The sequence below is a fragment of the Psychromonas ingrahamii 37 genome, assembly GCF_000015285.1.
GTDB lineage: Bacteria > Pseudomonadota > Gammaproteobacteria > Enterobacterales > Psychromonadaceae > Psychromonas > Psychromonas ingrahamii.
The window spans coordinates 576713-634383 of record NC_008709.1 but is presented as its reverse complement, the minus strand read 5'-3'; the positions used below and the strand labels follow the sequence as shown (position 1 = coordinate 634383).

At 40.9% G+C, this 57671-nt stretch carries 47 protein-coding genes, 5 tRNA genes and 1 pseudogene (2 of these 53 running past the window's edge); 15 read left to right on the top strand and 38 right to left on the bottom strand.

Annotated features, from left to right (window positions below; genetic code table 11):
• Positions 1 to 833 carry the 5' portion of a lytic transglycosylase gene (locus PING_RS02625; protein ID WP_011768913.1) on the bottom strand. It extends 742 nt beyond the left edge of the window, so only the first 833 of its 1575 coding nucleotides appear in the window; it begins with the start codon at positions 831 to 833; its stop codon lies beyond the left edge, outside the window.
• Between the two features lie 159 nt (positions 834 to 992).
• Complete coding sequence (gene gloB / locus PING_RS02620) at positions 993 to 1763, bottom strand: hydroxyacylglutathione hydrolase (RefSeq protein ID WP_011768912.1); 771 nt, start codon at positions 1761 to 1763, stop codon at positions 993 to 995.
• A 41-nt stretch (positions 1764 to 1804) separates the two neighbouring features.
• Here gloB and PING_RS02615 point away from each other — a divergent pair, with 41 nt between their 5' ends.
• A complete protein-coding gene (locus PING_RS02615; RefSeq protein WP_011768911.1) occupies positions 1805 to 2545 on the top strand; it encodes a class I SAM-dependent methyltransferase in 741 nt (246 codons plus the stop codon).
• On the opposite strand, the gene rnhA is transcribed toward PING_RS02615, so the two are convergent.
• Positions 2514 to 2975 carry a ribonuclease HI gene (rnhA, locus tag PING_RS02610; protein WP_041765839.1) on the bottom strand — a complete coding sequence of 154 codons (462 nt, stop codon included), beginning with the start codon at positions 2973 to 2975 and terminating at the stop codon, positions 2514 to 2516. The genes PING_RS02615 and rnhA overlap by 32 nt on opposite strands.
• 137 nt (positions 2976 to 3112) lie before the next feature.
• Between rnhA and dnaQ the strand changes: the two genes are divergently transcribed.
• From dnaQ to PING_RS02580, 6 genes are all read left to right on the top strand, one after another.
• The gene (gene dnaQ, locus PING_RS02605; protein ID WP_011768909.1) at positions 3113 to 3832 is read left to right on the top strand and encodes a DNA polymerase III subunit epsilon; all 720 of its coding nucleotides are present in this window, start codon (positions 3113 to 3115) and stop codon (positions 3830 to 3832) included.
• Positions 3833 to 4109: 277 nt separating this feature from the next.
• Positions 4110 to 4186, top strand: a tRNA-Asp gene (locus PING_RS02600).
• Positions 4187 to 4327: 141 nt separating this feature from the next.
• A tRNA-Asp gene (locus tag PING_RS02595) sits at positions 4328 to 4404 on the top strand.
• A gap of 108 nt (positions 4405 to 4512) precedes the next feature.
• A tRNA-Asp gene (locus PING_RS02590) sits at positions 4513 to 4589 on the top strand.
• Between the two features lie 259 nt (positions 4590 to 4848).
• Positions 4849 to 4925: transfer RNA gene (locus PING_RS02585), tRNA-Asp, on the top strand.
• An 82-nt stretch (positions 4926 to 5007) separates the two neighbouring features.
• Positions 5008 to 5084 (top strand) — tRNA-Asp (locus tag PING_RS02580).
• 602 nt (positions 5085 to 5686) lie between these two features.
• On the opposite strand, the gene PING_RS02575 is transcribed toward PING_RS02580, so the two are convergent.
• Positions 5687 to 6814, bottom strand: a complete 1128-nt coding sequence (locus PING_RS02575) for a PilT/PilU family type 4a pilus ATPase (protein WP_011768908.1) — start codon at positions 6812 to 6814, stop codon at positions 5687 to 5689.
• A gap of 369 nt (positions 6815 to 7183) precedes the next feature.
• Here PING_RS02575 and PING_RS21255 point away from each other — a divergent pair, with 369 nt between their 5' ends.
• Positions 7184 to 7402, top strand: coding sequence for a winged helix-turn-helix domain-containing protein (locus PING_RS21255; RefSeq protein ID WP_408635116.1), 219 nt, complete (start codon positions 7184 to 7186; stop codon positions 7400 to 7402).
• 89 nt (positions 7403 to 7491) lie between these two features.
• On the opposite strand, the gene glnS is transcribed toward PING_RS21255, so the two are convergent.
• Together glnS and nagE are read right to left on the bottom strand one after the other, a co-directional pair.
• Positions 7492 to 9153, bottom strand: a complete 1662-nt coding sequence (gene glnS, locus PING_RS02570) for a glutamine--tRNA ligase (RefSeq protein ID WP_011768907.1) — start codon at positions 9151 to 9153, stop codon at positions 7492 to 7494.
• 267 nt (positions 9154 to 9420) lie between these two features.
• The gene (nagE, locus tag PING_RS02565; protein ID WP_011768906.1) at positions 9421 to 10878 is read right to left on the bottom strand and encodes an N-acetylglucosamine-specific PTS transporter subunit IIBC; all 1458 of its coding nucleotides are present in this window, start codon (positions 10876 to 10878) and stop codon (positions 9421 to 9423) included.
• Positions 10879 to 11327: 449 nt separating this feature from the next.
• On the opposite strand from nagE, the gene nagB reads away from it, so the two are divergent.
• The 3 genes from nagB (at position 11328) to PING_RS02550 (ending at position 14947) form a co-directional block, all read left to right on the top strand.
• Positions 11328 to 12128: a glucosamine-6-phosphate deaminase gene (nagB, locus tag PING_RS02560; RefSeq protein ID WP_011768905.1), complete on the top strand. Its 801-nt coding sequence runs from the start codon at positions 11328 to 11330 to the stop codon at positions 12126 to 12128.
• A gap of 224 nt (positions 12129 to 12352) precedes the next feature.
• Positions 12353 to 13486, top strand: coding sequence for an N-acetylglucosamine-6-phosphate deacetylase (gene nagA / locus PING_RS02555; protein ID WP_011768904.1), 1134 nt, complete (start codon positions 12353 to 12355; stop codon positions 13484 to 13486).
• Between the two features lie 234 nt (positions 13487 to 13720).
• The gene (locus tag PING_RS02550) at positions 13721 to 14947 is read left to right on the top strand and encodes an ROK family protein (protein ID WP_011768903.1); all 1227 of its coding nucleotides are present in this window, start codon (positions 13721 to 13723) and stop codon (positions 14945 to 14947) included.
• Between the two features lie 54 nt (positions 14948 to 15001).
• On the opposite strand, the gene PING_RS02545 is transcribed toward PING_RS02550, so the two are convergent.
• The 3 genes from PING_RS02545 to PING_RS02535 all read right to left on the bottom strand — a co-directional run bounded on the left by PING_RS02545 (position 15002) and on the right by PING_RS02535 (position 17360).
• Positions 15002 to 15601, bottom strand: a complete 600-nt coding sequence (locus tag PING_RS02545) for a flavodoxin family protein (protein ID WP_011768902.1) — start codon at positions 15599 to 15601, stop codon at positions 15002 to 15004.
• Positions 15602 to 15723: 122 nt separating this feature from the next.
• Positions 15724 to 15957: a hypothetical protein gene (locus tag PING_RS02540; RefSeq protein WP_011768901.1), complete on the bottom strand. Its 234-nt coding sequence runs from the start codon at positions 15955 to 15957 to the stop codon at positions 15724 to 15726.
• Between the two features lie 1154 nt (positions 15958 to 17111).
• Positions 17112 to 17360: a DUF3297 family protein gene (locus PING_RS02535; protein WP_011768900.1), complete on the bottom strand. Its 249-nt coding sequence runs from the start codon at positions 17358 to 17360 to the stop codon at positions 17112 to 17114.
• A 1098-nt stretch (positions 17361 to 18458) separates the two neighbouring features.
• On the opposite strand from PING_RS02535, the gene PING_RS19330 reads away from it, so the two are divergent.
• Positions 18459 to 22226, top strand: a complete 3768-nt coding sequence (locus PING_RS19330; protein ID WP_011768899.1) for a CHASE domain-containing protein — start codon at positions 18459 to 18461, stop codon at positions 22224 to 22226.
• Between the two features lie 49 nt (positions 22227 to 22275).
• A complete protein-coding gene (locus PING_RS02525) occupies positions 22276 to 23496 on the top strand; it encodes an EAL domain-containing response regulator (RefSeq protein WP_011768898.1) in 1221 nt (406 codons plus the stop codon).
• A 603-nt stretch (positions 23497 to 24099) separates the two neighbouring features.
• Here the strand turns inward: PING_RS02525 and PING_RS02520 are convergent.
• The 22 genes from PING_RS02520 to atpD all read right to left on the bottom strand — a co-directional run bounded on the left by PING_RS02520 (position 24100) and on the right by atpD (position 46973).
• Positions 24100 to 25332, bottom strand: coding sequence for a type II secretion system F family protein (locus tag PING_RS02520; protein WP_011768897.1), 1233 nt, complete (start codon positions 25330 to 25332; stop codon positions 24100 to 24102).
• A gap of 477 nt (positions 25333 to 25809) precedes the next feature.
• Complete coding sequence (pilB, locus tag PING_RS02515; RefSeq protein ID WP_011768896.1) at positions 25810 to 27498, bottom strand: type IV-A pilus assembly ATPase PilB; 1689 nt, start codon at positions 27496 to 27498, stop codon at positions 25810 to 25812.
• Complete coding sequence (locus PING_RS02510; RefSeq protein WP_011768895.1) at positions 27498 to 27887, bottom strand: hypothetical protein; 390 nt, start codon at positions 27885 to 27887, stop codon at positions 27498 to 27500. The genes pilB and PING_RS02510 overlap by 1 nt, the downstream gene beginning before the upstream one ends.
• Positions 27888 to 28899: 1012 nt before the next feature.
• Positions 28900 to 29304 carry a pilin gene (locus PING_RS02505; RefSeq protein WP_011768894.1) on the bottom strand — a complete coding sequence of 135 codons (405 nt, stop codon included), beginning with the start codon at positions 29302 to 29304 and terminating at the stop codon, positions 28900 to 28902.
• Between the two features lie 875 nt (positions 29305 to 30179).
• The gene (locus PING_RS21570) at positions 30180 to 30626 is read right to left on the bottom strand and encodes a pilin (RefSeq protein WP_011768893.1); all 447 of its coding nucleotides are present in this window, start codon (positions 30624 to 30626) and stop codon (positions 30180 to 30182) included.
• Between the two features lie 657 nt (positions 30627 to 31283).
• The gene (locus tag PING_RS02495; RefSeq protein WP_011768892.1) at positions 31284 to 31709 is read right to left on the bottom strand and encodes a pilin; all 426 of its coding nucleotides are present in this window, start codon (positions 31707 to 31709) and stop codon (positions 31284 to 31286) included.
• 587 nt (positions 31710 to 32296) lie between these two features.
• The gene (locus PING_RS21565) at positions 32297 to 32716 is read right to left on the bottom strand and encodes a pilin (RefSeq protein WP_011768891.1); all 420 of its coding nucleotides are present in this window, start codon (positions 32714 to 32716) and stop codon (positions 32297 to 32299) included.
• A gap of 245 nt (positions 32717 to 32961) precedes the next feature.
• Positions 32962 to 34404, bottom strand: coding sequence for a sodium:proton antiporter NhaD (gene nhaD / locus PING_RS02485; protein ID WP_011768890.1), 1443 nt, complete (start codon positions 34402 to 34404; stop codon positions 32962 to 32964).
• Positions 34405 to 34691: 287 nt separating this feature from the next.
• A complete protein-coding gene (locus PING_RS02480; RefSeq protein WP_011768889.1) occupies positions 34692 to 37793 on the bottom strand; it encodes a multidrug efflux RND transporter permease subunit in 3102 nt (1033 codons plus the stop codon).
• Positions 37793 to 37933 carry a hypothetical protein gene (locus tag PING_RS20385; RefSeq protein ID WP_157035293.1) on the bottom strand — a complete coding sequence of 47 codons (141 nt, stop codon included), beginning with the start codon at positions 37931 to 37933 and terminating at the stop codon, positions 37793 to 37795. Before PING_RS20385 ends, PING_RS02480 begins: the two co-directional genes overlap by 1 nt.
• Complete coding sequence (locus PING_RS20380; protein WP_157035292.1) at positions 37933 to 38073, bottom strand: hypothetical protein; 141 nt, start codon at positions 38071 to 38073, stop codon at positions 37933 to 37935. Before PING_RS20380 ends, PING_RS20385 begins: the two co-directional genes overlap by 1 nt.
• Positions 38073 to 38213 (bottom strand): hypothetical protein, encoded by a 141-nt coding sequence (locus PING_RS20375; RefSeq protein WP_157035292.1) that lies wholly within the window; start codon positions 38211 to 38213, stop codon positions 38073 to 38075. The genes PING_RS20380 and PING_RS20375 overlap by 1 nt, the downstream gene beginning before the upstream one ends.
• Positions 38213 to 39292 carry an efflux RND transporter periplasmic adaptor subunit gene (locus PING_RS02475; protein WP_011768888.1) on the bottom strand — a complete coding sequence of 360 codons (1080 nt, stop codon included), beginning with the start codon at positions 39290 to 39292 and terminating at the stop codon, positions 38213 to 38215. The genes PING_RS20375 and PING_RS02475 overlap by 1 nt, the downstream gene beginning before the upstream one ends.
• Positions 39293 to 39452: 160 nt before the next feature.
• A complete protein-coding gene (locus tag PING_RS02470) occupies positions 39453 to 40340 on the bottom strand; it encodes a F0F1 ATP synthase subunit gamma (RefSeq protein ID WP_011768887.1) in 888 nt (295 codons plus the stop codon).
• A 35-nt stretch (positions 40341 to 40375) separates the two neighbouring features.
• On the bottom strand, positions 40376 to 41935 hold the full coding sequence (locus PING_RS02465; protein WP_011768886.1) for an alternate F1F0 ATPase, F1 subunit alpha: 1560 nt from the start codon (positions 41933 to 41935) through the stop codon (positions 40376 to 40378).
• A complete protein-coding gene (locus PING_RS02460) occupies positions 41928 to 42794 on the bottom strand; it encodes a F0F1 ATP synthase subunit B family protein (protein ID WP_011768885.1) in 867 nt (288 codons plus the stop codon). The genes PING_RS02465 and PING_RS02460 overlap by 8 nt, the downstream gene beginning before the upstream one ends.
• A 3-nt stretch (positions 42795 to 42797) precedes the next feature.
• Positions 42798 to 43079: a F0F1 ATP synthase subunit C gene (locus tag PING_RS02455; protein ID WP_011768884.1), complete on the bottom strand. Its 282-nt coding sequence runs from the start codon at positions 43077 to 43079 to the stop codon at positions 42798 to 42800.
• A 22-nt stretch (positions 43080 to 43101) separates the two neighbouring features.
• Complete coding sequence (locus PING_RS02450; RefSeq protein ID WP_011768883.1) at positions 43102 to 43803, bottom strand: F0F1 ATP synthase subunit A; 702 nt, start codon at positions 43801 to 43803, stop codon at positions 43102 to 43104.
• Positions 43793 to 44125 (bottom strand): ATP synthase subunit I, encoded by a 333-nt coding sequence (locus PING_RS02445; RefSeq protein ID WP_011768882.1) that lies wholly within the window; start codon positions 44123 to 44125, stop codon positions 43793 to 43795. Before PING_RS02445 ends, PING_RS02450 begins: the two co-directional genes overlap by 11 nt.
• A 1-nt stretch (position 44126) precedes the next feature.
• Positions 44127 to 44510, bottom strand: coding sequence for an AtpZ/AtpI family protein (locus PING_RS02440; RefSeq protein ID WP_011768881.1), 384 nt, complete (start codon positions 44508 to 44510; stop codon positions 44127 to 44129).
• A 22-nt stretch (positions 44511 to 44532) separates the two neighbouring features.
• Positions 44533 to 44934: a F0F1 ATP synthase subunit epsilon gene (locus PING_RS02435; protein WP_011768880.1), complete on the bottom strand. Its 402-nt coding sequence runs from the start codon at positions 44932 to 44934 to the stop codon at positions 44533 to 44535.
• Positions 44935 to 45515: 581 nt separating this feature from the next.
• On the bottom strand, positions 45516 to 46973 hold the full coding sequence (gene atpD / locus PING_RS02430; protein WP_011768879.1) for a F0F1 ATP synthase subunit beta: 1458 nt from the start codon (positions 46971 to 46973) through the stop codon (positions 45516 to 45518).
• Positions 46974 to 47616: 643 nt separating this feature from the next.
• On the opposite strand from atpD, the gene PING_RS02425 reads away from it, so the two are divergent.
• On the top strand, positions 47617 to 47883 hold the full coding sequence (locus PING_RS02425) for a hypothetical protein (RefSeq protein ID WP_157035290.1): 267 nt from the start codon (positions 47617 to 47619) through the stop codon (positions 47881 to 47883).
• Between the two features lie 99 nt (positions 47884 to 47982).
• Here PING_RS02425 and PING_RS02420 read toward each other — a convergent pair whose 3' ends face one another.
• Positions 47983 to 49383 carry an undecaprenyl-phosphate glucose phosphotransferase gene (locus PING_RS02420; RefSeq protein ID WP_011768877.1) on the bottom strand — a complete coding sequence of 467 codons (1401 nt, stop codon included), beginning with the start codon at positions 49381 to 49383 and terminating at the stop codon, positions 47983 to 47985.
• Between the two features lie 266 nt (positions 49384 to 49649).
• Between PING_RS02420 and PING_RS19710 the strand changes: the two are divergent.
• Positions 49650 to 50372 (top strand): annotated as a pseudogene (locus PING_RS19710) (IS3 family transposase); the annotation flags it as partial.
• Between the two features lie 354 nt (positions 50373 to 50726).
• On the opposite strand, the gene PING_RS02410 reads toward PING_RS19710, so the two are convergent.
• From PING_RS02410 to PING_RS02385, 6 genes are all read right to left on the bottom strand, one after another.
• A complete protein-coding gene (locus PING_RS02410) occupies positions 50727 to 52163 on the bottom strand; it encodes a fibronectin type III domain-containing protein (protein WP_011768876.1) in 1437 nt (478 codons plus the stop codon).
• A 304-nt stretch (positions 52164 to 52467) separates the two neighbouring features.
• Positions 52468 to 53172 (bottom strand): hypothetical protein, encoded by a 705-nt coding sequence (locus tag PING_RS02405; protein ID WP_198134737.1) that lies wholly within the window; start codon positions 53170 to 53172, stop codon positions 52468 to 52470.
• A 240-nt stretch (positions 53173 to 53412) separates the two neighbouring features.
• Positions 53413 to 54558: a glycosyltransferase family 4 protein gene (locus PING_RS02400; protein ID WP_011768874.1), complete on the bottom strand. Its 1146-nt coding sequence runs from the start codon at positions 54556 to 54558 to the stop codon at positions 53413 to 53415.
• Positions 54559 to 54575: 17 nt separating this feature from the next.
• Positions 54576 to 55697, bottom strand: a complete 1122-nt coding sequence (locus PING_RS02395) for a glycosyltransferase family 4 protein (protein WP_011768873.1) — start codon at positions 55695 to 55697, stop codon at positions 54576 to 54578.
• Positions 55698 to 55828: 131 nt separating this feature from the next.
• A complete protein-coding gene (locus tag PING_RS02390; RefSeq protein WP_011768872.1) occupies positions 55829 to 56848 on the bottom strand; it encodes a polysaccharide deacetylase family protein in 1020 nt (339 codons plus the stop codon).
• Between the two features lie 53 nt (positions 56849 to 56901).
• Positions 56902 to 57671, bottom strand: the 3' portion of a protein-coding gene (locus PING_RS02385) for a glycosyltransferase family 4 protein (protein ID WP_011768871.1). 385 nt of this gene lie beyond the right edge of the window; the window shows 770 of its 1155 coding nt (coding positions 386-1155); the start codon falls outside the window, past its right edge; it ends in the stop codon at positions 56902 to 56904.

Genomic DNA, 57671 nt, shown 5'->3' with positions numbered 1-57671 from the left:
TAAGCAAGATCTAGTTGCGAACCGGTATCTACGTAAGTCAGTACCTGCTTATTTGCTATCACTGGCAGCTCAATACCATACTTTTTGTGGTTACGTAAAATATCAACTAAAGCTAATAGCTTTGGGACGTACTCTTGCGTCTCTATTGGCAAGGACAAATGCCAGTAATCTGTCGGTTTATTGTATTTCTTATTAGCGCGAACCGCTCTTTCTACCCGCCCTTCTCCAGAGTTATAGGCCGCGAGTGCATGTAACCAGTCTTCATTTAAATAGTTATGTAATATATCCATATAGGTTAAAGCTGCATCTGTTGAAGCATAAACGTCGCGACGACCGTCGTACCACCAGTCTTGAGTTAATCCGAATCGTACCCCTGTGGCCGGCATAAATTGCCACAAACCGGAAGCATGACTCTGCGAATAAGCAAAGGGATTAAAAGTACTTTCTACAACAGGTAATAAAGCAAGTTCAAGGGGTAAGTTTTTTGCTTCTATTTGTTCAATAATCAGATATAAAAAAGGTTCTGCTCGTTTTGAAACTTCCGCCAGGTGATTTGGATGCTTTAAAAAATAATCCCGTTGTTTAGCGACACGCGCGTTTTGAGGCACTTCAAATTCAAAACCTTCAGCTAACTTTAACCAAAGATTATCATAACTTTCGGGAAGGGACTTTTCGTCCATAAAAGGTGCCGTTCTCCATTCGGCAGACCGACTGAACATCTCTTGTTGTAGCTCTTCAATGTTTTTTCTGGAGGGTTCGGGCCCAGCCAACTCACCTGTACTAGTACAGGCGGTAACAAAAAACAGAATAAAAACCGACAGAAAAAATTTCATAAAAATACTACCCACTGTGAATAAGCCGAGTATTCTAGCTTAATTTGTCCTAATACCAAATTGATTAATGCCGCTGAGTGGGAAGAACGTGTCAAAGAGACCCAAATTACTTGAAAATGCAGAAATCTGCATCTTCAAGTAATTTGGGTATCCGTATAATTAAAAATTATCTTTATACTGACGCAACGCACTAAAGCAGCTAAGCGGATCATTTAACTCTTTACCTAAATGACTTTGTAACTTATTAATGACCGTTTGTTGCTGGCAGCGCAGGAAGGGATTAATTTCCTTTTCTAACCCTATTGTTGAAGGGATTGTTGGCTGCCCCTGCTGACGTTTTTTGCTGACTTGTTGTATATAATTTAATAATGCCTTATTTTTAGGTTCAATCTGATGTGCAAAAATAAGATTATTTTGAGTATATTCATGAGCACAATATACTTTTGTATTTTCCGGTAACAGTGCCAGACGAGACACCGCTTTAAACATTTGTTCGAAACTACCTTCAAATACACGCCCGCACCCGCCTGAAAATAGGGTATCTCCGCAAAATAGCAGCTCGTCATTATAAAAGGCAACATGATCCAAGGTATGCCCAGGCACTTCCATCACCTGCAATGAAAGTTTACCGTCAAAAAAGCTTAAAGTATCACTTTCATTTACTAACCTGCAGCGGTCAAATAATTTCTTTTTGCTATAGATTGAGATTTTTTCATCCCGTGCAGATAATAATGCATCAACACCCCCAATATGATCATAATGATGGTGTGTTAAAAGAATAGCATCTACAATCAATTTCTGATCTTCTAATATTGTTAAAACGGGCGCGGCATCACCGGGATCAACAATGATACAGTGTTGACTTTGACTATCTTTGATAAGCCAAATATAGTTATCCTCAAATGCTTTAATTGTTATTACATTTTCCATTACATAACCTCTATTTAATTTAACTTGGAGTGACTCAACCCATGAGGTCTGCCAAAACATCCCGTATTTTACCCCCTCTCAGGTCCTGGCAACAATTACCCAACGGGGAGTTGCTGCATCAACAAACGCAACAACGTGTTGATGATTGCCTAGAACAATGCTTTGGCTATAACTTGTTGAAATTAGGTCAGTTAAGTTGTCAGATCAACACCTCAAACTCGATAATTACTCATCAAATAAACTGCGCAAGTAGTGGCGACAATCTTAGTTTGCAAGCTGACATAAATCAGTTACCGCTGCAGGATTCTACAATCGACCTGTGTATTCTGACCCATGAATTAGATTTTTCAAGCGATCCTCACCAATTATTACGGGAAATAGACAGGGTGTTAGCACTCGACGGTACGTTAATCATCAGTGGTTACAATCCAATAAGTTTACTTGGATTACGTACCGCACTTAACCCTAAAAACCCTAAGAATGCACGCCTTTTTTTACCCAACAGGGTGATTGATTGGCTGCATTTACTGGGCTTTAAAATTCAGCAAAAACAGCATTTTGATTTTCTATCACGCAATTTAAATAGCACCTGCTCACTTTTTATTGAGGATTTTGGGCAGAACTATCTCCCCTATTTTTGCAGTGTTTATTTTATTATCGCAAAAAAGAGCACCATACCCATGACGCCCGTCAAATATCCCTTTCAATTTAAGGGAAAAATGATAACCGGGCAGGCAGCGGCAACACGGACTAGCCCTCGTAACCAATATCCTCTTGGGTAGGGTTATTTTCTGCAGCCCGACGAGCAAGATCATCGCAGCGCTCATTTTCAGGGTGACCTGAGTGACCTTTAACCCAATGCCAAGCGACTTTATGCTTCTCTTGTGCCGCATCCAATGCCTTCCACAGATCGACATTTTTAACCGGCGCTTTAGCGGCGGTTTTCCAACCGCGTTTTTTCCAATTATGAATCCATAACGTGATTCCTTGACGCACATACTGACTATCGGTTGTTAACTCAACTTCACAGGGCTCGGTTAAGCTTTGCAGCGCTTTTATACAGGCTAACATTTCCATCCGGTTGTTCGTAGTGAGCAAAAAACCTTCCGACAACTCTTTGCAGTGTTCATTATAAATCATCACAGCGCCGTAACCGCCGGGGCCGGGGTTACCTAAACAGGAACCATCTGTAAAAAGTTGAATTTTTTTCATTCGTATACCAAATTGATTAATTATTATAAATCCACCCACTTCATTATGAAGTACCTGCATCTTGAGGTAATTTGGGTATTAGGTGGTAAACTATACGGCTAATATTCAAATTATTGAAACTATTAATTGAGATCCGCATGAACACAGAGAAAATGATACGACAGGTTGTGTTAGACACAGAGACAACGGGTATGAATAAAGGTGGCACAATTTATGTCGGTCATCGGATCATCGAAATTGGTTGTGTTGAAGTTATTAATCGACGTTTAACCGGCCGCCATTTCCATGTTTATGTCAAACCGGATCGTGAAATAGACCCCGAAGCGATAGCAGTTCATGGTATTACCGATGAATTTTTACACGATAAACCCGCATTTAGCGACATTGCAGATGAATTCATAGAATTTATCAAAGGGGCCGAATTAGTTATCCATAACGCACCCTTTGACGTCGGTTTTATGGATCAGGAGTTTCGTTTTTTAAATAAAAGAACAAAACCAACCGCTGAAATATCGACCATCACAGATACATTAGTCATGGCAAGAAAAATGTACCCCGGCAAACGCGCAAGCCTTGATGCTCTGTGCAGGGAACTGGGTATTGATAATAAGCACCGTGTTCTGCATGGCGCTTTATTAGATGCGGAAATATTGGCGGATGTTTATCTGCTTATGACCGGAGGGCAAAAAAAACTTAACCTCTCAAGCTCTGGACAAAATGACACTAATACTGGAAAACGCGTAAGAAAAACACAATCGCCACTCACTATTATTAGCGCCAGCGAAGATGAACAGCAAGCACATGAAAAACGCTTAGATCTCATTGAAAAGTCAGCCAGCTGCCTATGGCGGGAATAAGGATAGCCGGGTTGATATTGGAACGCGGTAATAAATCTAAAAATGAAATTTAAACAATGAACATTGTGATCAATGACCTTATGGCAAGCCTCAAAAAGCGATAAGCAACAAGCACTTTAGTGTTCAAATAAGTTAAAAAACAGGCATAATGACGATAAAACGAGCGATCGAGAAAGTTAAGACAAAATATTGGCATTTCTTTATTGACTCGGCAAATGCAACTCCGTATTATCTGCGCCTCAACAAAGATGCACATTGTGTGTTGTTGACATTTGCTGGAGTGGTAGTTCAGTTGGTTAGAATACCGGCCTGTCACGCCGGGGGTCGCGGGTTCGAGTCCCGTCCACTCCGCCAATATCTTATTATAAAGTTTATTGGCAAGTAAATTCCAGCAAATTAAACAGGTTGTAAATCGATTTATTACATCGATTGTTAAGGTAAAAACTTTAACTAAATTTTATGAAAATAAAAAGTAATAACTGATGATTATCACGTGGAGTGGTAGTTCAGTTGGTTAGAATACCGGCCTGTCACGCCGGGGGTCGCGGGTTCGAGTCCCGTCCACTCCGCCAACATCATATTTAGGTATGAGAACGATAATGATCAATAGTCGGCTTGTCACGCCGGATTCGAGTTTTTATTCGAGTAAAATAGTGATGTTTAGTACTGTAATACTACGTGGAGTGGTAGTTCAGTTGGTTAGAATACCGGCCTGTCACGCCGGGGGTCGCGGGTTCGAGTCCCGTCCACTCCGCCAACAGTATTTACGTATAAAACAAATAGCCGGCCTGTCATGCCGGATTCGGATTTAATTCGAATAAAATAGTGATATTTATGTGTAACCAACACATAAAGTGAAGAAAGCTGTAACACACTCGTGGAGTGGTAGTTCAGTTGGTTAGGCTTCTTGCTTAACATGGTCGGCCTGTCACGCCGGATTCGGATTTAATTCGAATAAAATAGTGATATTTATGTGTAACCAACACATAAAGTGAAGAAAGCTGTAACACACTCGTGGAGTGGTAGTTCAGTTGGTTAGAATACCGGCCTGTCACGCCGGGGGTCGCGGGTTCGAGTCCCGTCCACTCCGCCAACTTCATACTTAGGTATGTAATGAACGATGTGTATAACAGTCAGTCTATAATGTAAGTTATAGAAAAATAGAAGATTTTCGCGGAGTGGTAGTTCAGTTGGTTAGAATACCGGCCTGTCACGCCGGGGGTCGCGGGTTCGAGTCCCGTCCACTCCGCCAATTTCCTTTTATCCCCATCTAATAGTCAATAACCTTTGTTAAATATATCTTTACCTATCCAAAGTACTATTCACTTAAACTTAAATAAAAGATTTTCGCACAGTGGTAGTTCAGTTGGTTACCTCTTGTTTAAGATAAAGCCAGCCAGTCACACTAGAGCTCACCGATTCGATTCCCGTGAACTAAGCCAATTTCCTTTTATCCTTATCATGCAATAAAGACTTCCCCATTTAAATTCACAAAAACAGCTCAAGCCTGTTTTGATTGAAATCAATTCTATTACAACAGTATTAAATAAAAAATTTTAGCGGAGTCGTAGTTCAGTTGGTTACCTCTTGTTTAAGATAAAGCCGGCCAAGCACACCAGAGCTCACCGATTCGAGTCCCGTTAACGAAGCCAATTTCCTTTAATATTTTCCCGGTAAGTATTCTATCTGATTAATATCGTGATCTCTATTTTTGGAAGTGCGACTTCAGGCACGCCCCTTCTATTCTTACGCGCTTAAAATCACAGTTAAAAATATAAAAACAAAGCAATGAGTATTTGGGATTTCTCTCCATGCCAATCTAATAACTATCTAATAACAAGAGACGTTAATGGATTAATCCATCATTGATAACGTCAATCCACCTGATTTTTTGTCGTCTTGTCCTGCTTCTTCAGTAGTATTACCATGGTACAACTTAAATTTCAGCGTTAGGTTAGTGGCTGAATCTGAATTTTTTATCGCTTCCTCTTCAGATATTTTTCCTGCAATGGTGAGATCAAATAATGCACCATCAAAGGTTTTCATCCCTAATCCTTCTGATTTTTCCATCACCTCTTTCAGCAAACCAAAATCACCGCGCTTAATCATATCGCGTATCGTTAGGCTTCCCATCATGACTTCAATGGCAGCACAACGTTTGCCATCAATCGTTGGAATTAAACGTTGAGAAATAAAGGATTTCAAGTTATTACCTAAATCACTTAACAACTGAATACGACGATCTTCTGGAAAGAAGTTAATAATACGATCCAATGCCTGGTTAGCATTATTCGCATGTAATGTTGAAATAGCTAAGTGGCCGGTTTCTGCAAAGGCTAATGCGTGCTCCATTGTTTCCCTATCGCGGATTTCACCAATCAAAATAACATCGGGTGCCTGACGCAGAGTATTTTTTAAGGCCGCATGAAAACTACGCGTATCAACTCCTACTTCACGCTGATTGACGATACTTTTTTTATGCTGGTGTACAAACTCAATAGGATCTTCGATGGTAATAATATGACCGGAGAGATTAGTATTTCGGTGATCAATAAGGGCTGCTAATGAAGTCGATTTACCTGAGCCCGTTGCACCGATAAATAGCACTAAACCTCGTTTAGCCGTGATCACACTTTTAAGTATTTCCGGAAGCCCTAATTCATCGAGGCTGGGGATCTCAATTTTAATATTACGCGCAACGATTGAAACTTCATTACGCTGTTTAAAAATATTAACTCGAAAGCGTCCAACCTTGGAAATAGATATCGCTAAGTTCATTTCAAGCTCTTGCTCAAATGCCACTTTTTGTTCACTATCCATAATCGAAGCGGCTATTTCAGCAACTTCACCTGCCCGAAAAGGAATATCCGTTAAAGGTTCTAATGTACCTTGAAATTTAGCTGAAGGGGGAGCCCCCGTTGACAGGTAAAGATCCGAGCCATCTTTGCTCGACAAAATATTGAGCATCTCTTCAAATTCCATCTGTAACTCCTAAATTAAAAATCATTTGTTAGCCATAATAATGAAATTATAAAGAAGCCCTGCCAATTAACAACTTTAAATGTCTCTATTTTTTACTGCCTAGCTCAATAACATCAGGATATATAAGCAAACTACTTGCTGATATTAACTCTGTTCATTAATGGTATATGTAAAAGTTGTTACTTTATCTTGTGAGCGCACAGAAATATTTCCACCATGAGCTTTAGCGATAGATTAAGTGATTGCCAAGTCCTACCCATTCGAATGAGTAGCATGTCTTTGCTTTATCTGCATGGTAAAGCGATGGTGTATCGCATTAGAAAGTAACTTATTAAATGCGCGCTGTAACATTAACTTAACGGCAAAAGCATTTTCTCTTCTGGGATTGTTAATGCAGCGCAAGGAAGAAGTATTAAGCTGCTCGCTAATTGCCTCTCAAGTCTGTTTGACAGTAATACCCATGTCATTGATCTGGCCATCAGAGTACTGCGTAGTAAGGTCGATAAACTTTTTGAGCCGAAACTTACCCATACCATACGCGAGATAGGTTATGTGTTGGATGTTATTGATGAGAATAAAGCGCTTTAGAAAATACAATGCTGCGCATAACAAAAGAGATGCAGCAGCATTTAATCTACCTCAAGATGCGCAATTGGCATATTGAGGTATGAAAGGTGCTATCCGCCCCAAGAGTCACGCAACGCAACGGTACGGTTAAAAACCAGCCGTTCGGGTGATGAATCCTTATTATCGGCACAGAAGTAACCTTCACGCTCGAATTGATAAGCTTTTTCTGCTAGCGCATCACTAAGACCTGACTCCACAAAACCGTGTTTTATCACTAAAGCGTTTGGATTGAGTACTTCGTCGATATTTTCTGCGGCAGCAGGATTTTCAACCAGAAACAAAGGCTCATAGATTCGAAACTCTGCTGCTTGGTTTTCAACCGCACTAACCCAATGGATCACGCCTTTCACTTTACGCCCGTCCGTTGGATTGTTGCCCAGCGTTTCAGGATCGTAAGAGCAGTGAATTTCAGTAATTTCGCCGGCATCATTCTTAATGACCTGATCAGCTTTAATCACATAAGCATTACGTAAACGCACTTCTTTACCCAAGACTAAACGTTTATATTTTTTATTCGCCTCTTCTCTAAAATCAGCACGGTCAATAAAAATTTCTCGTGAGAAAGTGACTGTTCTTGTCCCCATGCTTTCATCTTTAGGGTGTATAGCCGCGATTAATTTTTCTGTTTTATTTTCGTCATAATTGCTAATAATCACTTTAACAGGATCAATCACAGCCATTGCGCGAGGCGCATTAGCTTCAAGATTTTCACGAACACAAGCTTCTAACGAGGCCAGTTCAACGGTATTTTCCTGTTTAGTCACACCAATACGTTTACAAAATTCACGAATAGAGGCGGCCGGATAACCACGGCGGCGCATACCGGAAATAGTCGGCATCCGCGGATCATCCCAAGCACTTATAATCTTCTCTTCAATTAACGTATGTAGTTTACGTTTAGAGGTTAAAGTATATTGTAAATTAAGACGGGAAAACTCAATTTGACGTGGTTTACAGGCAATACTGATATTGGCTAATACCCAATCATATAAAGGGCGGTGATCTTCAAATTCAAGTGTACACAGGCTATGGGTTATGCCTTCAAGCGCATCTGAAATACAATGGGTAAAATCGTACATTGGATAGATACACCATTTATCACCCGTTTGATGATGATGCGCAAAACGAATGCGATAAAGAACCGGATCACGCATTTTCATATTTGGTGACGCCATATCAATTTTTGCCCGCAGCATCATCGAGCCTTCCGCAAACTCACCCGCACGCATACGCGCAAAAAGATCTAAACTTTCTGAAATAGGGCGATTTCTAAAGGGGCTGTCTTTACCCACTGTCATTAACGAACCTCGATATTCTCGAGTTTGTTGTGCGTCGAGAGCACAAACATAAGCTTTATCTTTTTTAATTAACTCAATGGCAAAGTCATACAACTGTTCAAAATAGTCAGATGAATAATGTATATCACCCGCCCATTTAAACCCCAACCAACGCACATCCTTTTCAATAGCGGCAACATAATCCGCATCTTCTTTTACTGGATTAGTATCATCAAAACGCAGATTGCAAAGTGCATTGGGGTAGTCTTCTGCAAGTCCAAAATTTAAACAGATAGATTTAGCATGACCTATATGCAAATAACCATTCGGTTCCGGCGGAAAGCGTGTATGTATCACCTGATGCTTACCACTTTGTAGATCCGAATCGATGATGTTACGAATAAAATTGCTTGGCGCAGTATCAACCTGAGTCATTGCTTACCTCTAAATAAATATAAATCAAAAAATAGGATTAATCATCTTATATTCTAAGGCTAACCTCAAGGGAAATAAGCAGCAAAAGAGCAACAATACATTCAAACGGAAAAAAAGCACTGCGAAGAGTGCTTTTTGATGGTAATCGGAGCTATTTATACTCCCAAGGGGCTTATTTTAGCTTATATAGAATTAACGCTCTCTCTGCCCTGCAGAGAGAAAAAACAGCTTCCGGAAGAATAAACAGCTCCCAGTGACAGCCAGTCTTTATTTAACCGCTTTGATACGATCAGCGATACTTTCTGCCTGCGGACCAATAATAACTTGTAAGTTATCATCGCCGATTTTAACCACTCCCATCGCACCTAATGCTTTAAGATCCGCCTCACAAATCAGACTGCGATCTTTAAGCGTTAAACGTAAGCGCGTAATGCAGGCGTCAATAACCACAAGGTTATCACGTCCGCCCAATGCAATAACATATTGCGCCGCTAATTCCCCTGAATCTTCAGATGCTGATGCGGTTGAAGCATTCACCTCGTCATCTTCACGGCCCGGTGTTTTAAGATTCAGGCCTTTAATTAAGGCCAGAAAAACGAAGTAGTAGATAGCAAAGAAAGCAACACCCTGCACCAACAACATATACCATTTTTTAGCTAATGGATTTTGTGAGGAAAGCACCATATCCACCAGACCGGCTGAGAAACCAAAGCCCGCCATCCACTCCATTGAAGCCGCGATGTAGAGTGAAAAACCAGTTAATAATGCGTGGATCACATATAAAATGGGTGCGGCGAACATAAAGGAAAATTCCAGCGGTTCTGTGACACCCGTAAAAAAAGAAGCTAAAGCAGCCGCCAGCATAAGCGAAGCTGTTTTTGCTTTATTTTCAGGTTTAGCAGCTTTATAGATAGCCAATGCCGCGCCGGGGAGGCCAAACATCATAATAGGGAAGAAACCAGCTTGATACATCCCCGTTTTACCCAGAATGGCAGTACCTGCATCTAATGATGACTGGCCACCTAAAAAGTTGGGAATATCATTAATACCTGCAACATCAAACCAGAATACAGAGTTAAGTGCATGGTGGAGACCAACAGGAATTAGTAAACGGTTAAAGAATCCGTAAATACCGGCACCAATTTCACCCATTCCTGAAATGGTTTCACCAAAATTTTGTAGACCGGAAAAGATAATGGGCCATATAAACATCAGCACGAATGACACAAAGATCATCACCACAGAGACGACTATGGGCACTAAACGACGGCCGGAAAAGAAAGCTAATGCCGAATGCAGTTCAACATTTGAGAATTTATTATAAAGTTCAGCTGAGAAAATGCCGACTAAGATACCCACAAACTGATTGTTAATTTTATTGAATGCAAAAGGGACATCTGCAAGTGCAATACCTTGAATTTGTGCAACCGCAGCAGGAGAAAGCAGTGTAGTGACAACCAAAAAACCGACTAAACCTGACAGCGCTGCAGCACCGTCTTTATCTTTTGACAGACCGTAAGCAACACCCACGGCAAATAACATAGACATGTTATCGATCACCGCCGCCCCTGCTTTAATCAAGAATGCAGCTAACGCTGAATCTCCCCCCCAGCCATTTGGATCGATCCAGTAACCCAGACCCATTAAAATTGCCGCAGCAGGAAGCACTGCAACAGGCACCATTAATGCGCGCCCTACTTTTTGCAAATAACCAAGAATATTCATATTAACTCTCCTTTATTTTATGAACTAATCATTTTAGTGTTAGGTTTTTTATGTTTGATTGTTTAATACCAAATCCATTAATTTTCTGTTTATTTATACTGATTATTGGAATTGGTATAAGTGTTTTATAAAATATTTAATGTAGCAGTCGCAATCTGCAAAACTGACTGGTCTGTATTTATATTTTCAATACCGCTTTAACTGCTCAATACCACGGGCATTTAAAGCAAATTTCCAAAGAAAAGATCACAAATTTAATCAGCTGCGGCGACCTTTTTTCTTTTATTGGATTCTATCCTGCTTATTTCGCAGCGCAAACTTACTTGGCGAGGTTTGTGATCTAAATCACCTGTTAAGCATCTTTTTCAGGCATTTATATGGCAATAAAGCGCGACTTAATTTACGCTACGTATTAACTACACAAGCAATCTTAATATACGGAGTAAAAAATGCGTTTAATTCCTCTTGAAACAACCTCTGATGTCGCCTTCTGGTCTGCTCGCTACATTAGCGATGCAATTAATAAATATTCACCCACCAAAGAACGACCTTTTGTATTGGGTTTACCAACCGGCGGCACGCCACTGGAAACTTATAAACGTCTTATAGCACTTTATAATAAAGGCGAAGTAAGTTTTGAAAATGTCGTTACCTTTAATATGGATGAATATGTTGGTCTCGAACAGGAACATCCTCAAAGCTATTATCGCTTTATGCATCAGAATTTTTTCAGCCAGATTGATATCCAAATAGAAAATACCCATCTACTTAACGGGCTTGCAGATGATCTGGAAGCCGAATGCCTACGTTATGAGAAAAAGATCAAGTCTTACGGAAAAATTAATTTATTTATCGGTGGCGTTGGTGCAGATGGCCATATCGCCTTTAATGAACCGGCATCCTCATTGGCTTCGCGTACACGCGTTAAAACATTAGCCTCAAATACACGAAGAGCTAACTCACGTTTTTTCAACAACGATATTAACCAGGTGCCTAAATTGGCATTGACCATTGGTGTTGGCACTTTATTAGAGGCCGCAGAAATATTAATTCTGGTAACTGGTCACCATAAAGCACAGGCACTTGAAGCCGCTATACAAGGTAATGTAAACCACCTTTGGACCGTTACTGCATTACAACTTCATCCAAAAACGATCATTGCCTGTGATGCAGCATCGACAATGGAACTGAAAGTTAAAACATTAAAGTACTTCTCTGAATTAGAAAGCGACAATATTGGCTATTTATAAACGTCATTAATCACAGCCGGTATTTAATTCGAGTAAAATTAATGGGGGAAAGCTTCTAATAAGCAATTTTCAATTGTAAAATAAAAAAGCTTTCTTTTTAACATATAGCTTACTGGATTAACTGTTTTGTCATCTGCTCAAAAGTTGGATTAAACAGTAAAAAACGGCAATATCTCCCGGCACGATTTGAACAGAAGCACTTATATAAAATGGAGAAGTTTACAATGTACGCATTAACAAATTGTAAAATTTATACAACAGACGCAGTGTTACTGGAACATGCTGTGATCGTAAAAAATAACAAGATCGACAGTGTGATACCCATTGCAGAGCTCAGTTCAACGATCAAAAAAATTGATCTTCTTGGTGCCAACCTTTCGCCCGGGTTTATCGATCTGCAACTGAACGGTTGTGGTGGTGTTATGTTTAATAATGAGATAACAGAAAAAACACTTGCGATAATGCAATCTACTAATCTTAAATCAGGCTGTACCAGCTACCTGCCAACGCTTATCACATCGTCGGATGAAGATATGAGAACGGCACTCAAAGTGACACGGGATTATATAAATAAAAAGCCCAACGAAGTATTAGGCTTACATTTAGAGGGGCCTTATTTAAGTATCGAGAGAAAAGGGATTCATCGCTCCGAATATATCCGCAAAGCTGATATCTCTATGCTGGATCTTATTTGCCAAAATGCGGATATCGTCAGTAAGGTCACGATTGCACCAGAAAAAAACTCGGTTGAGGTGATCCAGCGGCTTAGTAAAGCCGGGATTGTTGTTGCGATAGGCCATACTAATGCCACCTACGCACAGGCAGCAGTGGCCATTGATAACGGTGCAACCTTTGCAACTCATCTATTTAATGCCATGACCCCAATGACAGGTCGCGAACCGGGGGTTATTGGGGCGATTTATGATAAAAATATTTATGCCGGTATTATTGTGGATGGTTTCCATGTGGCTTACGAAAATGTCCGCATTTCGAAAAAAATAATGGCTGAAAAACTTATTTTAGTCACGGATGCCACCGCCCCTGCCGGGGCTGATATTGAACAATTTGATTTTGTCGGCACTACGGTATATTACAAAGATGGGAAATGTTTTGCCGCCGATGGTACACTGGGTGGCTCAGCCTTGACTATGATTGAAGCCATTGAAAAAAGTGTGAAGTTTGTTGGAATTGAACTTGCAGAAGCGGTTCGCATGGCAACGTTATACCCTGCGAGGGCAATGTCTATTGCAAATAAAATAGGCAGTATAAAATCGGGCAATATTGCCAATTTAGCCATTTTCAGCAGCGATTATAAAGTGACCGGCACAGTGCTCAATGGTGTGTATAAAGCATCTTAAAAAGTATTTAAAAGTCAACAGATGGTGCCCATCGGAGCGGCTCAGGTCCGGTAATTAATGCCTGAACCGATGGATGTTATAAATAGAAGAAATGGTGCTAACAAACAAATTAATAACCCACCCAATAACAGCATGCTGTGTTCAAACTTGCAGCTCAGTCAGGGTTAATTTTAACAGGCAACCGGATCATCTTTTTAATTCGTTTGCCAGTATATTAAGGATCGGTAAATAACGATGGTACGAAATAATCAGCAAGCAGATTCCGTCATTGCCAGCGTTGATCATATTAAACAACTAAACAGTGCAACAATTTACAAAGTAATTGAAAAATACGCCCCTATTTCTCGCGTTAAGATTGCCAATGTAAGCAAACTAGCACCGGCCAGCGTAACCAAAATCACCCGTCAACTTCTTCAACAGGGCATTATTTGCGAGACTGCACGACAAGCTTCAACCGGTGGTCGTTGTGCTATTTCTCTGGCACCTAATACGGATAATATTCATGTCCTTGCGATTAAAATAGGGCAGAAAACATTATCTTTAAGTTGTTATAACTTAGCGGCCGAACAATTGACTACAAAAAAAATCAAGATAAAAAGTGAAGATGAACAGCAACTGCTTGCATTTCTGATTAGCGAAATCGACAATTTCATCAAAAAACAACAAAAAAACATGGGAAAAATATCTGCTATTGCCATCTCTTTATCAGGTTTAATCAATCCAAAAAAAGGCGTTGTGCTCTATAGCCCCTACCACCCGTTAGTTAACTTTCCCTTGGCGAATAAAATTGAACAGCATTTTCAGCTGCCTACTTTTATTGGTAACCATACGCGCTCATTAGCACTGGCTGAACACTATTTTGGTGCGTCGAAAGAGTGTTTAGATTCGATTTTGATTAGCATTCACCATGGTGTTGGTTCGGGCATTATTATTGAGGGTAAAGCGTTATTAGGACAGAACTTTAATATTGGTGAAATAGGCCATATACAAGCAAATCCTGCGGGGCGGCAATGCCATTGTGGTAACTTTGGGTGTTTAGAAACAGAAGTGAGTGATCGGGTTATTGTTGAGAAAGTGGCAATCGCTATCAAACAGGGCAGTTTTACCCGCTTAAGCTTAGATTCCCTGAACATTGAAAAAATTTATCAGGCAGCAGAAGATAATGATCCCTTGTGTCAAAAGATAGTCGAAGATGCTGCAACCTATTTAGGTAAAGCCATCGCCATTTTAATTAATCTATTAAATCCGCAAAAAATCATTATTGCGGGTAAGATCATCCGCGCAAAAACAAGTTTATTATCCACCATTGAGCAATGTATCGCTCACCAGGTATTACCCAACTTTCAGCATAAAGTGCAAATAGAGACCTCTCTATTAGAACCAGATACTACACTTGCCGCCTTTGCTTTGATCAAACAAGCCATTTATGAGGGCGATTTACTGCAACAGATTCATGGCTAAAAGCCCGAAACTAGAAGCTAGAAGCTAGAAGCTAGAAACTCTCAGCTACCTTCATTATTCAAGCAATTTTGCAGATAATTTTTGGACTTTTCTGTGGATATTATTTGCGAGTTTCTGCTGAGAATCTTTTGCAATTAAGCCCACGAATACTGTGCCAACAGTCTTCGCACCTATCGTTTGCGCAGTCATTTTAAGTTGCTTATGGGTTCCATAGATCAAACGCCCCAATATTCCGGGAGCTGCACATGAGGAGACCAAAATTGCTTTTTTCTTTTGTGCATTTGTCTTCCTAAACTCAGGTGAATTCTTATCCCAAGGCCAGTAAGCATAAACGATTAGTCTCTCCATAAAGCGCTTAAAAATGGCCGTGACTGAGCCAAAATTAGTGGGCGCGGCAAGGATATAACCATCTGCTTGTTCTATTTTTTTGATCAGTTCTTCCATACCGTCATGTTGCACACAGTTGCCCGGTGATTCACCAGGCTGCTGAGTACACTCTCGGCAATTACGACAGAACTCAATGGGGTATTCTCTTAGCAGAATAACCTCGACTTCTGCGCCTGCTGACTCCACGGCTTTTACCAAAGCGGCAACGGCTTGATCGGTAATGCCGTCATCTCTATATGAACCATTAATTGCGAGTATCTTATTCATGAAACTTCCTCATCAAAGATGCAATTTTTCTGTATTGTCAGCAGGTATATCGTAATCAATTACGCTGTATTGTTGGATAAAATGTTAGTAACGAAATGTATTTTTTTCTGTTGAACTGATTATTATATGCGATCTTTATTTTGCACAATAAGCTCTTTAATTTCTTTCAATTCAAGCTCTATTTTCTCGTTACTTATACTGTTTTTGTAAGCCATAATAATCAGTTTCACTGAGACTAAAAAAACACCGGCCTCTAACAAAAGATCATGCGTAAAACCAGTAAAAAACAAAGCCGCGACAAAAAGAACAAAGGTAATCATAATAATTAAAATAGAACCTAGATCGAAATGTTTCATAATGAGTCCTCATCAATTTGAATCAACTAAAGCCTATAAGCAGGCTGTAGAATTTTTTTATTTTCAGGCAAATACATGTTTTGTAAATTTTATTGTTTTTTACAAAAATGCGCTAAAATATTTTTTCATAAAATTATAAAAGTTAAGTTATTCTACAGACCCAATGTTGGATTATCTGGTGCCACGCTGCTTTATTAGATTAAACATAAATCAAACTAACGCTTGCAAGGTGCCACCTAGGAAGTCTTTCTGAACAAGATCTACAGCGTTGTGACGCAAAATTGAATAAGTGCTAGTGTCTTCGGACTTAAGTTTGTTACAGAAAATACACCACAGAGCGCACGCACACTTCATCAGACTGCGAAACGTTGTTTCGATTCTTCTTCATCAACAGAGTTAAAGAAGGAAAATACAAAATAATAACCAGCTTCTGTTTTAGTCTTTACTCTGTGTAGCGCGTAGCGCCTCTGTGCCCTCTGTGGTAGTTCCTTTAATATTTTCACAAAAATGCACCACGCACACTTGATCATCAAAATGAATGTTCGTATTTAAGTCCTAAGGCACTAGTAACATGAAAAGTTATATTGGGAGTGGCAAACTCCAAGCCCCTAAGAGACTTCCCTTTCCAACCTAGCTGAATTTTTTTTATGCCCCAGCGCTGAGAAGTCTGCGGAGTAAAGCTAGAAAATAATTCAATACAGAGTGGATACTCTTGTCGCTCAGCGATAGTCGCTTCACCATCTTAGTGTAGCGTCCAACTTATCAGTCTCACATGCAATTTTTATTTTATTTGGCAGATCAATTTTTTTGTTTCCGCAAAGATTTCTCCTCTTTCAAGTATAGCTTAAGTTTTTTAAGCATTTAGCTAAACTGTGTCACCCTGAGTTAATAAAGCATGGTATTTAACTCTCTAGAAATAATTAGAAAGTCCAACTAAATTGAAGACATATATTTAGATTAAATAAAGATACTATTGCCTGAAATAGCGGATCGGAAAAAATAAGCTGAGTCATGAAAGAACAGATAGGGCCTAAATTTCTCTAGGCCCTTTTTGGGCGATAATAGTAAGTCGTATTTCAAAACCACTTAACTATTACGCTAACTCAGTAAGGGGATTCGCGTTGACCAAGTTATCGGTTTTTCATTGATAGGTATTAACGATAAAATGCTTCAACCGTTCCTTTTCGCGTCATCAGAAGTGGTTGTCCACGACGGTCCAACGCTTTGAGCGACGGAATTTTTACCCAACCTTCACTGATACAATATTCCTCAACATCAAAACGCTCTTTGCCATTGAGCATAATACCAATGCCATGCTCGCAAATTTCTTCCACATGATGTCGGCTACGGGGATTAACCGAAAGGCGATCAGGTAAAGCTGGTAGCGATTTAGTGTCGTTCATGTTTATGACCTGTAGTAAATAAAAAGTGGGCTATTGTAGACAATATAGGCATAACGCTCAATAGCTGCAGTCATAAATGTTAAGCCCTGTGCCGGGATAGTGGCAAGTCCTCTGCTTTTCTGAGCACTCAAATGTTTCTAAAAATACCACGCGTTGAGAATCACTATTAAACAGTGTGTAAAACGTCTTCAGATTTCACGAATTCCATGGGTTACTGCTGTAACCTTGGCATTACAGATAACGACTACTGTAACAACAGCAGTGCGTTAATAAGTTAGCGCCATATTCACGCCACTATACGGAATCAGGCTTAATGCCTTGTTGAATAAATCAGCTCTGCGGCAGTAAAAAACCAGAGGCCAATCCAACAAGAATGATAGACCGCCTTACGCTTGTATAATTTAATCTGCTTTCAAACGGCAAAAATCCAAGTGAATGACTAAAAACAGGTAAGCATTTAAAGCGTAAAATAAAACCCTCTTACAAGCCCTGACCACTATTAAAATGAAACGATTATTGACACAATATTTGCCCAAGCGAACATGCTCACCAATATATTCACAAGCAAAACTTAATACCGTTTCAGATGTATCAACGAATACCCCAGAAAGAAACTAAACTTTGAAAAATTAACAGGAAGATGTAATATATCCGTTGCATCTGACCAGTTTAATCCACAAGCAGCATCATTTATCAATAGATCGGATCTTCAGTGCAGTGGCTCGAGTGGACGGTAATTTAGGTGAAAGGAATAACCAAGCCTTCTCAGCTACAGGTTTCTACGCAAGCCTGCTGTATTTGCAATATAGTTAGACACCTACCCAACTGAAAATAAACAAGTTTTTCACATCGGCTAGAATCACTATGAGGTGATTTGAAATTAACTGATTGATACAGAAAAAGTATTCATTTTTACTTAATGGTCCCTAGCTACGAAGATAGTTGAACACCTAATATAGCTCCACTTTTGTCATGTAATCACCCCTACATGGTTCAAAAATCATAAAATTAAATTCTTTATGCTGTTGTCGATACTGATATCACTAATACTTTTGCCTTATTGTAAGTGAGGCCCCACTCATAAATGATAAAACTGTAATGAAAATCACTAAATACTTTCACTTTAATTTAGCTGCGGCAATGCCGTTGTTAACGCTGTTGATCACGTTTTTCATGACCTATGTGGCATTCAATACCGCCAAGATTGAACTCAAAAAAAACACGCAGACCTATTTTGATTTTCGTGTACGCGAGGCAATCAGCCTTATCAATAATCGCATGCATATTTATCAGCAGGTGTTGTACGGTGCGAGTGGTTTATTCATCGCCTCAAACAATATCGAACGTGAGGAATTCAAAAAATATATTGCGACGCTCAATTTAACTAAGAACTATCCTGGCATACAAGGTGTAGGATTCTCCCTAATTATACCATCAACAATAACTCAGCACGTTGCATCCATTCGTAGCGAAGGGTTCCCTGAATACACTATTTGGCCTAAGGGGCAGGGTGATATTTCCACCGCTATCATCTACCTAGAGCCATTGGTTGATCGTAATCTGCGTGCATTCGGCTATGATATGTTCAGTGAGTCAGTGCGACATGCCGCCATGCAAAAAGCCATTGATACTGGTCTGCCTCAGCTGTCTGGAAAAATAAAGCTGGTACAGGAGACTGGCAAGCAAGACCAAGCTGGATTTTTGATGTATGTACCTATCTATCAGAATGGTACTAACAACGACACCCTAGCAGAACGGCAAGCGCATATCCTTGGCTGGGTATATTCACCTTTTCGGATGAATGATCTTATGGAAGGGCTCTTTGGTGAACGGGCTAACGATATGGACATTCAGATATTCGATGGTGAAACTATGTCGAATGAAGCGTTACTGTATGATTCTAGTGCCGTTAATGTTGCGACGACTAACGAGTTTGAGGCTACTCGTATCTTACATATTGCCGACCATCCATGGACTGTTCAGATCCGCCCTTTAGATTCAATGACTTCACGTATTAGGGCTGTTAGTCCAAATTTAGTTGCAAGTATTGGGATAATCCTAAGCGTCTTTTTCACTGTATTGATTTGGTTCCTCGTGTCGGGACGAGAACGTGCTATTAATACGGCACGCTATATAAATAAAGAATTGAGCATCGAGCGACAACGCTTAAGTGACATCATTGATGCAACAAATTCCGGCACTTGGCAATGGAATATTCAGACAGGTGAAGCCTTCTTTAATGACCATTGGCCCAGAGTCCTTGGTTATGAACTAAGCGAGCTTGGGCCTACTTCTTTTGAAACGTGGCTTAAATTTATTCACCCAGAAGACAAGGAGCTATCGATAAAACGTTTACAAAAACATTTATCAGGCGAGTTAGATTATTACGAATACGAAACACGGATGCGACATAAAAAGGGAGGCTGGGTTTGGGTGTTAGCCCGGGGAAAGGTAACGACATGGACTGCCGATGGCAAACCACTCTTGATGTGTGGAACGCATCAGGATATCACCAAACAGAAGTTTGCTACAGAACAACTACAGGATAGTGCAGCCCTGATAGAAGCTATTCTCAACACGGTAGTGGACGGCATCATCACCATCAATGAATATGGCATTGTAGAGAGCATCAATCCAGCGGCCGAACACATTTTTGGCTATAGTGCGACTGAAGTGATTGGGCATAACATCACAATGCTGATGCCTGAATCTTATCGTAGTCAGCATGACGGTTATATTGAGCATTTCAATATCACTGGTGAGGCAAAAATAGTTGGTATTGACCGCATAATTGAGGGGAAACGCAAGAATGGTAGTATTTTCCCAATGGAATTGGGAGTGAGTAAAGTACTTCTGGGCGAAAAGAAACTTTTCGCTAGTGTTGTCCGTGATATAACCGAACAAAAACGAGCCAAGCAGGCGCTAATTTCCGCCAAGACCGAGGCGGAAAAGGCTAACCTTGCCAAGTCACAGTTCCTCGCGGCCATGAGCCACGAAATCAGAACCCCCATGAACGGCGTGATTGGTATGGTGGATGTGCTGCAACAAAGCAGCCTCAAGGGTTTCCAGGTCGACATGGTTGATACCATCCGTGATTCTGCGTTTTCATTGCTGTCAATCATCGAAGATATTCTCGATTTCTCTAAAATTGAAGCTGGCAAACTGGACATTGAGTATGCACCCATGGCCGTAGCCGAAGTAGTAGAGAAGGCTTGCTTTATGCTGGCTCATTTGGCTGAGAAGAAAAAGGTAGAACTGACGCTGTTCACTGATCCCGCGATTCCTGACATCACCCTAGGAGACGCCAATCGTCTGCGCCAGATTGTAGTTAATCTGACCAATAATGCCATCAAGTTTTCCAGCGGGTCAGATCGCCCCGGCCGCGTTTCGGTACAGGCCTTGATGACAGACCCGACCATGTTGGAGATCCGCGTGATTGATAACGGTATCGGCATGAATGAGTCCGCCCTATCAAAATTATTTATGCCATTTTACCAAGCCGATGTCACGACGACTCGACGCTTCGGTGGTACGGGATTAGGAATCACTATCGCCCGTAATTTAGTGCAATTGATGGGTGGTGAAATTACCGTGCAGAGCACACTGAATAAAGGCTCTATTTTCAGCGTGCACTTGCCTCTGGAGGCCATAACTGACATAGATCTAGAACAACCCCAACCAGAGGCGTGGACAGGGATAACTCCCGATCTATTCACTGGGCTTTCCTGCTTAGTGATAGGTGACTCAGAGGGGCTGGCTGATCATCTGGCTGCCTATCTGAGCGCCGCTGGTGCAGTGGTCAATCAGTCCCCCAGCTTGGCGGTAGCACAGAAGCAGGCCGTTACGACGACATCTGGACTGTCGGTATGGCTGGTTGACGCCAGCAATAACCCTCCATCCTCGGAGGAACTCCGCCTCATCGCAAGTGCCCAACCAGAACAGGCTATTCGTTTTGTCATTATCGGGCGCGGTAAACGTCGATGCCCGCGTTGGCAAGATATCGATTTAAGCGTTGTTGTGGATGGTAATGTCCTGATGCGGCAGACCGTGCTGCAAGCGGTCGCCATTGCTGCAGGGCTGGCGGAGCCGGAAGTAGAAAGGCTGCATGTAGGCAAAGGTGAGCAATCATTCGTGGCACCTTTGCGTAGCGACGCGCTAGCGCAAGGCAGATTGATTCTGGTAGCAGATGATAACCAAATCAACCAGAAGGTGATTGTGCAGCAGCTTGCCTTACTTGGCTTTGCAGCTGATATTACCAGTAATGGCATTGAAGCATTGGCCCATTCGCACAGCGGCGATTATGCCCTGCTGTTAACTGATTTGCACATGCCCAAGATGGATGGCTATGAACTGACCGCCGCCATCCGCGCCGAAGAAAATGACCACCGTCATCTCCCAATCATAGCGATCACCGCTAACGCGCTGAAAGGCGAAGCACAACACTGTCTCGATGTTGGTATGGATGATTATATTAGCAAGCCAGTGCCATTAGAAAGTCTGATGGTCATCTTAGAGAAATGGCTGCCGCTTGCTGCAGCAAAACCAGTGGATGTAAGTGTACTTACAGCGCTGGTAGGCGATGACCCTGAGATAATCAAAGACTTTCTGCAGCATTTTAATGATAGCGCAACAATGATTGCCACAGAGTTAACAACCGCCTGTGCCAACGGCGAGGTAGTGCAAGCCCAGGCTGCGGCGCACAAACTAAAATCATCATCCCGCGCTGTAGGCGCAATGGTTTTGGGCGAATTGTGTGAAGAAATAGAGCTGGCGGCTAAAGCCAATCAGCTTGAGGCCCTAACAGTATTAAAGCTTCGTTTTGAGGTGGAAATGGCCACCGTTAAAAAATATTTAGATAAGCTATAAGCAACTGAAATTAAATATAATAATATAAAAATATAAAAAGGAAGTAATTATGGTTAGTAAATCGTCCCTCAACATTTTGATCATCGATGATCAGCCCTTTATGCTCAAACTGCTTGAACATATGTTGATTAGCTTGGGATTTAATCAGCCGACAATTTATGACAACGGGAAAAAGGCCTTAGCATCGTTAGATAGTGCGAGTAGTCAAACGAATTTAATCCTGCTCGATCTCAATATGCCAGAAATGGACGGCATAGAGGTCGTACGACACTTGGCTGGAAAATCTTATTCCGGCAGTATTATTCTGGTGAGTGGCGAAGATGCTCGTATGTTGCAATCCGTAGAAAGACTGGTGAGGGCGCACAACATACCGCTGCTTGGCTCCTTGCAAAAACCCATTAATCCAAAAGATTTGTCGATCCTCATCGATAGCTGGGAGCCCCCCAGCTATGTAAATCCACCGGCCGTGAAGAAAATTTATGGTGCCGACGATGTGCGTGCAGCCATAGTCAATCACCAACTAGTGAATTACTACCAGCCCAAAGTAGATGTGGCCAACGGCAAGGTAATGGGCGTCGAGACCCTAGTGCGCTGGCGTCACCCCCAAGATGGACTGGTTTTTCCAGATCAATTTATTGGTGTGGCTGAAGATAATGGACTGATTAACGACCTGACACGAGAGGTCATCAGTGACGCATTCTCTCAAACCAAAATTTGGCTAGATGCGGGCTTGAGTCTGCGAGTAGCTGTTAACCTTTCCATGGAAAATCTTGATTCACTGGAGTTTACAGATTACGTCACGACGGCTGCCGCCACTGCAGGTATCATACCGGACGACATAGTATTGGAAGTAACTGAAAGCCGGTTAATTAAGAGTTTAACTACGCCAATGGAAGTCCTCACCCGTTTGCGCCTAAAACGTTTCCACTTATCGATTGACGACTTTGGCACCGGGCATTCATCGCTGATGCAGTTGCTAGACTTGCCCTTTAATGAGCTTAAAGTCGATCAAGGCTTTGTCCATGGTGCCGCCAGCAACGAAAAATTATGCAGTATTTATAACGCAAGCCTGAGTTTGGCTCAACAACTCGGCATGAAATCAGTGGCGGAAGGTGTAGAGGATCAAGCTGACTGGGATTTTATACGTAGCTCAGGCTGCGACCTCGCCCAAGGTTACTACATCGCGAAACCCATGCCAGCAGATGAAATTCACGATTGGATCATAAAATGGGAAGCGAACAGGGTAAATCTCATTACACCATATGATTAGTTTTTTATAGCTGGAGTAATAAAAAATGCCCACCCTACTGATAGCAACAGATAACACTGAAGAAGCCTGAGAAGTCAAAGACGTACTGGCCAAAAATTTAAACTCTCGTCAATCAGAAAGTTTAGCTCGTCATGTTGCAGAACGAAGTGGATTTGAAGGAAGTCTGGCATTAAGGGAAAATCAGGGATCTTAAAAGACCAGATTAGCCAAGCAGAGTCTTTAAACCACAAATAGCACAAGATTTTTTTAAATTACACACCAAAACATACTTCATGGATGAATCAAATAGAGATTTGCTTTAGTATTTTGATGCGCAACGTATTAAAGCGAGGGAATTTTATGCTCATCCGTACAATTGAAAATATGGCAACACGGTACTAAAAACCTAAAAATAATTACCGTAAATTAAGACCAGAGGCACTCGCTTTTTTTATGCAAAGAGGTCAATAATTTTGTAACTAATATTATTCTTTACATGGATAATCCAGCTTTTTCTTAGGATAAAATGAAAGGTTTTATTTTATCCTAAGAAAAAGAAAAAACTAAGCACAGAAAGACGTTACAGCCCTTTTCTTACATGCATGAAACGATTATGAATAACCGTTAACCAACAACGGTACCTAACGCGAAGATCGGTAAATACATAGCCACAATCAAACCGCCGACCACTACCCCTAAAACCACCATGATCATCGGCTCCAACAGGCTGGTTAAGGAATCAACAGCATCATCAACCTGCTGTTCATAGATATCAGCAACCTTGCTTAACATACCATCCAAATTACCCGCCTCTTCACCGATCATCACCATCTGGGTTATCATATCGGGGAAAACAGTGGTCGTTTTCATGGCGATGTGCATCTGCATGCCTGCAATTACCTCCGCACGCACGTTGAGAATCGCAGTGCGATAAATATAATTTCCGGAAGCGCCCGCAGCGGAAACTAGCCCGTCAACCAAAGGAATACCGGCAGCAAAGGTAGTAGAAAGGGTTCTTGCAAAACGTGCCACCGCCGCTTTATCTAAAATGGTACTGATCACTGGTATCTTAAGAACAAATCTATCGGTATTGTCACGCACTTTCTGCGAGCGGCGATACGCCTTTTTAAACAGATAGAGAAAAACGATTACCACTCCGACTATCATATACCAGTAAGACTGTACAAAGTCGGAAATGCCCAGTACAAACAGCGTAAAAGCGGGTAGCTCTGCGCCAAAACCTTCAAAGATATCTTTAAACTGCGGAATAACAAAGAGCAGTAAAAGCAGAGTGACCAGGCCGGCAACCGTTAGTACCGCCGCTGGATAAAACATCGCTTTTTTAATTTTTGATTTTAAAATTTCAGATTTTTCTTTATAAATAGAGATACGGTCGTAAATTGTATCTAATGCACCAGACTGCTCACCGGCATAAACAAGATCGCAGTATAAATCATCAAAATAAAGGGAATGACCACGCAGGGTTTGTGAAAGTGGTGTGCCCGTTGCCACCTCTTGAGAAATTGTGCTCATTAATTTTCGCGATGCCGGTTTTTCGCTGCTTTTGGCAATTAATTGTAAACCTTGTACTAAAGGTACACCTGCTCCGAGCATAGTGGCTATCTGGCGAGAAATAATCGCAATATCCATGGGTTTTATTTTATTACCGAAGGAGAAAAGTGGTTTGGATTTTTTCTGTATTTTAGTGACATTAATCTTCTGCTTACGCAGTTCAATTTTAACTTCTGCAACACTCTCAGCCTGTATTTCGCCTGATACTGCAGCGCCCTTACGATTAAGGCCTTTCCATTTAAAAGTATCAATGACTGGTCCTTTAGTTTTCTTTTTTACAGCCATAATTAATCTTCCTTAATGATTCTATAGGTCAGCAATTTTTGTTTTTTAATAAGCTTCACAATCTCATTTAAAAATCGAAAATAATAGCACATTAATCACATAAAGGCAGTGAGAAAATAGCCATAAAAAGCAATCATAGCAGCTGAGATATACGTTTACAGTGCCGCTGATAACAGAGGAAATAGGGATTTTTTGCTTGTGCCAAGCTAATTTTCAGCTCTGTTTTTAACCGTGTCACATCATAGAACGACCTGTTTAAAGCGCAGCCTCAGATATAAAAAAAGCGCTAGTGGGCCGATTAATATAATCCCCTTCATTCAGTACTGTTGGAGTCTGTCGAATTAATACCCCGATTAAAAAATCTCGGGAAGAACAGGTTGGTTTATTGAAATTGCGCAGGATCTTTATAAAGAGAAAAGCAGTTACAGGGTGAAAAATTAAGACTGTCGGTCAGATTCTAACTCACAGCCTAAAAATTTAGGTTACCCGGGTCACTTCCGTTAAACTGGTGATCCCCTTTAACACCTGCTGCAGTGCTGACTGACGCAGTGTATCCATCCCCTCGGCCTCGGCCAGCTTGGCGATCTCCGGAGCATTACCATTGTTTAAAATAAGGTGACCAATCGTCTCGCTCATCTGCATCACTTCGTAGATACCCACTCGGCCTTTATAACCTTCAGTACATTTTGAACAACCAACGGGTTTATAGAGCGTGATACCCGCAGCTATCTGGGTTTCTGTAAACCCAATGGTTTTTAATTCCGGCGTTTCAAAAACCTCTTCGGTTTTACACTCAGGGCATAAACGCCGCGCCAAACGCTGCGCGATAATCAGCGACACCGAAGAAGCGACATTAAATGCGGGCACACCCATATTAAGTAAACGCGTTAAGGTTTCCGCAGCGGAGTTGGTATGCAGGGTAGACAAAACCATATGTCCGGTTTGCGCGGCTTTGATCGCAATTTCAGCGGTTTCTAAATCACGAATTTCACCAACCATCAAAATATCGGGATCTTGACGTAGAAAAGAACGCAATGCAGAGGCAAAGGTTAATCCCGCTTTGGTATTGATCTGCACCTGATTAATACCGGATAAATTAATCTCTACCGGATCTTCCGCCGTAGAAATATTACGCTGCACGGTATTAAGAATATTTAATCCGCTATACAAAGAAACAGTTTTACCACTGCCAGTCGGACCAGTGATTAAAATCATTCCCTGCGGTTTTGCCAGAGCACTAAGGTAGCTTTCTTTCTGCTTATCATTGTAGCCTAAACTGTCGATATTCAGGTTCGCTCCCGATGAGTCCAGAATACGCATTACCACCTTTTCGCCCCACATGGTCGGCAGTGTACTGACACGCAAATCCACACTGCGTTTATTGGTAATTTTAAGTTTAATACGCCCGTCCTGCGGCAAACGACGCTCGGCGATATCCAGTTTTGACATAACCTTAAGGCGGGCTGAAAAACGGTTGGCCAGATTCACCGGTGGCGTGGCCACTTGATGTAAAATTCCGTCAACACGAAAGCGAATACGATAGGTTTTTTCATAGGGTTCAAAGTGCAGATCCGATGCCCCTTTGCGCACCGCATCCAATAAAATGCTGTTAATATATTTAACAATAGGCGCATCATCACTGCCGTTACCCTGCGCCTCATCCAGACGCGAATCAGAATCATCAACCTCAATATCCTCAATATCGGACATTTCACCCAAAGAAGCAACATCATCTTCCAATACGGTTTCAATGGCTTTAGCAAGGTATTGCTCTTCCACTAGCAGGGCATCGGTATGGATAGCAAAGCTGAAAGCAAAGTCTTCAAGCGCAGCAATATTAGTGGGGTCAGACATGGCGATATACAGGGTTTTGTCCTGCACATAAACCGGCAGTGCATGGTGTTTTTCTATCAACTTGTTATTCAGAAATTTTTCCGGTATTTCATCCAGATCAAGGATAGATGCATCTAATAACGGAAGACCATATTCTATTTCGAAGAACTCCGCCAGCGTCAGGCTATCGATAAATTTGTTGTCGACCAGATAACTTACCAGGGATTTTTTATCCTGCTGTGCCGCGCTGGTAATCTGCTGAAGTTTATCAAAGGGGAGTAAACCACGTGTGGCAAGACTGGATGCCAGACCACTAATATTATTGGTTGCCATTAAGTATTAACAAATAGTGGTAGGGGTACAAACACCATCCTAAGCAGTAACAATGTGACCATTTTTACTTGTCTTTGGATGCCAGTTAAAATTTTAAGCGTAGTAGCAAGTGCTGTTATTACAAAAGTAGTTCCAGTAACAATTAAAGCCAATGATTTTAGCTCTCCATAGGTATCACTTTCACTGTCTGCGTCTGACAGACCACCACAAAGCCCTGCGCTCACTTTTTGTACACGACAAATTTTAGCTGCAGATTTTATCGCACTTGTTGCAAAAACAACTTCTGAAAATCGGACTTTAGCTGTATAAGTTTTATAACTCAGCAACGCCAAGGCTGCCCGAATGATTAACAGCGCGGTTAATCTAAACCCCTGCTGACCTTTTTTCATGGTATCTTCCTTCGTATTAAGGTTGATTTATTTAAAATTTTGTTATTTTTCACCTTAACATAAAGGGTTAATTGAAAAAAGCGGACATTCTCAATCGAAAAATGGTAACAACGACCAGTTAATAGATTGATAATAATGCTAATTGAGGCTTGTGACAACTAAATTATAACCAATAGACCATAAAATAATTGTCTCTATTTATAAATAAGCATCACTTCTTGAAGGTAAAATCGATAAATACTAAATCGTTGATCAATCAAATTAACCTAATAACGGCTGCATTTTTGGCGATGGCAGTAGTCTATAGCGAGGTTGTTCACCATACAATTCTGGCAAAGTAAGCGAAAATCACAATCAATGAGTTACTTAGGCCTCTATTATTTGATGATTAATCCCTATTTCACCATGCCCTCTCTTATTCAGATGCGAAGGAGTATCCTCGATCTCAACCACGAACATATCATCGAGGGAACTAACATTATTTTCTAATACCTTTAATACCTTTAATACCTTTAATACCTTTAATACAATAGAATTAATTGAGTGTTCAATGATTGCAAAGGATCAATGAACACTAACAAGGTGTGAGTTACATTCGATCGTTATTCTCACTTCATAATATTGTATGGCACTATTTTGAACCGCTTTAGCTGACCACAAAGTGGTGAAGAACAGACCGTTTTGAATAAAACCCACAACGCAGTTTATAGTTAATTTTAACCAGCTGGGATCATCACTTTTTTAGATCTTGGGTATTACTAAGGAATTACTAAGGTATTACTCTTCCACTGATAAGACATCGGTATAGATGGAAAGCTGAAGTCTGCAATATTGGTTGGGTCAGACAGGTTGATATACGTGGTTTTATGCTGCACATAAGCCGGCGGGGCATCATTTTTTATCCTGCAAAGTAGTAGAGCTGGCTAAGGACAGGCGTTTATCAAAGGAGAGTAAATGACAAGCGGCCCTGCTGGACACCAGGCCGCTGAGATTATCGAGGTGACGTTAGCTGTTAACAAACACCATTGGCAAAACAAGTTCCCGTCGCCACCCAAGTAACACGACCATTCGCATATGTTGGCGTTAAAATATAGGTATAACTACCAACTGCTGCTGTCCCTGTTGCAGTGATCACAGCCGTTGCTGCTGTTATCGCCATACTAGCCACTTCTCCATAAGCAACAAAAGTCGGCATTCCTATCTTAAGTATAGTATCACAGGCACCAACAGATCCTTCCGTTTGTGCACAGGTTTCAATGGCCGTTTTATACCCGGCTGTCGCCAAAACCACTTCGGTGTATTTCGCTTTTTGCGTATAAGTATTATAGGCCGGCAACGCAACAGCTGCCAGAATACCGATAATCGCGATAACGATTAACAGCTCGATTAATGTAAAACCCTGTTGTATTTTTTTCACAGTCTTTTCCTTTATAGTCGTAGTTAAGTCTGAGTTAAGTCTGAGTTATTTAAAATTTTGGTTTTTTTCTCCTTAATATAAAGGGCCTATATATAAAGGGCTTAAATATAAAGGGCTTAATGAGAAAAGATCAATATCTTCAAGCAATAAGCTGTTACAGCGACCCGTTAGCAGATTGATTCTCACGCTAATAACGCCTTGTAATAACTAAATTATAGTTGATGTTCCAGAATATGATTGCCTATAGTTAGAAATAGAAACAATCATGATTTATCTGTTTCATTCAAACGGTAATGAGCATTACGTGGTCAAATGATGTCACTCACCCAAGTGTCTTTAGGCTTAAATAAGCCTCTTCATCTTTATTGTTAATTTCATTTAAAACAATGTATTGAGTTGGAAAAAAAGGTACTGAATTGGAAAACAATAATGCGAACTTAGATTTTTTGACACTAGTTAAGCTACTTTTTTTAAATACCCGTTCATTATTTCAAAAGCGTTGAACAACGATCATCGACCTCTATATCAAACATATTACCCATATCTTCGAATGGGTTTACTCAGATATTGCTCTACCATCTGCAGGCATCAGATTAGAGGGACAAGCTGAAGACAAAATCTTCAAAGCCCTAATATTGATAAGGTTGGGTTGTGGACGTGGAGATAGTCAGGGCTTTATCCTGCACAAGGGCATAATATTTTTCTATTAAGGATTTTTAGGGATGCCAGGCAGATTAAGTTTTTTTGAATCTAATAGAGGAAGGTTCTTCCGTTTTGCAGAACTGCGCTGGTTAACTGCTGAAGTTTATTAAAGGGGAGTAAAAAAAAGCGGCCAGGCTAAAAGCCTGGCCGCTGATATGATGAGTTGCCATTAACTAGTTTATAACTTCTTCAGCAGTCCAAGTTACTGAACCATCAGGCTCCCACTCAGCCGCAAGAGAATACAGAGAAGCAGCCCCTAAGCTACCGATAGCATTTGCATTTGATGCTGACACATATAGATCGCTATCAGCAACCGCAGTAGCATTCGCATGCTTTGCTACTGTCGCGGTTACAGCAGCCCCCTTAATAGTATAAGTATTAGGCACATCATCTATATTTTGAATACAGTTGGTTGAAAAATTAGCATCAGTTGTTGCATTTAGCTGAGCACAAATTTCTACGGCAGTTTTCATAGGTCCAACAGCCGCAATTAATTGAGAAAATTGCGCTTTTTTCGTATAAGTATTATAAGTCGGTAACGCCACAGCCGCCAGAATACCGATAATCGCAATAACAATTAACAGCTCTATTAATGTAAAACCCGATTGTATTTTTTTCATTGTATCTTCCTTAATAATTAAGACTGGTTTATTTTAAACTTTTATCCTTTTTCTTATTAACGTAAAATGCGTAACGGTTAATAATTAAAAATTAAAAAAGTTAACATTCTCAAGCGAAAATTTTCATAACGGCAGGAGTGTCACCTGATAATAGTGCGGATATATTTTGGCGGAAAATAAATCAAATATTAATCAAATTAATGTGATGAATAACGCATAGTTAGCGATAAAAAAAGCCTGAGAGAGCTTGTTTAGCGCTTAATTCAGGAAAAGCAGGAGAAAATAAGATTATCTTCTAATACAGGTGTGCAGGTATTACGTTTTCACAAACAGAGCATCAGCTTGGATGGCAAAGCGGCAGAAAAAATCTTCAAGCGCCGCAATATTGGCGGGGTTGGACATGCAGATAGTCAGCGTTTTATATAACCTATAAATCGGCAGCTTAGTTTGTAATGTTGGAATATTTTAAAGATTAAGGGGGTTGAATTTAAGAGAAAAAGACCCTATTCCATATCCAGCACTGCGCAAAATCAGTCTGTCTATAAAAGAGTGTTTGATAAGAGAGATTGTTTAGCGGGTCAAGTATTGCAGTTTATCAAAAGCGGATAAAAAATGCGGCCAGGCTAAAGGCCTGGCCGTTGATGTTATTGGTTGTTATTAATTACATAGTGTTTCTGGAACACAAGTACTGGTCCAAGCGATTGTACCATAAGTAGCATTTAGTACTCCACTCAAGGTATACACCCCAGCAAAACCCATCCCCGTTACAGCGGGAGTCGCAGTCGCTACAATGACAGGAGCTAATGCCGTAAGAGTCACTGCTACAGTAGTTATCTTAGCATTCGCAGCAGCAGCAGCTACTCCTGCAACTGTAGCTGCGGTACAACCAACGGCAGATGCGTTAAATTGAGCGCAAACCTCTAAAGCACTTTTAGTCGCTCCAGTCGCTAATATTAACTCTGAGAATTTTGCTTTTTGGGTATAAGCGTTATAAGACGGAATCGCTACGGCTGCCAGAATACCGATAATCGCTATTACGATTAACAGCTCAATTAATGTAAAACCTTGTTGTACTTTTTTCATGGGATATTCCTTAATAATTAAGCATGATTTATTTAAACTTTTGTCTTTTTTTCAGTAATCTTTTATTACGTTAATAAAAAAGACGGTCGATAAAAGGAGCACTTTTGAATAATAATTGTAATTAATCTTTGGCACAACAAAAAAATAAAACATTGACTTAAACTATAAGATGTTGATTTAAATAATTTTTTGTTGACTAATGCGATATATTTTTGATTAAGAAATACGAGCTACGAGCTACGAGCTACGAGCTAACCAGTCTCGTGCCTTGGATGGAAAAACGGCAGGAAAAATATTCAAACGCCACAATATTGGTAGGATTGGACAGGGAGATAGTTAGTGTTTTATGCTGTCTATAAACTGGCAAGTTCGTCCGTAATACAGGCATTTTTAAAAGATTAAGAGTGTTGAATTTAATAGATAAAATATTTTTCAGAACTGCGTCAGGTTGTTCATAAAGTGGTATTCGACTGGGTAGCTTTCAGGGATTATTGAAGGTTAAGTACTCGAGCTTATCAAAAAAGGATAAAAAAAGGGCCAGGCTTAAAGCCTAGCCGCTGATATTATGGGTTGCCATTAATTATAGACTACGAACAACCTTTAGGCAGTAAATTGTCATCTATATTAGTTGCGTCACATGAAAATGTTCCTGAAGCAGCTGAGTACTCTAATTTAAGAGCAGAAGTACCGGTATTGATAGCTGTATTCAGGTATGTACATGTAACCCCAGTGTTATCGGCAGTGATGGTACAAGTTTGAGTCGGAGTTGAAAGACCTATAGTCGCGGCTGAAATACTAGCCCCATTACCCCCGCTAACTTGAAGAACTATTCCAGGTTTCCCCCCCGTAATTTCAGCTAATCCCGCGCTTACCTCTGATTTTTGTACATAGTTCTGATAAGCAGGCAACGCAACTGCTGCCAAAATACCGATAATCGCGATAACAATTAACAGCTCAATCAATGTAAAACCTTGCTGTGCTTTTTTCATGTATTGACTTTTTACCATGGAATATTCCTTAATAATTAAACATTATTTATTTAAATTTTTACCTTTTTTTTATTAATCTTTTCTTGCATTAATGAAAGAAATTAAAAAACATAATAAATAGAATGGGTTAATTCCAATGGTAATGGTAATTGATCTTTGACACAACAAAACAAAAATAAAACATTGATTTAAATAATATTTTTTTGATTAAAAACAAAGTACGGGCTAAGAGTTCGAAACTCGTAGCCCGTAGCTCGCGGCCCCTAAAAAAGAGACTTATTAATCCATAAATGCACCAGAATACTGGCCACATAACCTAAGGCAATCACAGGCGTCCATTTAAGATGGGCGCCAAAGGTATAAATGCCACGCGCCTGTCCCATTAAGGCTACACCTGCCGCACTACCGATAGAGAGCAGACTGCCACCCACACCGGCTGTTAAGGTCACAAGTAACCACTGCCCGTGACTCATATCGGGCTCCATGCTTAATACCGCAAACATCACCGGTATATTATCAACAACAGCCGATAAAACGCCGATAGTCACATTGGCATAGGTGGGATCCCAATTAGTGTACATCGCCTCTGAAACCAAGCCCAGATAACCGATAAAACCCAATCCGCCCACACAAATAACTACACCGTAGAAGAACAGCAGGGTATCCCACTCTGCTTTGGCAACTTTATTGAATATATCAAAGGGTGCACCATCACCTAAACCGCGCAGGCGTTCATGCTCAAGTTCATCTTTGCTGCTGTGGATAGCATGCGCATAATAGCTTTTATGAGTTCTACGCAGGAAGAAAGCGAAAAACTGTAAAAGACCTAAACCGCTCATCATGCCCAATACCGGCGGCATTCCCAAGAATGAATGTGCTGACACCGCAAGCGCGATGGTCAGTAGAAACAAACCAACAATACGCAGTCCGCCGCGTTTAGTGACTATGACTTCACCATCTCCCTTAGCAACTTCATTGGAGATAAAAAAGCTCATGATAAAGGCCGGCACTAAAAAGTTAACTGCAGAAGGTAAGAACAGGGCAAAGAATTCACCGAAATTCACCATGCCTTTCTGCCAGACCATCAGAGTAGTGATATCACCAAAGGGGCTGAAGGCACCACCCGCATTTGCGGCAACCACTATATTGATGCAGGCAAGGGCAATAAATTTTTTGTTTGAACCGCCCACTTTCATCACAATGGCACACATTAGCAGCGCGGTGGTGAGGTTATCGGCAATAGGGGAAATAAAGAAAGCCAATATTCCGGTTAACCAGAAAATAAAACGCAGCGTAAAACCTTTATTAACCATCCAGGCGCGCAACGCATCGAATAATTGCCGTTCTTCCATGGCATTGATGTAGGTCATAGCCACCAGCAAAAAGAAAAACAGCTCCGCATATTCTAACAGGTTATGACGGAAAGCCGCTTCTGCCTGATGGGGCATGCCGTGCTGCATATAATAATAACCAATCATCGCCCAGATAATGCCGGCAGCCACCAAAACAGGTTTGGATTTGCGCATATGGAGCAGATCTTCAAGCATCACCACAATATAGGCAAGTGTAAAACAGAAAACCGCGGCATAGCCAATAAAATGGGAGGTTAAATCGATGTTTTCACCCGTACTGGCAAATAAAGAGGGAGAAAAGAAGATCGCCAGCAGTGTTAAAAACACTGCTAACGGATTGGATTTTTGTAGCATTTTATTAATCCTTAAAAAATGAGTGATTGACTTGAATATTGTTGATAACCCGACCCTTTTGAAGCTGTTCAGGGTAGTGTTTGCGGGTAAAATTTTGCGCGATATTAGCATATAAAAATTTGCAACAGTAGCAAGCAAAGCTCAATAATTGATCAAGAACCATAAAATAAAGCTGTCGGCTATCAGCTATCAGCTATCAGCTATCAGCTTCGAGCTTCGAGCTGACGGCTAACAACAGACAGCTGACGACTGACGGCTAACAACAGACAGCTGACAGCTGACAACTGTTATTTCCTTTGACTGTCCCTGCTTATTGCATCGTTCAATAAATCTGCTACATAACCTGGAGAATGGGTTGTGACACAAATTAAACGGTACATCGCAGGAATAATAATCAGGGTGACTAACGTCGCAAATGCCATGCCAAAGAAAACCACAGTGCCGACTGCGATCCGGCTTTCTGATCCGGCACCCGTTGATAAAATTAACGGTACGGATCCTGCTAGTGTCGTAAAAGCGGTCATTAAGATAGGCCGAAGGCGGCGTGCGGACGCATCAATAATAGCCTGTTCAAACTCAATACCGCGATCACGCAGCTGATTTGCAAATTCGACAATTAAGATACCGTTTTTAGTAACCATGCCAATCAGCATAATCATCCCGATTTGACTGTAAACATTGAGTCCCTGATCCATAAAATACAAGCCTAAGAACCCACCTAATACCCCCATCGGCACAGTAAACATGACCACCAGCGGATTAATAAAACTTTCAAACTGCGCAGCAAGCACCAGATAAGCGACTAACAATGCCAGTGCAAATACCAGCAGAATACTGCTTTTATTTTCTTTATAATCCTTTGATTCTCCGCTGTAAGAAATAGAAATATCACTGGGTAATAAGGTTATCGCCTTAGCATCTAAAAAATCTAAGGCCTCCCCAAGCGTGTGGCCGGCAGCGAGATTACCGCTCAGGGTAATGGATTTTTGTTTATTATAATGGGAAAGGCGGCTTGCTGAGGCAATTTCCTCGACAGTGCTTATCGTATCCAGGCTGAGCAAATCTCCTTTGGTGCTGCGCATGTAAATTTGACTGAGATCGCTGGCATTATTGAAACTGTTTTCGTCACCACGCAGATAAACATCATACTCTTCACCGCGATCAATGTAAGTGGTCGCACCGCGTCCACCGAGCATGATTTCTAAGGTATCAGCGACCTCGGTCACACTGATCCCAAGTTCTGCCGCCCTCTGTTTGTCCAGACTTACCAGCAGCTCCGGTGTTTTTTGTGAATAATCAAGATCTGCTCCAACGATAATACCGCTTTGATCGGCTTGTTGTTGTAATAGCTCGGCCCATTTTTGCAGCTCCTGATAATCTGAACCGCCCAGTACAAACTGCACCGCACTGCTTGAGCGGCCTCTAAAACCAGGCATCATTGCGCGCACCCTAACATCCGGAATCTCTTTTAAAGCGTTGCTGACTATCGCGAGTGCCTGTTGCGCCGTTTTATCACGCTCCTGCCAATCTTCCAGGATCATAATCACAAAGCCGGTCTGATCACCGGCATTACCACCATAGGCTGGTGCTTGGGTGCTAAAAGATTTAATCACCCCTTTGCCTAACAGAGGTAAAAGTCGTGCTTCGACAATATCCATATTGGTTGTCATGCGGTTATAGCTGGTTCCCTCAGCCCCTTTTATAAAGGCAAAAAGAACCCCGCGATCTTCACTAGGCGTGAGTTGCGCAGGGACTTGTTGAAACAGAAAAAAGCTCCCGCCGACACAGGCCAGAATGACCAATGGAGCCGCGTATCTAAACTGCATGGTGGTAAATACTATTTTGCGATAGCGCGCTTCCATACTTTCAAAGAGCCGCTCCGTTAAACGATTAAAACGATTCGCTTTTGTCTTTGAGGTTAATATTTTACTCGCCAGAACCGGGGTCAGGGTTAATGCCACAATCGAGGAGAAAATCACTGCCATGGCGAGTAAAACCGCGAACTCGGTAAATAATAACCCCACCATTCCGCCCATAAATGAAATGGGTAAAAAAACCATGACTAATACCAAGGTCGTTGCCACCACTGCAAATCCCACCTCCCGCGTGCCTTTAAAGGCAGCTAATAAAGGGGGTTCACCCTTCTCAATATGGTGGAAGATATTCTCCACTACTACTATCGCGTCATCAACCACTAAACCAATGGCTAAGATCATTGCCATCAGGGTAATTAAGTTAATCGAGAAGCCAAAATAATAAGCGGCGATAAAGGAGGAAATCAAAGAAACAGGAACGGTAATAGCGGGAATCAGCGTTGCCCTTACTTGACCGATAAAAATATAGAGCACCAAAATAACCAGCGCAGCGGTAATAAACAGGGTGTAATAAACTTCGGAGATAGAGCGGTCGACAAATACAGTGGCATCATAATTAACAGCTAAACGGGCCCCTTCAGGTAAAAATGGTTGTATCTTATCGACCTCCCGATAGACCGCCTGAGCAACGGCTAAGGGATTAACATCTGACTGAGGAATAATCCCCAAACTGATATTAACAATACCATTGTTTTTAAAAGAGGAACTTTCATTTTCTGCACCGATATAAACCTCTGCGACCTCTTTTAAATAGACAGCTGAACCATCGTTCGCAGTGCGCACCACTAAGTAGTCAAAATCCTGCGGCTCCTGATACAAACGCGCGGTACGGACAGACATCACAGTGGTATCATTGCGCACTTCACCCGCCGGGCTTTCCATATTTTCCCGCTTAAGTGCGTCGACAATATCACTGCTTGTTACTCCCCGCCCTGCCATCAGCGCCGGATCCAGCTTGACGTACATCACCTGATTTAAACCACCGGAAAGTGTTATAGAGCTTACTCCGCTGATCAGGCTAAAGCGATCTTCTAATACCCGCTTGACATAATCCGTTAACTGCGTTCTGTCCATTGTCGTGGAATTAATATTGACATACATAGCAGCTTCACCGCTGCCATTATTTTTAGAGACGATCGGATCAGTCGCTTCATCCGGTAGAAAACGTTTTGCTTTTTCTACTGCATCACGAACATCACTCACCCCTTCGGTAAGGTTCCAGTCTAATGCAAAGGTGATCGAAATACGCGACATGCCGTTACGTGTTACCGACCGGAGATCCTCAATACCACTTATACCTGTAATCTGGTTTTCAATCACCGAGGTCACCTGGCTTTCCATAATAGTGGCGGCTGCTCCCTCATAACGGGTCATCACAGTTACAACCGGGCTTTCCACATCAGGCATCTCCCTGATGGAAAGTTTACTAAAAGAGAGCGATCCAAATACACAGAGTAATAAACTTAATACAATCGCCATAACCGGACGTTTAACCGCAGTATCAGAAAGCCACATTATTTGCTCTCCTTAAGATTAGAGCTGGTCTCTATTTTGTCGAAAGAGACAACACCAAAAACACAAGGTAATAAACTTAATACAATCGCTACAACAGGACGTTTAACCACATTTTTAACCTCAGTATAGGAAAGCCTCATTATTTGCTCTCCTTAAGATTAGAGCTGGTCTCTATTTTGTCGAAAGAGACAACACCAAAAACACAAGGTAATAAACTTAATACAATCGCTACAACAGGACGTTTAACCGCATTTTTAACCTCAGTATAGGAAAGCCTCATTATTTGCTCTCCTTAAGATTAGAGCTGGTCTCTATTTTGTCGAAAGAGACAACACCAAAAACACAAGGTAATAAACTTAATACAATCGCTACAACAGGACGTTTAACCGCATTTTTAACCTCAGTATAGGAAAGCCTCATTATTTGCTCTCCTGCATTTTTTTGCTGCTTTCATCGGGTTTTTCTATGCTGGAAAGATCTTCTACCTTTAACCCGTCACGCATATTAACCAACCCCTGCACCACAATTTTGTCTCCAATCTTGACACCCTTTTCAATCAGTATCTGGTTTTTAATACGTGCCCCTAAAATAACTTCCTGACGACTTGCCATGCCCTGCTTATTAACGATATAAACATAACGTTTAGTGCCCGAGTACTCTAACGCCTGCACCGGGATAACAGGGGCATTAATGGCGGGGAAAACTATTTTGGCGGACATCATCATGCCTGGTTTTAATTTATTATCCGGATTATTAAATAAGACCCGTACACGCAGGTTAAGGGTATCCGGGTTAATACGCGAATTTGTTGCCGTCAACTGCCCGTTAAATATCGTCTCTGGCCACGAGCGGCTAGTTGCACTCACGGGCATCCCTTTGCTGAGCATGGATAAATAACGTTCCGGCACCTGCAGATCCAGCGTCATTTGAGTAAGATTATCAAGGGTCATCAGCTCACTGCCCGTTCCCACCATCTTACCTAAACTAAAATCAATCAGCCCAATCGTGCCGGCAAAAGGTGCGCTTAAAGCGTGGCGATCCACTTCTGCTTGAGCAGCCTTTAAACGTGCCCGGGCAATATCGACGCTTGCGATCTGCCCTTCTACTGCCGTCTGAGTAATGGCATTGCTTTTTACTAACTTTGTAAATTCGCGTAATTTACGCTGTTCATCAAAAAAATAAGCCTGCGCTTCCAGCATCGCTGCCTGTGCTTTGGTATCGTCCAATTGGAATAACAGCTGCCCAGTTTTGACCTGCTGGTTAGCCTGGACATTAATGGATTTGACTTTACCGTCGACTTCAGTGGCGACATTCACAGACTGATCTGACTGCAACTTGCCAATCAAAGAAAGTGACTGTGCTACCTGATGATAGGCCACGCTCTCCGTATAAACAGAAACAGCGGGCATTTCTCTTTCCTGTGCTGATAACAGTGAGTGATAACTTGTACCAATAGTGATGATAGTGATTAATGCTGCGCGCAGAATCTGTTTGTTCATTTCTTTTATGATCCCTTAACTGTTTGATCATTCTATGGCTAGTTTGCCGGAAGTTCTATTATTATGATTGCAGAGATGATTGCCAAGTTTTTTTTGCCATCCAGCCGCAATAATATAGTGAGTATAAAAGATAATAATGGAGGAAATATGGAGAAAATAATTAATAATCACTTTTTTTAAACAGTTCAAAACCGGCAATCAGATCAAATAACTCCTCGTCTATACTATTTTGCCGCAACAGATGAAAACGTCCCTTCATAACTTCGACCAGCTCATTAATAGTTTTTTCCGCGCGTAACATAGTCGATAAGCGACTGGCATTTTCACTGGCGAGAGATTCGGCGCAGGCGCGATAAAGTGAAACAAAAAGGTATTCATGAATAAAGGCCAACAGGGTTTCTTCGCTGGCATTAATCACTTCAGGTAAGCTATTGGAGGGCCAGGTAATAGATTGTAAATCTTTTTGCCAAATATCATCAAGTGGCAGCAGGCGGTGGCTAAAGGGTTGGTAAATAGTCCTCGACACAGGCTTATTATGAAAAATAATTACCTCAGAAATCTGGCCCTGGGCACGGAGACTTTCCATCTTTAAGAGCATCTCTCCTATCAAAGGAGGAATAGCATTAATCGATTTAGGTAAAATAAACCCGGCGGCGAGATTTAATGTGCTTTCAGATAATCGTGATTGCAAACGCTCACCAATGCAGTAAACGATTTTTTGCTCCGGGCGTTTGCCTAGAGTTGCCAACACAAAATCAGCTAATAGATCATTAAATTGTCCGACTAGGCCCTGATCTGAGCCAAATACCAGCACACCAATACAGGCTTTGCGGGGCTGCAGATCCGGAACGGGCTGATATTGATGAAAACAGGTAAAAAGTCCTAATTGTACGGTGCGGTAATAATCATTAAGCGCCTCAACCGCATTTTCATATTGCCCGACATTAGCAGCAGCCATCGCTTTCATTGAACGGACAACCGAATGTAAATCACTGGCACTGTTAATTTTTCGTTTTAGTACATCACTGCTGTCTATACTGTCGCTCATAATGATTCTTCCCGCTGTTATCTATGACCGCTATTTTAGTTACTCGGGGTTGACGTTATTCCATTGTCCTCATCGGGAGGCGACTGAAAAGGAGCTAAGGTAATACGTGCAATATCGATAATGCGGTTACGATCATCGTCGCTTAAAATTTTGGCGCTGTTAAAGCGGCTCAGAAAGTCTTCGGGAAGCTCCGTTGTCGCCAGACATAAGGCCTGCTCTGCCTCTCTCATTTTTAAGAGTGGCACAGTGTCAAAGAGCTTCTCGGTTAACGCTATTAATACCGTAATTTGTTCTAACACTGTCATGGGAGATGACTGTGGCTGCTTAAGGCTAGCTCTAATCCGGCGTCCATTGGTAATGATGTCCTGTGAATTTTGATCTAGGCGTGCGCCAAAGCGGGCGAATGTTTCCAGCTCTTCAAATTGTGCATAGGTTAATTTGAGATTAGCGGCAACCGCGCGGTACATTGGCCGCTGGGCTTTCCCGCCAACACGCGAGACCGATCGACCGACATCAACTGCAGGTAATATGCCTAATTCGAACAGCGTTGGAGACAGGTAAATTTGCCCGTCGGTAATAGATATAAGGTTAGTGGGGATATAAGCTGAAATATTTTGCGCTTCTGTCTCGATAATTGGCAGAGCGGTGAGAGATCCGCCCTTGTGTCTCTGTTTTAAGCAGGTCGCACGTTCTAATAAACGCGAATGAATATAGAAAATATCACCGGGAAATGCTTCCCGTCCCGGTGGTCTGCGCAGCAGTAAGGACAGTTCGCGGTAAGCGCGGGCATGCTGGGTAAGATCGTCATACACAATTAAAACATCCCGCCCTTTTTCCATAAAGTACTCGGCAATACTGGTCGCTGCATAAGGTGCAATATAAGCAAAACCAGGGGGTGCATTGCCTTCACTGACCATCACCAGAGTATAATCCAGCGCACCTTTCGCTTTTAATATGGCAATGGTTTTCGCCACTGCCGAAGCTCGCTGGCCAATAGCACAATAAACACAGAGCACATTTTGATCATGCTGGTTGAGAATAGTGTCGATCGCAATAGTGGTTTTACCGGTCTGGCGATCTCCTAAAATCAGTTCACGCTGGCCCCGTCCAATCGGAATCAACGCATCGATCACTTTTAATCCCGTTTGCAACGGCACAGTCACGGGGGCCCTGTCCATAATGGGTGCAGCCGGGCGTTCAACGGGTAATCTTTCGCTGCTCTCGATAGGCCCTTTATCATCAAGAGGACGCCCGAGCGGATCAATCACCCGCCCTAATAATCCCAACCCGACGGCTACGTCCATAACGCGCCCAGTTCGTTCAACTTCATCACCGCTCTGTAGCTGCCAGTAATCACCTAATAAGACCACGCCAATGCTATCTTGATCGACATTAAAAGCGATGCCGTAAATATCACCGGAAAATTTAAGTACTTCCTCAGAGGCGACATTTGCAAGTCCGGATACTTGAGCAACACCAAATGAAACACTGCTGATGATGCCAATTTCACGCGCTTTTAGCTGCGCTCGAAAAGTTGTGCGGCTAGCTGCTAATGCCGCAAAAGAATGCGCAACTACCTGTTGTAAATCAGTCATTAGGAAGGTTTTCCTGTTTTTCCGTAAACTGTGTGGCTAAAGAGGTCGCGCCTGCCGGCAACGAATCATCACTACCACTCTGGCGGCTTATAGCATGTTGTGCGGACTGTTCCACTATTTGCTGGAAATGTTGTTCCAGTGAATCAATATATTGAGTAATACTCCAGGCTAACTTCTGACCATTAATGTTCAGTTCAATACCGCTGATAATATCGGGGGTAGTCTCAAAATCAATCTCAATCTCGGTTGCAAAAGTTGCATTAAGCGCATCACTTAAACGTTTTTGAAGATCTGGCTGCAGAGCAAAGGTAGTCCGTACTCGAACCGGTTTATGATTCGCTTCGATCGCACTAGAAAAAGCCAATTTGGTTTCTTCATCAAGTTCACAGAGGCGTCTCAGGAAGACTTTTAAGATCTGTTCTTCAAGTGTGCTCTCGGCAAGATCCTTTAAGGCTTGCCGCGTGATAGCAAAGACCTCCTGCTGCGTTTTTTGGGTCAGCTCAACACTCAAACTCTGCTGTTGTTTTTGAAAAGTAGCCTGTTGCTGCACACAGAGATCAGCAGCAACCTGCCTTGCCTTAGCCAGCAGGCGCTGTGCTTCTTCATTCGCAGCTGTTGTTGCCATTTGTAAAAGCTTGTCACTTTGCTTCTCAAGCTGGTTATTTTTATGTAAAAACAGATCCCGCTCCTGTTGCGCCTGTTTTTCTTTATTTGCAGCATCCGCCAAGGTTTTTTCTATTCGCAGCTCACGGGCATCAATCGCATCCAGAATCGGACGATAAAGAAAACGTTTTAACAGCCAGACTAAAATAAGAAAATTAATAACCTGCGCCATAACAGTAAACCAATCAATTAACATTGTTTATTTTCCAGCAGCTTGAGTAACAGCAAAGTCCCAAAAGGGGTTGGCAAACAGTATAATCATCGATACGACAAAACAATAAATAGCCGTAGATTCAATCATGGCCAATCCAACAAAGAGGGTGCGGGTAATAGTCGATGAGGCATCGGGCTGCTGCGCCAGTGAAGCCATTGCGGCGGCAACTGCTCGGCCTTCTGCGAGCGCGGGGCCCATGGTACCGAAGCCGGTGGTCAACCCCGCGATAATGATTGAGATCATTGCGATATAGGTCATGCTATCCATGGTCGAAACTCCTGTTTATTGATTACTGTTTTAAATGGCTGCTTTGTTTAATTTGGTGCTTGTTTGAGCCTGTTGCTGCTGCAATGTAAACCGCAGCCAGAATAAAAAAAATGTATGCCTGTACCATGCCAGTCAGCAGACCCAGCAAAGTCATCACAATCGGAAAAATCAACGGCGTAATGGCCAGTAAAATAGCGATAATCAGCGCACCGCTCATCATATTGCCAAACAGCCGTACAGCCAGCGCAATAGTGCGGGAAATTTCACCGATGAGATTAAATGGCAGCATAATAAAAGTGGGCTCCATATAAGATCTTAGATAGCCGACAATACCAAGCCTCACAATGCCGTATAACGGGACAGCCACAAACACACAGAGTGCTAAGGCCACTGTTGTTGATAATGATCCTGTGGGTGGCTCGTAACCGGGAATAATGGTACTCAAACTGGCGAAGGCAATAAATAGAAATAGCGTGCCGAGAAAACCAAGATAGTCTCTCGGGCTTTGCAAACCAACCTCTTTTAGCTGTTGCTCTATGTTCGTGATAATAATTTCCAGTAAGTTCTGCCCGCGCGAACGTGCAAGATCTTTAGATAGACGGCGCGTGATAAGGATCGAGCCGATGACCAAGAACAGCATCAGCAGCCAGGTAAAGACGATGGTTGCATTAAGTTTGATAAATCCCATCTGCCAGAATATGATTTGATCAGGGCTAAGGCGCATGGTTGGGCTTCTGTTTGTTCGCAATGTTAGTTGCAGAGCCTGTTATTGTTATAACGACAATACGAGCGCCAATAAAACCGAGCATGCAGGCTAACAATTTTGGCCACTGTCCGTCAGTCAGCAGATAAATACCGCTTAAAGCCACCGCTGTGCGCAATAAAAAACTGCCAAAAAACCAACGGCCAGGGTGTGCGGATTTAATTCCTCGCTGTACTGTCCAGCAAAGCCCGGCAAAGAAAATCACACCTAATACGGCACCGGCAAGCAGCAACGGCAGCAGGGGAAGTATCTGTATATCGCGATAAAATATTTGATCAATCATATTATTCACCCTCGTCTTTTTTTTCCTGTTCCTGTTCATTGCTCATGGTCTGCTGTTCTTTATCAACCCAATACCATGCGTTGAAACAGCCTAGTGTTAACCCTGCGATTAACAGCGCTAAGGTCCAGGAGCGCTGATCTGCATAATGATTGTCTAACCAGATACCCAGTGCCGCTCCCAGCAAGGTGGGAATGACCACGGACCAGCCTATAATCCCTATCATCCCTAGACCAAACCACATTCCCGGGGAACTGTTGCGCCGGGCATGCAGTTTGCGCGCTGTTTTAAGACCAATCATACCCACAAAATCGGACTTCTTTTCCTCATTATTGAGACCCTTATTTTCAACTTTTCGCGCTGACTTTTTACCACTTTTAAGCTTCATATCCAGTGCCTATATTGGCGAATCACTGATGCTGAAAATTACCTAACTGGCGCAAAAATCCAGTCTCTAATTTCACCATGGTCGCCTGCAACCGTTTCTCATTTTCATCGACCACCAGAAATTCTTTTTTGACTAAAGCATGGAGTCGACTGAGATCTGCCTGGCCAATAGCACGTCGCACCGAGACCAAAACATTAAATCCGGTTTTAACCAGAATCCCCTGATCCACCGCGATAAAAACTTCCGCTTTATTTTTGCATTGGTAACAGAAAATACCTGCCGTTAATACGGCAGAACAATCCAGGCGATTGGGCAAAATACCAATAAAACCCAGGTTTGTTTCGGCCACGATACGCTCTACATCTAATTTTTCAGCGAAGGTGGCATAGGGTAATAAAATTTTAAGTTGGATCTGTGCTGCCATTATTTTTCTCCTCCTGCTTTTGTGTGTGCTGCCCTTATTTATTGTTCATTTTAATCTCATCCACCGCGCCTATGATATACAAGGCTCTTTCTGAAGTTAGGACTGCAATACCATCAAGGTAATAAATTTTAAGTTACATCTGTGCTGCCATTATTTTACTTGCTCCTGCTTTGTGTGTGCTGCCCTTCCTTATTCTTCATTTTAATCTCATCCACTGCGCCTATTATATACAGTGCACTTTCTGAAGTTAGGACTGCAACATCATCAAGGTAATAAATTTTAAGTTGAATCTGTGCCGCCATTATTTCTGTGCTTCTGCTGTTTTGTATACTGCGCTGCTTTATTGTTTATTTTGACCTCATCCACTGCGCCTATCATATACAAGGCACTTTCTGAAGTTAGGACTGCAATACCATCAAGGTAATAAATTTTAATTTACATCTGTGCTGCCATTATTTTTTTCCTTCTGCTGTTTTGTATGCTGCGCTGCTTTATTGTTTATTTTGACCTCATCCACTGCGCCTATCATATACAAGGCACTTTCTGAAGTTAGGACTGCAATACCATCAAGGTAATAAATTTTAATTTACATCTGTGCTGCCATTATTTTTTTCCTTCTGCTGTTTTGTATGCTGCGCTGCTTTATTGTTTATTTTGACTTCATCCACTGCGCCTATCATATACAAGGCACTTTCCGGGTAGTCTGCAAATTCATCCGCCAGAATCCGCTCACAGCCATCAAGGGCATCGTCCAAACTGACTAATTTACCCTCCATTGTCGAAAACTGTTCAGTGCTAAAAAAAGGTTGGGTAAAAAAACGCTCCAGACGCCGCGCACGTCCTACCAGTTTGCGATCGTCAACATTCAACTGCTCAAGACCGAGCATCGCAATAATATCTTTAAGATCGTCATATTTAGCCAGTGTACGACGAACTTCCTGAGCGAGATTATAATGGCGTTCGCCAATGATCCCGGCGGTGGCCATTTTGGAACTGGATTGCAAAGGATCAATCGAAGGATAGAGGCCTTCACTAGCACGTTGGCGCGACAGCACAATAGAGGCGGACAGGTGCGAAAAAGTGTGTACGGCCGCGGGATCGGTAAAATCATCAGCCGGAACATAAACTGCTTGAATGGAGGTGATCGCACCATCCTCGGTATTGGCGATACGCTCTTCAAGACTCGAAAGCTCTGAGCCCATAGTCGGTTGATAACCTAGACGTGAAGGCATCTGCCCCATCAAACCAGAGATCTCTGAACCCGCCTGAATAAAACGAAAAATATTATCGATCAGTAACAGTACATCGCGGCTTTCATCATCGCGGAAATATTCCGCCATGGTTAACGCCGCATGACCAACGCGAAAACGGGCTCCGGGAGGCTCATTCATCTGCCCAAATATCATGACCATATTAGGTAATACACCCGCCTCCTTCATTTCCCGGTAGAGCTCTTCACCCTCACGCGAGCGTTCGCCAATACCGCAAAAAATACTGATGCCGTTGTGATGGCTTACCATATTATGAATCATCTCGGTCAATAATACGGTTTTACCAACACCCGCCCCGCCAAATAATCCCGCTTTCCCACCACGCTCAAGCGGTACTAAAACATCAATCACCTTGATACCAGTCACAAAAATTTCCGATTGGGTAGAGCGCTGCGACAGCGTTGGAGGCGCCCGATGTACAGATCGCCACTGCACATTATTTAAAAGTGGTCCGTTATCTATGGTATTGCCAAAAACATCAAACATGCGCGAGATGATCGCCTTACCTACGGGGGCAGTTAACGGCCCGCCACTGTCTTCGACCCGCATACCACGGGCCAAACCTTGAGTGGGCGTTAATGCAATACCGCGCACCACCCTTGCATCACGTTGTGCAAGTACCTCAATAACAATAAAAATCCCAACAACACGTAATAAACGATGAATGGGCGGCAAAGATTCATCAAACCTGATATCCACAACACTGCCTCGTACCGAAACGACAACACCAAAATTAGGGGCATGTACCTGCTTGGGATCTTTGAGCATTTTCCTACCCGTTAGTCGTTTCAAATAAGTGCATTTATTAAAAATCGAGATAGAAGCACCAGTGATGATTAAAATAATAGATCGGTTATGAGCATAAATCCATGTGTTAAATAAGACAGTGAAGCACTATTTTCCTGCTGTTTTTTCATTTGTCACTCGCTAGTTAAATTCTATTACAGGTTCACGGATAAAATAATCAGGGCAGGCAAAAAGAGGGATACATTATAGTTGTTTATTTAGAGCCCAATGATTTCAATGAAATCAATATGTCGTGATTATCTATCACTAAGCTGCACCTATTAATTGATACACAAAACGGCTTCAGCTTAACCAACCACTAAATCAATCCTTCAAACTGTTCATCAATGATAATTATTTTAAAATGTTGCAACCGTTGATACCACTAAGTAGCGCATCGAATATTAATAAAAAACCTGTCCTGGTAATATCATAGTTTGACATGATTGGCTCTTTATCAGTTAAACTATAGAGCTACTCAGGCAAAGCGTTAGTAAGTAAATCACAAGGAAAAGATGTTGAACTAATAACAAATATTCGAAAAAAAATAACAAAGGTAGCGATAAGTAAGTAGGGTAAAGCGATGTTTATGCTCGCGACAAATGAATGTAACAAAGCACTGACAATGAAAAATATGTTCGCACTTTATAAGCCACAGGAAAGCGTAGAAAAAGGTTTTAATTTTAAAAAAATAAGAACGCCATCAGCCGATTTTCGCTATTTAAAATACAAAACAAAGACCGACAGCCCGCTGGGTGTTTTTGGTTTCCAAGGGCTACTTGCATTAAGCATCACACAAGAAGAGAGCCTGGTGGTTAATTTAAAAGAGAGGAATAGAGTCCTTATTAATTACATGGAGCCAATATATAAAAAATCCACTTCTGGAAATTAGATGGTTTATTCCTAAAACTGATGTGTAATGTCGGGTATAGACAACAATATTGAGGGTGTAAAAAGGATTCTGGAACAGAGCCGATTTTAACACCCTCTTTTAATATGCATTTTTCCCCACAAAACCTTTAAAAATGGTTAACCAAATTATTTTTAAATCGAACCAAAGTGACCAAGTTTTTATGTACTGCAAATCAAATTCAACACGTTTTTCCATTTTCTCAAGTGTGTCGGTTTCTCCTCGCCATCCATTTATTTGTGCCCACCCGGTGATGCCTGGTTTTACTTTATGCCTAAGCATATAAAACTGCACTTTACGGCGATATTCTTCATTATGTGCAACTGCGTGTGGTCTAGGCCCAACAAGAGACATATCTCCACGCAACACATTAAAAAACTGCGGTAATTCATCTAAAGATGAGCAACGCAAAAAAGCACCCAAAGGAGTTATTCGCGGATCATTTTTGGTAGCTTGTATAACTTTCCCATCACTTTCCATTACATACATGGATCTAAATTTCCAAACAAGTATCTCCTCTCCCCTTAATCCATAACGGCGCTGTTTAAACAAAATAGGGCCTGAAGAGGTAACCTTGATAGCCAACGATATCAATAACAATGGTATGGCAATGACACAAAGAATAATAAGGCTTCCGACAATATCTTCTGTACGCTTAAGCCATCTTTTAGGTCCCAGATAAGGGGACTCATAAACACTCAATGTATCAACAGCTCCCACATGCTCAACACGGGAATGAATCAAATTAGACACAAAAAAGTTAGGCAAATAGTGCACATCAACGGTTGTATCACCTAACAATAATAAGATATCTCCAATACGTTTTTCTGCTTGTAAAGGAAGCGCAAGAAACAAAATATCAATATTGCCATCTCGCGCTTGCTTAATGGCATCTTCAACCCGCCCAATCACATTTAGATTTAACACCTTATGTACTCTATCTAAGGAGCGATCATCATAAACACCAACTAATTCATAACCTAACTCATTATTATTTTGTATTTCTTTAAATAAATTAACAGCAGAATCTGTCGCTCCGACAATAGCGACTTTCTTAACAAATATGCCTGATTTAAGACATGCTTTTATACATTGACGTTGCAATACCCGCCAAAATAAACTAAAAAAAAGACTAAGCATAAACCATAAAACGATAGTGACACGTGAAAAAAAATCTGATTCTTTTAGTAAAAAAGCGAGTGTAACCGCCACTAAAAAAGCGATAGAGACACAGAGCCCTACTCTTAAAAACATCTCTGAAAAACGGTCTATTCGCCTTGACCGATAGAGTTCAAATGATTCAGAGAAGTACAAGAAGAATATGGAAATAATTAACACGGCAACAAGGTGCTCTGGACCTAAAGAAACGCCATATAAATAAGCAGCTAAAGGAAGGCTTAAAAATAAAATTGATAAGTCAATTAATCGGTAGAGAAATGAGTATGAATTTGATTTTGAGGCTAAAAATTTCTGTGATGTCACAACTTTAATCCCTTTGTTGGTTAACCGAGATATACAGCCATTGTTATAAAACTAAACTATATTCAAGATAGTACAGTTGTTGAAAATATCAATCATGAATAAAAATATGGTTCAACAAAAAACTGGTAACTATGGAACTGAACATCCATGTATTGACAGCCGTTAAAGGAAGACAAAAATTGAAAAGTAAGACCTTTTTTATTTACTTTTTTGTTGTTTTAATGTCTTTTTAATAAAGAGTTTAGTGTGAAAAAAATCTGTTTTTAGACCAGATTAAAATGATACAAAAAAATCAGGGGGCCAGTGATCACAACTACTGAATCCATAGAAAACAGAAAAAATCAAATGCATTGTACTTTCTAGTTAGACGTTGGAAAACAGTACGGTTAATGAAAGAAGCAGGTGTTTGGGTGCATTATAAGAAGAAATATAAAGGGACGATAAACAGTGAACTTAAGAAACCTATTTTTAAAAATGAGCTAAAAAAACATCAAATATAATTAGCTAAATCGGGCTTATGTTGGGGATATAACCTATTTCTAGACGACCGAAATCTGGTTATATCTTGCTGTTTTTATTGATCTATCTTCTAGAAAAGTGGTTGGGTGGAGCATGTCATAGCAAATAAAAACAAGTCTTGTATGTGGTACATTAAGGATGGCTATTTGGCAACGAAATCCACCTCCAGGGCTTATTGTACGTTCAGATCAAGGTGTTCAATATGCAAGTGATAAATATAGAAGGCTACTCAAGACTCAACAGCTCGTTGGGGTATGAGCAAAAAAGTCTGCTGCTGGGATAACGCAGAGGCAGAAAGTTTTTTTGGTAGCCTAAAGCAGGAAAAAGTGCATTGGAACAATTACGCTACTCGAGATCAAGCACAACAAGATATATTGAATTACATAACTATGTGGTGCAACAGCAATAGTCTTCATTTTTACTTGGGCTATCGTTGCCCGAACCCTTTTGAAATGATGACTGGTATTTGAGAAAATAACTTAACTAGGGAGAGTAAAATTGGTTGACCACGTTAACGTGAGGTGGAGACAATAAAGCAACTAGCGCAGCTCTAGAACAGAGCTAATTAATTATACCAAAAGCATTAAGTTTATGATCACTTGCTCAAAGGCAAGATTTACGCTCACAAAGCCGCCAGAATGAATTTGAATAGTAAATCTGATCACTTGATTAATGCATTTGGTATTAGACAGTTGTTCCCAGCAGTTAAAAGACTACGAATATATTAAATTGGATAGAAAAAACAACTAATAACAAAACAGTGTGATCGCACCATCTGATTTGCCATTAATTGTTCGTTATTCAATGAAAGTAGCTTTTCACTCCTATTGCATGGTTAAACCAGCAAACATTATTTGACTATAGCCTCCAATATTGTCAACAGGTTTTATCTCAACATGTGCATTCCCTGAAAATTCAAAATCAACGCGAATAAAAAACCATCCATACCCATAACTTAATTCTATCGGGTACGTTTCTCCATTAAGTTTCATTTCGAGTTGTGAGGTGCCAGCCACCCAGGCTCCCGCTCTTAAAAACAATGAGGTATAAACAGGTTGCTCACTACTGTTTTTCAAATCAATTGAGATAACATTAGCTTTTTTCCACGCCATTTCAGTATAACCCGTTGCAACCACCTGGCCATTATCAATAAATGAATATATTGCATCTTGGTACTGAGACGTTCCTAGATAATCAATCCCAATCACTTCTCCACTACTCAATTTTTCATTACCGGAAATAAAATAGGAGGTCATATATTTAACATTACTCACATCAATATTCGCGCTATCAGCGAGGCTTATATCTGTTAATGAAGCAAAGCTAGTAGAGATGCTCTTTTCATTCAAAACAACACCCGCAACGTTTAAAGCACTATAGCCGCCAAAAACACCAATAGGGTTGATTTTCACCTCCATCGACTCATCAAAGGCAATATCAATCTTCAGATAATGCCAACCGTATCCACGGGGGATAGATATAATATCACTCGTATCGCCAGCTATGACTAAAAATGCAGCAGGCACTGAACTCCAGACACCAACCGACATATATAGTGACGCGACTTGAGGATCACCATTGCCATTGAGTGAAAAACTCACGTTATTTACTTCATTGTAACGCATCGAAACAAAACCACTCTCAACGTAACTGCCTTCATCTTGGAATGTAAATAAAGCTGAATCCTCATAAGACAAGTTCCCGTCTGCAATATTATACTGAATATTTTCTACTTCATCTTTGCTAAAATCAACATTATAAGTTGCACTACTTTTAAAGCTATACAGCTCTCGCCCCGCAAGCTCGATAACATTAGGTTGTGTAATAAACTCGCTGGTAATCGTTTCGCTGCCTGTCAACGGAGGCAAAGTGGTATCTACTACAATATCTGCCTCAGGAATGTCAATACAATATTCATCGGAATAGGCAGTTCCTACCTGATTAAACGCCCCAATTCTATAGCAATAAGCCGTTCCTGCAACAAGGCTATAATCTGTATAAGCGGTCACATTTGAATTTAATCTAGCCACCTCCACAAAATCACCACTTTCTTTTCGTTCAACAACAAAACCATCCTCGTCATCAGAATCATCTTGCCAGGTAATATCCACCGCGACAATACTCCCAGCACTGGTGTCAATATTAATAAGCACGTTCATTCTATATTCTTGCCATAATTGATAACCAATAAGAACACTTAAAAAAATAGCCGCAACCATCAATGTTTTTATTGCAATACTTCGCGGTGTTTTATTGAACATAGTCTCTTTCCTCTTTTTCATTTAATAACGTTGTTAATAACGAAAGTCAGAACATACTCAAATTATAGTAATGAAATAGCTTAACCGCACTAAAGAACACCAAAAATATATCATGTTACTGACTAATCCAATTAATCTAGACGAGGCATTAGCTCTATTTTATTGATATATAGAATAATTGGCTCTTTTAGGTGGTACATATAAAAATCAACACCGGCTATGTTGCTTAGATCTATCTCCCTTTCTGTCGGTGCATTTTTTATTTCGGCTAAAGCCACGTTATACTCATTCCACCCAGAATAGATCAATAACCATTTTCCAAATCGATCATTATGATTGGATTTCGATTTGTTATAAATTTTGTCTGTGATAATAAGCCTAACCTTAAGTGAAGCTTAGTTAGGATTAAAAAATGAAAACTTAATCTGCTTATACCCTTCCCAATCGCCGGCAAAAAAACGTAATACTGCGCGCTATCCTTTTTCGCGGCAAAGGTCACTTTCATTAAATTTGTATCTGCAACCCTTGTTTCGGATAATTCACTTGTGTTGACCATTGATAATGGCAGATCTGCTTTCCAGCGTGTTAATTCAGAGTAACTATCAAACTTAGCAATAATGGGAAAGTCCATGCGCAGATCATATTCATCTTTAACTGCCAGCATTGCTGGAGACGTAATGTATAAAAGCAGAGTAATATAAAGAAAACGGGAAACGATTAAAAGTTTGTTGTTTTTGTTAAAATTGCCAAAAAACAAATAGGCAAAAAACGTACCAAATAAGTCATAATAGAGGTCACTAAGCTGCGCACGGCGAGAGAAGAACGGCTGCAGAAGTTCTATTCCTCCCCCAATAGTAAGAGTGATTAGCAATAAAAAAAGCAGTTGTCGCTTACTACTCTCGCTTTTTATATACACATTACATGACAGTAACCACCAAGCCCAACAAGCAAAACTAACAATATGCCCGATTGGCCATAACGTATCCGTCAACCTATCTGAAATAACCACAGGCACTCGAGAAAAGAACAAGATTATCAATATAAAAGTCATAAGTAAGGTGAGTATTTTTTGTAAATTCACAAACTATTGTTACCTATAACGGCTATATTTAAGGAGGTAAAACAAGCGTAATTTAACATTTCAAACCCCAAGTGGGTGTAACAAAAGCAGATATCTAGTTATCAAATAGGGGCATTAAAAATAGGGTACTCATTCTTAAATATTGCCAGTGTGTCGTAGCGCTCTAAATTATGACTTAGCATTGCTTTGCAATTCTCGATATACAGCATAAGTTCGTCGCGCAACATTATCAGAATGATATAAATCCAATGCCAATGCTTTTGATTTTATAGACATAGCCAATTGTAGCTCACTGTTACCTAATATTTTTTTGAATTTATCAGCAATATTATTTTCGTCAAAAGGATTAACTAAATAGCCAGTTTCACTATGTTTAACCATGTAGGGCATACCGCATCTATTTGAAGTAACAACGGGTACACCAACTGCCATTGCCTCTTCAATACCCATTGGTGAGTTTTCCTCTAAAGAGGTTAATGCATAAATAGACGCTGAACTTAACTCTTTCATGACATCTTCGGTTGAGATTCTGCCCAATAAGTGCACATGCTTTTCAAGATTATTTTCTAATATCCACCGTTGTTGCTCTTGTGCGTACCTTTCATCTCCTACACTACCTGCGATTCTGAGCTGAACGTTATACCCGGCAGCCACCAACAGACCAACTGCTTTAACCAATAGCAAGGAATTTTTACGTGGACAGATTACGGCCGATGTAAAAATAGTACCTACTTTTTCATTGCGCTCTAATACAAAGAACTTATCCGAAATAGGATTATCAATATCATAAATATTAGCAGACGTAACTGACGATACGTTCTCCCGAACATAAGGACTAATTGAGATGATATTGGGTTGTTTGGCCCAACTTCTCTTCTCAATATATTCCCATAACTTTGATCTTAGCCACTTAAATCGGCCATTCGCAAATAGCGTGTCACCATAAATAAAGCCATGCACGGTAAACACCTTGGGAATAGCTAAATCATTAACCATAATTCCATAGGTATCATGAGCATGAATTAAATCTGGCTGCAACTTCCGCACATAATCAGCAACCAGTGCTTTACTTTTAGTGATCGCATTAATTAGCTCACTGCCACGCGGCTTTGGCAAACGATGAACTGTAACCCTCTCCCAACTCTCTTGCGTTACTTGAGTAATATTAGGGCATAGGGTAACAACCTGAATATCAAGTTCAGCATAAGCCGACAACGAACGGAGCAAGTTAACACTAACCGCTTCTACACCACCGAGAGGACGATTTATATCAATTGGAAACTGAGTGACAAAAGCGAGTTTTATTGGTTTCATGAGAAGACCTTTTAAATTTATCTTACAAGATTAATAAAGATTTTTTCAAAACGTTCCATAACTTTATCAACAGAATGATTCTCCTGATAATAACGTCGTGCATTAGACGAATGTAATTGCCATAATTCGCGATTAGTACAAATTTCACTTATTCCCAAGACTAATTCATCTTTATTAGTTGCGCTGATCCCCAGTTTTCTTTCCTGTATCAAATGATCTGGATCAAAAGTCGAAACAACAGGTAAACCTTGGCTCCATGCCTCTAAAAATGTATTAGGAAAACCTTCATATTCTGACGAACAGCAAAACACCGTGCTAGCGCGATATAGTGCAGGCATATCAGCACGCGCGACCATACCCAGGTAGGTTACGTTCTCCAGTTGCTTCATCTTATCCATTAACCCTTGTGAATAAGCATCTTCTTTACCTGAACTCCCAGCAACAACAAAATTATATTCAGGTAACTCTGTCGCCACTTGTAAGAACAACTCTAATCGCTTACATTCGTGAATGCGAGCAGCCCATAATATGGTAGCTTTATCAGTATTCCATTCTAATGGTTGATATTGAGTTTGATCGGGACCTAAGCATGGCATAGGCATAATCGAAGAGTCTAAATCAAAACCTTTTTTCAATAATTTCATTTGCGTTTTAGTCTGGACAATCACCTTATCTGCATTCAATAAACCATACTTATATAACCACCGCTCTCTTAAAGTATGCATTACAGGAAAACGAGGATCAGCATCGGCATCACTTGCTACTGAATAGAGAAATTTTTTATTATTTTCTTTACACCACATAGCAACCTGCCCTGTAATATACTCACCGCAATTTTGATAATAAACATCAGCATTAGCACGTTTCATAGCACTAATTAAACCAGTCCATCTTGGATGAAAAAAACGAATACCTGGTAACCCTGAGTCTCGACGACAGATTTTAATCACTTGCACACCATCAATTACTTCATCATCATCACCCCCTTCTGCCCATGTCAGCAACGAGACTTTATGACCTTTCGCCACTAACCATTTCGCCATCAGGCTCGTTTGCCTTTCAACTCCGCCGACTGCTCCTTGACTGCCCCCCGTGAGTGCTCCATATGCAAAGTGAGCGACAAGACAAATATTTACCATATTATTTTAACCTTGAATTTAAGTAAGCATTAATTAATATATTGACAAATAACCAGATTTTCTGTCTCTGGAAAATAGCTAACGAATTATATTTAAATCATAAAACGGCTCCATATATATACAGAGAGAGTTCAACGATTGAGCTGATAAAGAATCTCATTTTTTGTTTTATTGGCAGGGAAATTAAAACGTTTTAAAGTCATTAAACTATCCTTTACTTCACACAATCCGACATCCGTTGAAAAAGCAGCACGATAGCCAGTTTTTTTCAGCAAGCTGATAGCTAAATCATTATAATTGCCATTGGGGTAACAAAAATAATGACATTTTCCTGCTAGCTCCTGCTCTATGCGCATTTTTGACTGTTGTAATTGGATTAAAATTTGCTCTTCAGGTAAGCGATCGACTCGCAAATGATCAACAGTATGGCTTGATACATCTAAGCGACCTGTTTTTACCGCTTCTCGTAATTGTGGCCAAGAAACCATAGCAGACCAATCATCATCAGTAGATATCTCTCGTAGTGCTTTCCCTGCACGAATTTCAAGCATTTCAGATAACGCATTAAATAACTGATTCATTTCAATATCCTCAGTAAATACTTGCTTACAATGATCTCTGAATGCTTGGTAACTCGTTTTTAAGGCTTGCCGAGAAGTTGCATCAAAACAATACTTAGCTCCTTGGTATTCAAATGAGATTACCCCTCCCATATTCTGTTGCAGTGCATAATCTAAGCGGTCAAACCAAAAAGGCAAGCCTGAATCTATGTAGCCTGTGGTAACAAATAGGACTGGCTTAATAGCAAATTGCTCGCAAATAGGCAGGGCATAATCAATATTGTTACGATAACCATCATCGAAGGTAATGAGTAATGCATTATCAATTAATGGGATTTTTCCTTCTAGCATGTCGATACATTGCTTGACAGTGATAAATTGATAATAACTAGATAAGATACCAAGTACACGCTGCAATTCACCAGGAGAGAGCTGCGGCCTTAGCGGATTCCAGATTGTATTGTCATGCGGAGTCATCACACCATGCAACATTAACACGCTAATTTTATGACGATTTTTATAGTGCAAAAAATATAAAAAACCTAACTTATCTAGACAGCTTAATATTAGTTTTTTAAAAATACGTTTCATTATAATAAACACCTGAGTTAACATTACATCACGATTTTTTTGTGTCTTTTTTATTAATCATAATATTTAAGCAGATTCTGATAGTGAGAAAAGACGCTATCCACATAATTTTCTATAGAAAATTTTTCCAAGTTTTTCTGTGCCATTTTAGTTAGTTGAAGCCTAAGCTCTGAATCAGAGAGCAAACATACAATTTTATCAGCTAGATCTTCGGCATCTTCCCTTCGAAACATAAGACCATTATTACCGTGAACTATAACTTCGGGAATGCCTCCTGTTTCAGCAGCAATGCATGGTAAACCGGCAGCCATTGCCTCAATAAGCGCAGCAGGCGTACCCTCTGAGCGTGAAGGTAGAATGAAGATGTTACTTGCCTTAAGAATTTCAGGAATATCGCTACGATTACCCGCAAAAAACACATGCTTTTGCAAATCATATCGCTCAATTTGCAAACATATTTTTTGATAGAATTCTACAGATGTTTTTTTCCCAACCAATAACAGTTTTGCATTTGGAATTTCTTTATAAACCCTTGCAAAGGCTTTTATTGCGATGTCCCACCCTTTTACCTCAATGAAATGACCAACAGCAGTAATAACAATATCTGATTGTTGAAGATTAAATTCATCTCTTATACCAGCACCTGTTATTGTCATGAATCGTTCAAGTGACACAGGTACTTGAACTGTGGCTACTTTATTTTTAAAACCGACTTGTTCATATATTTCTTTTCCTGCTGCATCACTTATTGCCAATATTCGATTCGAAAACAAGCAAGTAATCCAAGTACTTGGCATTAGCCTTTGCAAACCTTTAGGGGTAA

Coding starts and splice junctions, on each gene's coding strand:
- gloB (WP_011768912.1), bottom strand. CDS start 1,763: ATGGAAAATGTAATAACAATTAAAGCATTTGAGGATAACTATATTTGG.
- PING_RS02615 (WP_011768911.1), top strand. CDS start 1,805: ATGAGGTCTGCCAAAACATCCCGTATTTTACCCCCTCTCAGGTCCTGG.
- rnhA (WP_041765839.1), bottom strand. CDS start 2,975: ATGAAAAAAATTCAACTTTTTACAGATGGTTCCTGTTTAGGTAACCCC.
- dnaQ (WP_011768909.1), top strand. CDS start 3,113: ATGAACACAGAGAAAATGATACGACAGGTTGTGTTAGACACAGAGACA.
- PING_RS02575 (WP_011768908.1), bottom strand. CDS start 6,814: ATGGAATTTGAAGAGATGCTCAATATTTTGTCGAGCAAAGATGGCTCG.
- glnS (WP_011768907.1), bottom strand. CDS start 9,153: ATGACTCAGGTTGATACTGCGCCAAGCAATTTTATTCGTAACATCATC.
- nagE (WP_011768906.1), bottom strand. CDS start 10,878: ATGAATATTCTTGGTTATTTGCAAAAAGTAGGGCGCGCATTAATGGTG.
- nagB (WP_011768905.1), top strand. CDS start 11,328: ATGCGTTTAATTCCTCTTGAAACAACCTCTGATGTCGCCTTCTGGTCT.
- nagA (WP_011768904.1), top strand. CDS start 12,353: ATGTACGCATTAACAAATTGTAAAATTTATACAACAGACGCAGTGTTA.
- PING_RS02550 (WP_011768903.1), top strand. CDS start 13,721: ATGGTACGAAATAATCAGCAAGCAGATTCCGTCATTGCCAGCGTTGAT.
- PING_RS02545 (WP_011768902.1), bottom strand. CDS start 15,601: ATGAATAAGATACTCGCAATTAATGGTTCATATAGAGATGACGGCATT.
- PING_RS02540 (WP_011768901.1), bottom strand. CDS start 15,957: ATGAAACATTTCGATCTAGGTTCTATTTTAATTATTATGATTACCTTT.
- PING_RS02535 (WP_011768900.1), bottom strand. CDS start 17,360: ATGAACGACACTAAATCGCTACCAGCTTTACCTGATCGCCTTTCGGTT.
- PING_RS19330 (WP_011768899.1), top strand. CDS start 18,459: ATGAAAATCACTAAATACTTTCACTTTAATTTAGCTGCGGCAATGCCG.
- PING_RS02525 (WP_011768898.1), top strand. CDS start 22,276: ATGGTTAGTAAATCGTCCCTCAACATTTTGATCATCGATGATCAGCCC.
- PING_RS02520 (WP_011768897.1), bottom strand. CDS start 25,332: ATGGCTGTAAAAAAGAAAACTAAAGGACCAGTCATTGATACTTTTAAA.
- pilB (WP_011768896.1), bottom strand. CDS start 27,498: ATGGCAACCAATAATATTAGTGGTCTGGCATCCAGTCTTGCCACACGT.
- PING_RS02510 (WP_011768895.1), bottom strand. CDS start 27,887: ATGAAAAAAGGTCAGCAGGGGTTTAGATTAACCGCGCTGTTAATCATT.
- PING_RS21570 (WP_011768893.1), bottom strand. CDS start 30,626: ATGAAAAAAATACAATCGGGTTTTACATTAATAGAGCTGTTAATTGTT.
- PING_RS02495 (WP_011768892.1), bottom strand. CDS start 31,709: ATGAAAAAAGTACAACAAGGTTTTACATTAATTGAGCTGTTAATCGTA.
- PING_RS21565 (WP_011768891.1), bottom strand. CDS start 32,716: ATGGTAAAAAGTCAATACATGAAAAAAGCACAGCAAGGTTTTACATTG.
- nhaD (WP_011768890.1), bottom strand. CDS start 34,404: ATGCTACAAAAATCCAATCCGTTAGCAGTGTTTTTAACACTGCTGGCG.
- PING_RS02480 (WP_011768889.1), bottom strand. CDS start 37,793: ATGTGGCTTTCTGATACTGCGGTTAAACGTCCGGTTATGGCGATTGTA.
- PING_RS20385 (WP_157035293.1), bottom strand. CDS start 37,933: ATGAGGCTTTCCTATACTGAGGTTAAAAATGTGGTTAAACGTCCTGTT.
- PING_RS20380 (WP_157035292.1), bottom strand. CDS start 38,073: ATGAGGCTTTCCTATACTGAGGTTAAAAATGCGGTTAAACGTCCTGTT.
- PING_RS20375 (WP_157035292.1), bottom strand. CDS start 38,213: ATGAGGCTTTCCTATACTGAGGTTAAAAATGCGGTTAAACGTCCTGTT.
- PING_RS02475 (WP_011768888.1), bottom strand. CDS start 39,292: ATGAACAAACAGATTCTGCGCGCAGCATTAATCACTATCATCACTATT.
- PING_RS02470 (WP_011768887.1), bottom strand. CDS start 40,340: ATGAGCGACAGTATAGACAGCAGTGATGTACTAAAACGAAAAATTAAC.
- PING_RS02465 (WP_011768886.1), bottom strand. CDS start 41,935: ATGACTGATTTACAACAGGTAGTTGCGCATTCTTTTGCGGCATTAGCA.
- PING_RS02460 (WP_011768885.1), bottom strand. CDS start 42,794: ATGTTAATTGATTGGTTTACTGTTATGGCGCAGGTTATTAATTTTCTT.
- PING_RS02455 (WP_011768884.1), bottom strand. CDS start 43,079: ATGGATAGCATGACCTATATCGCAATGATCTCAATCATTATCGCGGGG.
- PING_RS02450 (WP_011768883.1), bottom strand. CDS start 43,803: ATGCGCCTTAGCCCTGATCAAATCATATTCTGGCAGATGGGATTTATC.
- PING_RS02445 (WP_011768882.1), bottom strand. CDS start 44,125: ATGATTGATCAAATATTTTATCGCGATATACAGATACTTCCCCTGCTG.
- PING_RS02440 (WP_011768881.1), bottom strand. CDS start 44,510: ATGAAGCTTAAAAGTGGTAAAAAGTCAGCGCGAAAAGTTGAAAATAAG.
- PING_RS02435 (WP_011768880.1), bottom strand. CDS start 44,934: ATGGCAGCACAGATCCAACTTAAAATTTTATTACCCTATGCCACCTTC.
- atpD (WP_011768879.1), bottom strand. CDS start 46,973: ATGCTCAAAGATCCCAAGCAGGTACATGCCCCTAATTTTGGTGTTGTC.
- PING_RS02425 (WP_157035290.1), top strand. CDS start 47,617: ATGAAAAATATGTTCGCACTTTATAAGCCACAGGAAAGCGTAGAAAAA.
- PING_RS02410 (WP_011768876.1), bottom strand. CDS start 52,163: ATGTTCAATAAAACACCGCGAAGTATTGCAATAAAAACATTGATGGTT.
- PING_RS02400 (WP_011768874.1), bottom strand. CDS start 54,558: ATGAAACCAATAAAACTCGCTTTTGTCACTCAGTTTCCAATTGATATA.
- PING_RS02395 (WP_011768873.1), bottom strand. CDS start 55,697: ATGGTAAATATTTGTCTTGTCGCTCACTTTGCATATGGAGCACTCACG.
- PING_RS02390 (WP_011768872.1), bottom strand. CDS start 56,848: ATGAAACGTATTTTTAAAAAACTAATATTAAGCTGTCTAGATAAGTTA.